This window comes from Rhizobium sp. S163 (assembly GCF_030380805.1).
GTDB lineage: Bacteria > Pseudomonadota > Alphaproteobacteria > Rhizobiales > Rhizobiaceae > Rhizobium.
Map to the genome: position 1 here is coordinate 52519 of NZ_JAUDSA010000005.1, position 56326 is coordinate 108844.

Annotated in this window: 53 protein-coding genes and 3 tRNA genes (2 of these 56 running past the window's edge); 37 read left to right on the forward strand and 19 right to left on the reverse strand. The window is 61.5% G+C overall.

The features are described from left to right. Together QTL96_RS07095 and QTL96_RS07100 are read left to right on the forward strand one after the other, a co-directional pair. Positions 1 to 351: the final stretch of a DMT family transporter gene (locus QTL96_RS07095; protein WP_289727222.1), read on the forward strand. 552 nt of this gene lie to the left of the window's left edge; the window shows 351 of its 903 coding nt (coding positions 553-903); its start codon lies beyond the left edge, outside the window; the stop codon is at positions 349 to 351. A 129-nt stretch (positions 352 to 480) separates the two neighbouring features. Next, entirely contained in the window at positions 481 to 1083 is a 603-nt protein-coding gene (locus tag QTL96_RS07100; RefSeq protein ID WP_113238558.1) for an inorganic diphosphatase, read from the forward strand. Between the two features lie 75 nt (positions 1084 to 1158). Here QTL96_RS07100 and QTL96_RS07105 read toward each other — a convergent pair whose 3' ends face one another. The 4 genes from QTL96_RS07105 to QTL96_RS07120 form a co-directional block, all read right to left on the reverse strand. Next, entirely contained in the window at positions 1159 to 2145 is a 987-nt protein-coding gene (locus QTL96_RS07105; protein ID WP_289727223.1) for an aldo/keto reductase, read from the reverse strand. Positions 2146 to 2247: 102 nt separating this feature from the next. Continuing rightward, entirely contained in the window at positions 2248 to 2754 is a 507-nt protein-coding gene (locus QTL96_RS07110) for a DUF3833 family protein (protein WP_289727224.1), read from the reverse strand. Between the two features lie 89 nt (positions 2755 to 2843). After that, complete coding sequence (locus tag QTL96_RS07115; protein WP_018900215.1) at positions 2844 to 3449, reverse strand: class I SAM-dependent methyltransferase; 606 nt, start codon at positions 3447 to 3449, stop codon at positions 2844 to 2846. Positions 3450 to 3579: 130 nt separating this feature from the next. Continuing rightward, positions 3580 to 3655: transfer RNA gene (locus QTL96_RS07120), tRNA-Val, on the reverse strand. A 413-nt stretch (positions 3656 to 4068) separates the two neighbouring features. On the opposite strand from QTL96_RS07120, the gene QTL96_RS07125 reads away from it, so the two are divergent. The 25 genes from QTL96_RS07125 to QTL96_RS07245 all read left to right on the forward strand — a co-directional run bounded on the left by QTL96_RS07125 (position 4069) and on the right by QTL96_RS07245 (position 28721). Further along, positions 4069 to 4145, forward strand: a tRNA-Asp gene (locus QTL96_RS07125). A gap of 52 nt (positions 4146 to 4197) precedes the next feature. Then, positions 4198 to 4274: transfer RNA gene (locus QTL96_RS07130), tRNA-Asp, on the forward strand. 1083 nt (positions 4275 to 5357) lie between these two features. Further along, positions 5358 to 5723: an NADH-quinone oxidoreductase subunit A gene (locus tag QTL96_RS07135; RefSeq protein ID WP_026283310.1), complete on the forward strand. Its 366-nt coding sequence runs from the start codon at positions 5358 to 5360 to the stop codon at positions 5721 to 5723. After that, positions 5714 to 6298: an NADH-quinone oxidoreductase subunit B gene (locus tag QTL96_RS07140; protein ID WP_047509985.1), complete on the forward strand. Its 585-nt coding sequence runs from the start codon at positions 5714 to 5716 to the stop codon at positions 6296 to 6298. The genes QTL96_RS07135 and QTL96_RS07140 overlap by 10 nt, the downstream gene beginning before the upstream one ends. A gap of 15 nt (positions 6299 to 6313) precedes the next feature. Then, entirely contained in the window at positions 6314 to 6916 is a 603-nt protein-coding gene (locus QTL96_RS07145; protein WP_018900212.1) for an NADH-quinone oxidoreductase subunit C, read from the forward strand. Between the two features lie 71 nt (positions 6917 to 6987). Next, positions 6988 to 8178, forward strand: coding sequence for an NADH-quinone oxidoreductase subunit D (locus tag QTL96_RS07150; RefSeq protein ID WP_018900211.1), 1191 nt, complete (start codon positions 6988 to 6990; stop codon positions 8176 to 8178). Then, entirely contained in the window at positions 8178 to 8453 is a 276-nt protein-coding gene (locus tag QTL96_RS07155) for a hypothetical protein (RefSeq protein WP_112941547.1), read from the forward strand. Before QTL96_RS07150 ends, QTL96_RS07155 begins: the two co-directional genes overlap by 1 nt. A 16-nt stretch (positions 8454 to 8469) precedes the next feature. Then, positions 8470 to 9597: an NADH-quinone oxidoreductase subunit E gene (locus tag QTL96_RS07160; RefSeq protein ID WP_289727225.1), complete on the forward strand. Its 1128-nt coding sequence runs from the start codon at positions 8470 to 8472 to the stop codon at positions 9595 to 9597. A 10-nt stretch (positions 9598 to 9607) separates the two neighbouring features. Beyond that, positions 9608 to 10912, forward strand: a complete 1305-nt coding sequence (gene nuoF / locus QTL96_RS07165) for an NADH-quinone oxidoreductase subunit NuoF (protein ID WP_018900208.1) — start codon at positions 9608 to 9610, stop codon at positions 10910 to 10912. A 4-nt stretch (positions 10913 to 10916) separates the two neighbouring features. Beyond that, positions 10917 to 11558, forward strand: a complete 642-nt coding sequence (locus QTL96_RS07170) for a 5' DNA nuclease (RefSeq protein WP_289727226.1) — start codon at positions 10917 to 10919, stop codon at positions 11556 to 11558. A 226-nt stretch (positions 11559 to 11784) separates the two neighbouring features. Beyond that, positions 11785 to 13866 (forward strand): NADH-quinone oxidoreductase subunit NuoG, encoded by a 2082-nt coding sequence (nuoG, locus tag QTL96_RS07175; RefSeq protein ID WP_289727227.1) that lies wholly within the window; start codon positions 11785 to 11787, stop codon positions 13864 to 13866. A gap of 12 nt (positions 13867 to 13878) precedes the next feature. After that, positions 13879 to 14922, forward strand: a complete 1044-nt coding sequence (nuoH, locus tag QTL96_RS07180; RefSeq protein ID WP_018900205.1) for an NADH-quinone oxidoreductase subunit NuoH — start codon at positions 13879 to 13881, stop codon at positions 14920 to 14922. Between the two features lie 40 nt (positions 14923 to 14962). Next, positions 14963 to 15454 carry an NADH-quinone oxidoreductase subunit NuoI gene (nuoI, locus tag QTL96_RS07185; RefSeq protein WP_018900204.1) on the forward strand — a complete coding sequence of 164 codons (492 nt, stop codon included), beginning with the start codon at positions 14963 to 14965 and terminating at the stop codon, positions 15452 to 15454. Between the two features lie 136 nt (positions 15455 to 15590). Further along, a complete protein-coding gene (locus tag QTL96_RS07190; RefSeq protein ID WP_018900203.1) occupies positions 15591 to 16205 on the forward strand; it encodes an NADH-quinone oxidoreductase subunit J in 615 nt (204 codons plus the stop codon). Positions 16206 to 16234: 29 nt separating this feature from the next. Continuing rightward, positions 16235 to 16543 (forward strand): NADH-quinone oxidoreductase subunit NuoK, encoded by a 309-nt coding sequence (nuoK, locus tag QTL96_RS07195; RefSeq protein WP_018900202.1) that lies wholly within the window; start codon positions 16235 to 16237, stop codon positions 16541 to 16543. Positions 16544 to 16550: 7 nt separating this feature from the next. After that, positions 16551 to 18545 (forward strand): NADH-quinone oxidoreductase subunit L, encoded by a 1995-nt coding sequence (gene nuoL / locus QTL96_RS07200; RefSeq protein WP_047509993.1) that lies wholly within the window; start codon positions 16551 to 16553, stop codon positions 18543 to 18545. Further along, a complete protein-coding gene (locus QTL96_RS07205) occupies positions 18545 to 20056 on the forward strand; it encodes an NADH-quinone oxidoreductase subunit M (protein ID WP_047509994.1) in 1512 nt (503 codons plus the stop codon). Before nuoL ends, QTL96_RS07205 begins: the two co-directional genes overlap by 1 nt. A gap of 18 nt (positions 20057 to 20074) precedes the next feature. After that, on the forward strand, positions 20075 to 21520 hold the full coding sequence (nuoN, locus tag QTL96_RS07210; protein ID WP_018900199.1) for an NADH-quinone oxidoreductase subunit NuoN: 1446 nt from the start codon (positions 20075 to 20077) through the stop codon (positions 21518 to 21520). Next, positions 21520 to 22284, forward strand: a complete 765-nt coding sequence (locus QTL96_RS07215) for a biotin--[acetyl-CoA-carboxylase] ligase (protein ID WP_112941540.1) — start codon at positions 21520 to 21522, stop codon at positions 22282 to 22284. Before nuoN ends, QTL96_RS07215 begins: the two co-directional genes overlap by 1 nt. Before the next feature lie 17 nt (positions 22285 to 22301). Beyond that, the gene (locus QTL96_RS07220; RefSeq protein WP_289727228.1) at positions 22302 to 23972 is read left to right on the forward strand and encodes a ribonuclease J; all 1671 of its coding nucleotides are present in this window, start codon (positions 22302 to 22304) and stop codon (positions 23970 to 23972) included. 4 nt (positions 23973 to 23976) lie between these two features. Beyond that, positions 23977 to 24381: a methylmalonyl-CoA epimerase gene (mce, locus tag QTL96_RS07225; RefSeq protein ID WP_289727229.1), complete on the forward strand. Its 405-nt coding sequence runs from the start codon at positions 23977 to 23979 to the stop codon at positions 24379 to 24381. 124 nt (positions 24382 to 24505) lie between these two features. Next, positions 24506 to 24787 carry a DUF1467 family protein gene (locus QTL96_RS07230; protein WP_018900195.1) on the forward strand — a complete coding sequence of 94 codons (282 nt, stop codon included), beginning with the start codon at positions 24506 to 24508 and terminating at the stop codon, positions 24785 to 24787. Between the two features lie 586 nt (positions 24788 to 25373). Then, a complete protein-coding gene (proS, locus tag QTL96_RS07235) occupies positions 25374 to 26696 on the forward strand; it encodes a proline--tRNA ligase (RefSeq protein WP_289727230.1) in 1323 nt (440 codons plus the stop codon). A gap of 19 nt (positions 26697 to 26715) precedes the next feature. Then, positions 26716 to 28023: a lipoprotein-releasing ABC transporter permease subunit gene (locus tag QTL96_RS07240; protein WP_111561296.1), complete on the forward strand. Its 1308-nt coding sequence runs from the start codon at positions 26716 to 26718 to the stop codon at positions 28021 to 28023. A 14-nt stretch (positions 28024 to 28037) separates the two neighbouring features. After that, positions 28038 to 28721 carry an ABC transporter ATP-binding protein gene (locus QTL96_RS07245; protein ID WP_111561297.1) on the forward strand — a complete coding sequence of 228 codons (684 nt, stop codon included), beginning with the start codon at positions 28038 to 28040 and terminating at the stop codon, positions 28719 to 28721. Between the two features lie 26 nt (positions 28722 to 28747). Here the strand turns inward: QTL96_RS07245 and QTL96_RS07250 are convergent, their stop codons facing one another. Continuing rightward, positions 28748 to 29323, reverse strand: a complete 576-nt coding sequence (locus QTL96_RS07250; protein WP_289727231.1) for a hypothetical protein — start codon at positions 29321 to 29323, stop codon at positions 28748 to 28750. A 302-nt stretch (positions 29324 to 29625) separates the two neighbouring features. On the opposite strand from QTL96_RS07250, the gene dnaE reads away from it, so the two are divergent. Continuing rightward, positions 29626 to 33123 (forward strand): DNA polymerase III subunit alpha, encoded by a 3498-nt coding sequence (dnaE, locus tag QTL96_RS07255; protein WP_289727232.1) that lies wholly within the window; start codon positions 29626 to 29628, stop codon positions 33121 to 33123. Here the strand turns inward: dnaE and QTL96_RS07260 are convergent. The 4 genes from QTL96_RS07260 to QTL96_RS07275 form a co-directional block, all read right to left on the reverse strand. After that, the gene (locus tag QTL96_RS07260) at positions 33120 to 34355 is read right to left on the reverse strand and encodes a L,D-transpeptidase family protein (RefSeq protein WP_289727233.1); all 1236 of its coding nucleotides are present in this window, start codon (positions 34353 to 34355) and stop codon (positions 33120 to 33122) included. The two genes, dnaE and QTL96_RS07260, sit on opposite strands and share 4 nt — an antisense overlap. A gap of 95 nt (positions 34356 to 34450) precedes the next feature. Beyond that, entirely contained in the window at positions 34451 to 35740 is a 1290-nt protein-coding gene (locus QTL96_RS07265; protein WP_289727234.1) for a DNA polymerase IV, read from the reverse strand. 70 nt (positions 35741 to 35810) lie between these two features. Then, a complete protein-coding gene (locus tag QTL96_RS07270) occupies positions 35811 to 36479 on the reverse strand; it encodes a hypothetical protein (protein ID WP_289727235.1) in 669 nt (222 codons plus the stop codon). Between the two features lie 2 nt (positions 36480 to 36481). Continuing rightward, positions 36482 to 36790 carry a DUF3572 domain-containing protein gene (locus QTL96_RS07275; protein ID WP_111561303.1) on the reverse strand — a complete coding sequence of 103 codons (309 nt, stop codon included), beginning with the start codon at positions 36788 to 36790 and terminating at the stop codon, positions 36482 to 36484. Positions 36791 to 36925: 135 nt separating this feature from the next. On the opposite strand from QTL96_RS07275, the gene QTL96_RS07280 reads away from it, so the two are divergent. After that, entirely contained in the window at positions 36926 to 37297 is a 372-nt protein-coding gene (locus QTL96_RS07280; RefSeq protein ID WP_018900184.1) for a response regulator, read from the forward strand. An 18-nt stretch (positions 37298 to 37315) separates the two neighbouring features. Continuing rightward, positions 37316 to 38683 (forward strand): PleD family two-component system response regulator, encoded by a 1368-nt coding sequence (locus QTL96_RS07285; protein WP_289727236.1) that lies wholly within the window; start codon positions 37316 to 37318, stop codon positions 38681 to 38683. A 738-nt stretch (positions 38684 to 39421) separates the two neighbouring features. On the opposite strand, the gene rpmG is transcribed toward QTL96_RS07285, so the two are convergent. The 5 genes from rpmG to topA form a co-directional block, all read right to left on the reverse strand. Continuing rightward, positions 39422 to 39589 (reverse strand): 50S ribosomal protein L33, encoded by a 168-nt coding sequence (gene rpmG, locus QTL96_RS07290; protein ID WP_018900182.1) that lies wholly within the window; start codon positions 39587 to 39589, stop codon positions 39422 to 39424. Between the two features lie 93 nt (positions 39590 to 39682). Beyond that, positions 39683 to 40867, reverse strand: a complete 1185-nt coding sequence (locus QTL96_RS07295; protein ID WP_047510008.1) for an MFS transporter — start codon at positions 40865 to 40867, stop codon at positions 39683 to 39685. Between the two features lie 279 nt (positions 40868 to 41146). Continuing rightward, on the reverse strand, positions 41147 to 41608 hold the full coding sequence (locus QTL96_RS07300) for a DUF983 domain-containing protein (protein WP_289727237.1): 462 nt from the start codon (positions 41606 to 41608) through the stop codon (positions 41147 to 41149). 32 nt (positions 41609 to 41640) lie between these two features. Beyond that, positions 41641 to 44010: a ribonuclease R gene (gene rnr / locus QTL96_RS07305; RefSeq protein ID WP_289727238.1), complete on the reverse strand. Its 2370-nt coding sequence runs from the start codon at positions 44008 to 44010 to the stop codon at positions 41641 to 41643. Beyond that, positions 44007 to 46694 (reverse strand): type I DNA topoisomerase, encoded by a 2688-nt coding sequence (gene topA, locus QTL96_RS07310; RefSeq protein ID WP_289727239.1) that lies wholly within the window; start codon positions 46692 to 46694, stop codon positions 44007 to 44009. Before topA ends, rnr begins: the two co-directional genes overlap by 4 nt. A gap of 257 nt (positions 46695 to 46951) precedes the next feature. Here topA and QTL96_RS07315 point away from each other — a divergent pair, with 257 nt between their 5' ends. After that, positions 46952 to 47131 carry a hypothetical protein gene (locus QTL96_RS07315; protein WP_018900176.1) on the forward strand — a complete coding sequence of 60 codons (180 nt, stop codon included), beginning with the start codon at positions 46952 to 46954 and terminating at the stop codon, positions 47129 to 47131. Between the two features lie 34 nt (positions 47132 to 47165). Here the strand turns inward: QTL96_RS07315 and dprA are convergent, their stop codons facing one another. From dprA to QTL96_RS07335, 4 genes are read right to left on the reverse strand one after another with little or no spacing between them, the layout of a single operon-like run. Next, entirely contained in the window at positions 47166 to 48314 is a 1149-nt protein-coding gene (gene dprA / locus QTL96_RS07320) for a DNA-processing protein DprA (RefSeq protein WP_289727240.1), read from the reverse strand. Positions 48315 to 48319: 5 nt separating this feature from the next. Beyond that, positions 48320 to 48940: a glycerol-3-phosphate 1-O-acyltransferase PlsY gene (gene plsY, locus QTL96_RS07325; RefSeq protein WP_113010761.1), complete on the reverse strand. Its 621-nt coding sequence runs from the start codon at positions 48938 to 48940 to the stop codon at positions 48320 to 48322. A gap of 18 nt (positions 48941 to 48958) precedes the next feature. After that, positions 48959 to 50248 carry a dihydroorotase gene (locus tag QTL96_RS07330; RefSeq protein ID WP_113237086.1) on the reverse strand — a complete coding sequence of 430 codons (1290 nt, stop codon included), beginning with the start codon at positions 50246 to 50248 and terminating at the stop codon, positions 48959 to 48961. Then, entirely contained in the window at positions 50245 to 51201 is a 957-nt protein-coding gene (locus QTL96_RS07335) for an aspartate carbamoyltransferase catalytic subunit (RefSeq protein ID WP_018900172.1), read from the reverse strand. Before QTL96_RS07335 ends, QTL96_RS07330 begins: the two co-directional genes overlap by 4 nt. 176 nt (positions 51202 to 51377) lie before the next feature. On the opposite strand from QTL96_RS07335, the gene QTL96_RS07340 reads away from it, so the two are divergent. The 5 genes from QTL96_RS07340 to QTL96_RS07360 all read left to right on the forward strand — a co-directional run bounded on the left by QTL96_RS07340 (position 51378) and on the right by QTL96_RS07360 (position 55080). Further along, the gene (locus tag QTL96_RS07340; protein WP_289727241.1) at positions 51378 to 53027 is read left to right on the forward strand and encodes an acyl-CoA dehydrogenase family protein; all 1650 of its coding nucleotides are present in this window, start codon (positions 51378 to 51380) and stop codon (positions 53025 to 53027) included. After that, positions 53027 to 53647 (forward strand): GNAT family N-acetyltransferase, encoded by a 621-nt coding sequence (locus QTL96_RS07345; RefSeq protein ID WP_289727242.1) that lies wholly within the window; start codon positions 53027 to 53029, stop codon positions 53645 to 53647. Before QTL96_RS07340 ends, QTL96_RS07345 begins: the two co-directional genes overlap by 1 nt. 143 nt (positions 53648 to 53790) lie before the next feature. Then, on the forward strand, positions 53791 to 54453 hold the full coding sequence (locus QTL96_RS07350; RefSeq protein ID WP_047510546.1) for a TetR/AcrR family transcriptional regulator: 663 nt from the start codon (positions 53791 to 53793) through the stop codon (positions 54451 to 54453). A 70-nt stretch (positions 54454 to 54523) separates the two neighbouring features. Further along, positions 54524 to 54751 (forward strand): hypothetical protein, encoded by a 228-nt coding sequence (locus QTL96_RS07355; RefSeq protein WP_289727294.1) that lies wholly within the window; start codon positions 54524 to 54526, stop codon positions 54749 to 54751. Continuing rightward, positions 54748 to 55080 (forward strand): DUF6105 family protein, encoded by a 333-nt coding sequence (locus QTL96_RS07360; protein WP_018900167.1) that lies wholly within the window; start codon positions 54748 to 54750, stop codon positions 55078 to 55080. Before QTL96_RS07355 ends, QTL96_RS07360 begins: the two co-directional genes overlap by 4 nt. Here QTL96_RS07360 and ruvX read toward each other — a convergent pair. After that, entirely contained in the window at positions 55017 to 55511 is a 495-nt protein-coding gene (ruvX, locus tag QTL96_RS07365) for a Holliday junction resolvase RuvX (RefSeq protein ID WP_289727243.1), read from the reverse strand. The genes QTL96_RS07360 and ruvX overlap by 64 nt on opposite strands. Positions 55512 to 55630: 119 nt before the next feature. On the opposite strand from ruvX, the gene QTL96_RS07370 reads away from it, so the two are divergent. Continuing rightward, on the forward strand, positions 55631 to 56326 hold the 5' portion of the coding sequence (locus QTL96_RS07370) for a metal-dependent hydrolase (protein WP_289727244.1). Its footprint extends 9 nt past the window's final position; the window shows 696 of its 705 coding nt (coding positions 1-696); it begins with the start codon at positions 55631 to 55633; the stop codon falls past the right edge of the window.

Sequence of the window (56326 nt, forward strand, 5' to 3'; positions counted from 1 at the left end):
AAGCCGGAGACGATCACCGTGTGGCTGCTCGTGCTCCTCACGCCCGTCAACGGCGGTCTCGCCTTTGCGGCCGGCTTCGCGATGCCAACAGGTACCGTATTGGTGCTGCTCGTCGCCGCCGGCCTGTTGACGGCGATCGCCCAGTATCTTCTGACGCTCGCCTACAGCGCCGCCGATGCCGCCTATGTCCAGCCCTTCGACGATCTGAAGCTGCCGCTCAACGTTCTCGCCGGCTGGTTGGTCTTCGGTTATGCGCCGGCGGGCTATTTGTGGCTCGGCGCCGCCCTGATCCTCTGCGCCTCGCTGTTCCTCATGCGCCACGAGATGAAGCGCGAGCGCGGAACCGCATAAGCGCTGCTCCGGGCGCTCACGCGATTGTCATGTGGATGATCCCGAGCGCCCGGCATATGTCACATCGCTGTAATGCAAACCCCATAGGCGGAGGGCGTTTCTTCGCAATGCCAATTGGGGGTATCTCTTATGAAGACCATTATTTCCGCGGCCGCTGCCGTTCTCTTCACGGCCGGCGTCGCCGCCGCTTCCGACTATGTTTCCTATCTCGACTATCCGCAGCCGAAGGATGACAGCAAGGAGTTCTTCACCGCGATCGAAATTCCGCAGGGAAGCTTCACCAAGTACGAAATCGACGCCAAGACCGGCCACATCGTCGTGGACCGCTTCCAGTCGATGCCGGTCATCTACCCGGCCAACTACGGCTCGATCACCAGCTCGCTCGGTGGTGACGGCGATCCGCTCGACGCGCTGGTCTACACCCGCGAGCCGGTCGTTCCGGGCGCCATCATCAAGGTTCGCGCCATCGGCCTCCTGAAGATGATCGACGGCGGTGAGCAGGACGACAAGGTCGTTGCCGTTCCGGCCAGCGACATCGATCCGAGCTACGACAAGATCAAGGAAATCTCTGATCTTCCAGAGATCGAGCAGGAGCGCCTGCAGGCCTTCTTCCGCGTCTACAAGCAGCTGCCGGCCAAGCGCAAGGTTGTCGAGCTGAACGGCTTTGAAAACGCCGAGAAGGCGCAGGGCGAAGTCGCCGCCGCCATCAAGGCTTACGCTGAAAAGAAGTAATCCGGGCAAAGCCCAGATAAGGAAATGGCCGGGTCTATGCCCGGCCATTTCTGTTTGGTGAAATAGTTACAGCAGCTACCAGCGCTGGTGCACATGCGGCGCGATCAGCCGGTCGTAGATCTCGTGGCTCGCTGTCATCACCTCATGCGTCAGCGGCGCCAGGCTGGCGGCCGCCGCATTGGCTTTCGCCTGCTCGGCGTTGCGCGCGCCGGGAATGACCACCGTGACGGCGTCGCTCATCAGAATCCAGCGCAGCGCAAACGCCGCCATCGTGGCGCCCTCGGGAACCAGCTTGCGGACCTCTTCGACCGCCTGCAGGCCGACTTCGAACGGAACGCCCGCGAATGTCTCGCCAACATCGAACGCTTCGCCATGGCGGTTAAAGTTGCGATGGTCGTCGCTCGCGAACGTCGTCTCACGGCTGATCTTGCCGGAGAGCAGGCCGCTTGCCAGCGGCACGCGAGCGATAACAGCGATGTTCTTCTGCCGCGCTTCCTGGAAGAACAGATGACTCGGGCGCTGGCGGAAGAGATTGTAAATGATCTGGATGCTGACCACGCCGGGGAACTCGATCGCCTTCAGCGCTTCCTCGACCTTCTCGACGCTTACGCCATAGCCGCGAATCTTGCCGGCCTTCTGCAGCTCGTTCAGGCCTTCGAACACCTCAGGGCGATAAAGCACCTCCGTCGGCGGGCAGTGCAGCTGCACGAGGTCGAGGCTGTCGACCTTGAGGTTCTTCAGGCTGCGGTCGATAAAGCCCTCGAGATTGGCCTTGGTGTAACCATCGGCCACATGCGGATTCAACCGCCGACCTGCCTTGGTGGCGACCATCGGGCGCTCGCCGCCACGGCTCTCGAGCACATCGGCAATGATTTTTTCCGAACGGCCGTCGCCATAGACGTCGGCGGTGTCGATGAAGGTGATGCCGGCATCGAGCGCCGCATTGAGCGCTGCGCGTCCATCAGCTTCGCTGACGTCGCCCCAGGCGCCGCCGATCTGCCATGCGCCAAAACCGATATTGCTCACCGTATGGGGTAGGTGGCCGAAAGAATGCTGCTTCATTGGAATGATCCTCCTCGTGATTGTCGACCACGGCACTAGCAGGGGACAAAAGCGGCGACAAGCGCCCAGAGGAACAGATAGGGCAGCGTGCGGCGCCTGTCGCTACCGCTGCCGGGTAAAGTCGACCCGCACCTTGGCCACCGGAAATCCGAACTTGCTCACCCACGCCGTGTTGAGCAATGTTCCATCAGGCATCAGCCGCAAAGTGTCGTGGAACCTCACGATATTCTCTTTGGCGCTTGGATCGATATCGACCAGATAGCTGTAGCGCGCCACATTGCCGTCGATCTTGACCATCGCCTTTTCGACGACGTCCTCCCGGGTTCCCGTATAGGCGCTCGGCGCCGTCTTGGTGAAGCGCCAGGTCTTCCGCTCGCGCTCACCATCGGCATAGGCGAAATCTTCCCTAAGGGTCAGGATTTTGCCGTTCCAGCGGCCGGTCAGCCTGACCTTGAAGCTGCGATCGACACCGTTGATCGCCTGGAATCGACCAACGGCAACGCTCTTGCCGGCAAAGAAATCCTCCAGCCGAAAGTCGCGGGCCGCGGCGCCGGTTGCGGACAGGCTCGCCAGAGTGAGGAGGACGGCAAGAAGAGGGGCGTTGCGCATGATCGATCCCTTCGCTGGCCACAAATCGGCTTGTCAGCGCTTACGCCTGCGCGAGGGGAACGGATCAATGCCGACGATCGCCGGGCGACTCAGAGCCGCTTCAGGCAGAAGGAGAAGTGCGCATGTGATTCGACGGTCAGGAATTCGAACTGCCAGCCGTAATCCTTGCAGAACTTGGTGACGGCCTCGACGACACCGTAGACGATCGGCTTCACCGTATTGCCGGTGCAGAAGTCGTGGCCGGCGATGCGGCCGGTCCGCTTGACCTTGCGGTCGCAGAGCAGCAGTTCCTGCCAGGTCAGTTCGAACGAGTGATCGGTGTCGATATAGGCCCAGTCGAGAAAATCGTCCTCGAACTCGGCGAGCTTCTCCAGCGAGGTGCCCTGCATCAGGTGCAGTTGCCCGCTTTCGATCTGCTTGCCGAACTGCGTATGGATCTGGTCGAGGCCGGAGCTGTAGCGGTCCATGCTCCAGGGATCGATGAGATAAAGCTGAGCCGGGCGATTCTTTTCGAGAATCTCCGCCGTGTATTCCCCGAACGCCGCGCCGATCTCAACGCCCACGCCGCCATTGGGAATACGATAGAGCAATTCGCCGCGATCGGGCAGCAGGCGCGCGTTTTCCATGTGGTGGGCGCTGAGCTGCGTGCGCGGCATGGCTGCCCGCTGTGCCTGGCGATCTTCGCGTGTTTTCATGATTCTATCTCCGCCTGAAGCACATGAGGTGCCGTTCGATTTGGCCGGAACCTAATCGCCGGAAACGGGATTAGCAACCGCAGCAAAATCAAAGCTGCGAGCTGATCAATCACATAAAGGGGAGAGAAAATGGTGGGCGATGAGAGACTCGAACTCCCGACATCCTCGGTGTAAACGAGGCGCTCTACCAACTGAGCTAATCGCCCTCCGCGGTGCGGATCATGTCCGCCGCGTCGATGGCCGTGATCTATGCGGATCGCGGACAAACCGCAAGAGCGTTTGTGAAGATTTTTTGATTTTTTTCGATCGGCATCCGCCAATGCCCCGGTTTGCCGGTAATTCCGTCTGTGGAAAAGAAAAATCGACGAGGGGAGGGTCAAGGGGAGGGCTGTGATAGGATCGTTCGCTGGCGGATATCTGGAGCGGCAGCGCCGGAAGGTCCTTCTATAGGGGCGATTTTCGATCTCATTTCATTCACCCACAAACAAATCGCAGGCTGTCATCGTTTTGTCTCCAAACCTGCTTGACACTCAAATGCGAACCCCGTAGTTAGCCGCTCATCGAAGCGGCAAGCTGCTTTGACACGGACGCGAAAGCATCCGGATTGCTTGAAATGAATGCGGGTGTAGCTCAGTCGGTTAGAGTGCCGGCCTGTCACGCCGGAGGTCGCGGGTTCGAGCCCCGTCACTCGCGCCATTTCATGTAAGTGCTGAAAAGCACGGTCCGGAACGACGCAGTCTGAAAATGCGCGGGTGTAGCTCAGTCGGTTAGAGTGCCGGCCTGTCACGCCGGAGGTCGCGGGTTCGAGCCCCGTCACTCGCGCCATTCTCTTCCAGAATGTCTCCAGAATATAGATCACCTAGAAGGTGCGCTTGCGCCTTTCGGCGCATTGGCTGCGTGCCGCGCCTTTCACTCTTTTAGTCTGGTGCGCATCTCCATGCCTTTGAGTGGCGCTATCGCTGCCAAGAGGGTAGGCGGCGCTGCGTGGCCCGCCAATAGCCGCCTCAGATGCCCTTCCAATGTCTCCCGATGTCCGGCTCGACCTGATGCGTCTTCGGATCCGGATAAAGCGGTTTATCCCTGTCGCACTCAATCCGCTGCTTGCCGATAAATAGATGTCGGAATGGTCTTGATCGGTGAGGCGCTACCGCTCAACTCCTGGCTTTAAGTAGCGTTTGCGCATGTCCGGAATCGCGGGTCTCGGGAGTGTGTCTGAAGCGCCCGTCGCGCACCCGCTTTATCCCCCTGCGCGGCCTGCTCAACGACGCGGAGGCAGGCGATATCCACTGGTCGAAATGCCCTTTATTTAGCCGTAGGGCCTGCGACATAGCGACCCGATTGGCGCAGCTTTGCTATCGAATCGCAGCCGATCCTCCGGCTCATCCGCATTTCACTGCCTCACGATGCGAAAACGCGTGCCTAGCTGCCGCAAAATCACCGATTTTGCCCCGCCGCCCTGCGCTGAATAGGAGTGCTTCACGCGTTCCGCGCGGCTTTTGAACGGAAATGATGATTGTATATCAGATAGATAGGGATGGGACGATCCTGGCTTCCTTCCGCGCGCCGATTGAGGGCGCTCCGTGGATATGCCTTAGTTTTCAGGCGGTTCGGCGGCGTAAGCTCGCGGCCGGGCCTCTCAAAATCCTTCGTTTTTTACTCATGAAAGCCCCTCAGTCATGCAATAAATGCTGGGCTGGCATGCAAGATCGCGCGCCGTGCGTTGATTTGTCGCAAAAACAATGTGCGTGGCTAATAATGTCGCACGTGTGCAATTGGAATTGACACGCTAAAACTCTTGCGCATTGGCTGTGGCTGCGCTAACCACGGCTTGTTGCAACGCACGTTCGCTTGCCGGGCAAATGCTCAGGCCGCGCCTCCCGGCGCAGGCGGCAAGCAGGGATGAACCTGATGACTGGACTTCTCAGTTCTTATATTCCGATCGCCATTTTCATTGCCATCGCCCTTGTAATCGGCTTGTCGCTGCTCATTGCGCCGTTCGCCGTTGCCTACAAGGCGCCTGATGCTGAAAAGCTTTCGGCTTTCGAATGCGGCTTCAACGCGTTCGACGACGCCCGCATGAAATTCGATATCCGCTTCTATCTGGTGTCGATTCTCTTCATCATCTTCGACCTCGAAGTCGCCTTTCTGTTCCCGTGGGCCGTTTCTTTCGGCGCGATCGGCTGGTTCGGCTTCTGGTCCATGATGGTCTTCCTTCTCGTGCTGACCATCGGCTTTATTTATGAGTGGAAAAAGGGAGCCCTGGAATGGGAGTAGCCCCAAGCGACAAGGCGCTCGTCGCGCCGCATCCGAAAGGCATCATTGACCCTGCAACGGGCAAGCCTGTTGGCAGCGACAGTGCGTTCTTCGGCGAGATCAATGACGAGTTGGCCGACAAGGGCTTCCTGGTCACTTCCACTCGCGATCTGATCACCTGGGCCCGCACCGGCTCGCTGATGTGGATGCAGTTCGGTCTTGCCTGCTGCGCCGTCGAAGGCCTGATGCAGGTTTCCGGTCCGCGTTACGACATGGAGCGCTTCGGTGTCGCTCCGCGCGCTTCGCCGCGCCAGTCTGACGTGATGATCGTTGCCGGCACGCTGACCAACAAGATGGCGCCGGCGCTCCGCAAGGTCTATGACCAGATGCCGGAGCCGCGTTACGTCATCTCGATGGGCTCCTGCGCAAACGGCGGTGGCTACTATCACTATTCCTACTCGGTCGTGCGTGGCTGCGATCGTGTCGTTCCTGTCGATATCTACGTGCCGGGCTGTCCCCCCACGGCAGAAGCGCTGCTCTACGGGGTCTTGCTTCTGCAGAAGAAGATACGGCGCACCGGAACGATTGAGCGCTAAGGGCGGAGGACTGTCATGAGTGAAGCCTTGAGCGAACTGTCGTCGTATCTCCGCGAGATGCGCGGTGATCTGATTGTCGATGCATCGATCAGCTATGGCGAATTGAACGTAACCACGACGCCGGAAACGATTGTCGCGCTGCTGACGTTCCTGCGCGACGATCCGCGTTGCGGCTTCGTCAGCATGATCGACATTTGCGGCGTCGACTGGCCGCAGCGCGAAAAGCGCTTCGATGTCGTCTACCATCTCCTGTCGCCGAAGCAGAACCTGCGCATCCGCGTCAAGCTCGCTGTTGCCGATGGCGTATCGGTTCCGTCGGCGACGTCTGTCTACATGGGCGCCGAGTGGTTCGAGCGCGAAGCCTGGGACATGTACGGTATTCCGTTCTCCGGTCATGCCGACCTGCGCCGTCTGCTGACGGACTATGGATTCGAAGGCCATCCGCTGCGCAAGGACTTCCCGACGACCGGTTACGTCGAGGTACGCTATGACGATGCCGCCAAGCGCGTTGTATACGAACCCGTCGAACTGAAGCAGGAATTCCGCAATTTCGATTTCACGTCCCCGTGGGAAGGCACCGATTACGTACTTCCGGGAGACGAGAAGGCTGCGAATTGAGATGAGGCTCTACTGTCTTGAAGCCTCCCGTTCGTCGTCTCATGCCAATTGCCAGCGCGGAGCGCGTCGCTATGACTGAACATAACGTTCGCAACTTTACGATCAACTTCGGACCGGAGCACCCGTCCGCGCACGGCGTTCTGCGTCTGGTGCTTGAGCTTGATGGCGAAATCATCGAGCGCGTCGATCCGCATATCGGCCTCCTGCACCGCGGCACCGAAAAGCTGATCGAATCGAAGACCTATCTTCAGGCCGTTCCCTATTTCGATCGCCTCGACTACGTCGCGCCGATGAACCAGGAGCATGCTTTCGCGCTCGCCGTCGAAAAGATGCTGAAGCTGGAAATTCCGATTCGCGGTCAGCTCATTCGTGTTCTCTACTCCGAAATTGGCCGAATCTTGTCGCACATCATGAACGTGACGACGCAGGCCATGGACGTCGGCGCGATGACGCCGCCGGTCTGGGGCTTCGAAGAGCGCGAAAAGCTGATGGTGTTTTACGAGCGCGCCTGTGGCGCCCGTATGCACTCGGCCTATTTCCGTCCGGGCGGCGTCCACCAGGATATCCCGCAGGAACTGGTCGAGGATATCGGCAAGTGGTGCGATCCCTTCCTCAAGGTTCTCGACGATATCGAAGGCCTTCTGACCGACAACCGCATCTTCAAGCAGCGTAACGTCGATATCGGCGTCGTCTCGCTGGAAGACGCATGGTCCTGGGGCTTCTCGGGCGTCATGGTTCGCGGTTCCGGCGCTGCCTGGGACCTGCGCCGCTCGCAGCCCTACGAGTGCTACAACGATCTCGAATTCGACATCGCCATCGGCAAGAACGGCGACTGCTACGATCGCTATCTGATCCGCATGATCGAAATGCGCCAGTCCGTCCGTATCATGAAGCAGTGCGTCAACCGCCTGCTCGGCGATGCCAAGGTCGGCCCGGTCTCTTCGATCGACGGCAAGGTCGTTCCGCCGAAGCGTGGCGAGATGAAGCGTTCGATGGAAGCGCTGATCCACCACTTCAAACTCTACACCGAAGGCTACCACGTTCCGGCCGGCGAAGTGTACGCAGCCGTCGAAGCGCCGAAGGGCGAGTTCGGCGTCTACGTCGTCGCCGACGGCAGCAACAAGCCCTACCGTTGCAAGATCCGCGCCCCGGGCTATGCCCACCTGCAGGCGATGGACTTCCTCTGCAAGGGCCACATGCTTGCCGACGTGACCGCCGTTCTCGGTTCGCTCGACATCGTCTTCGGCGAGGTCGACCGCTAATGAAGCTGCCGTCGCTCGTTACCGTCGTTCTCCTCCTGGCTTCTGGCGCATACGCGCAGGAAGCCGGTGGACTTGGCCCCAAGCTGGGACAGGACGACGTGGCGCCGCCGGCAAACAAGGCGTCCATGGGCGAACTTTTGTCCAAGGGCTATCAAATCAAGGCTGCAGTCCCCAACGGTGGAAAGTTCTTCGTTGTGTTCCTGCAGAAAGACCAGTCGGCCTACGCTTGCGAGATGAAGTCTCTGACCTCGTCGCAGTGTGGCGCCCTAAACTGACAAGGCGTGAGGAAGAATGTCCGTTCGTCGATTAGCCGAAGATCAATTCCAGCCTGCCGCGTTCGCCTTCAATGACGAGAACGCGGCCTGGGCGGATAAGACGATCCAGAAATACCCTGCGGGCCGTCAGCAATCCGCGGTCATTCCGCTGTTGATGCGAGCGCAGGAACAGGACGGCTGGGTCACGCGCGCGGCGATCGAAAAGGTCGCCAACATGCTCGACATGGCCTACATCCGCGTTCTCGAGGTCGCGACCTTCTACACGCAGTTCCAGCTCGGCCCAGTCGGCACGCGCGCCCATATCCAGGTGTGCGGCACGACGCCTTGCATGCTGCGTGGTTCGGAAGGCCTGATGTCGGTCTGCAAGAGCAAGATCCATCACCATCCGTTCGAGCGTAACGCCGAAGGCACGCTGTCCTGGGAAGAAGTCGAATGTCTCGGGGCTTGCGTCAACGCGCCCATGGTCATGATCGGCAAGGATACCTACGAAGACCTGACGCCGGAACGCCTGGCCGAGATCATCGACACCTTCGATGCCGGCAATGGCGCAAGCGTAACACCCGGCCCGCAGATCGACCGTCACTTCTCCTCTCCGGAAGGCGGCCCGACGTCGCTGACCGACGAGGAGCCGAAGAAGAAGGCTCCGGCCAAGAAGGTTGCAACCGATGCCTCAACGGCCAAGGTTGATGCCGCGCCTGTCCCTCCATCCGAAGCCGCTCGTCCCAAGAGCACGGACGCCGAGACCAACGCCGCACTGAAGACGCCTGTCACCGCGCCAAAGGCTGCTGCAACAAACGCCAAGGCCGTTGAAGAACAGCCGGGCGTCGCAGCACCGGTTCCGGCAACGGCCAAGCCGTCGCTGACAGACAAGAACCGTCCTGCCGGCATCGAAAAGCCTGCGACCCCTGACGATCTGAAGCTGATCTCGGGCGTTGGTCCGAAGATCGAAGGCACGCTGCACGAACTCGGCATCTTCACCTTCGCGCAGGTCGCGGGCTGGAAGAAGGCTGAGCGCGAGTGGGTCGATGGCTACCTGAATTTCAAGGGCCGCATCGATCGCGACGATTGGGTCAAGCAGGCCAAGGCGCTCGCCAAGGGCGGCGAAGCCGAATACATTAAAGTCTTCGGCAAGAAGCCGCGGTAAGAGGTGAAGCATGTTACAAGATAAAGATCGCATCTTTACCAATATCTACGGCCTCAAGGACAAGTCCCTGAAGGGCGCGATGAGCCGCGGCCACTGGGACGGCACCAAGCAGATCCTCGAAAAGGGTCGCGACTGGATTATCAACGAGATGAAGGCCTCCGGTCTTCGCGGTCGTGGCGGCGCAGGCTTCCCGACCGGCCTCAAGTGGTCCTTCATGCCGAAGGAAAACGACGGCCGCCCGCATTACCTCGTCGTCAACGCCGACGAATCCGAGCCCGGCACCTGCAAGGACCGTGACATCATGCGTCACGATCCCCATACGCTGATCGAAGGCTGCGTCATCGCCTCCTTCGCCATGGGCGCCAACACCGCCTACATCTACGTTCGCGGCGAATATATCCGCGAGCGCGAGGCGCTGCAGGCTGCGATCGACGAGTGCTACGATTTCGGTCTACTCGGCAAGAACAACAAGCTTGGCTACCCGATGGACATCTTCGTCCACCACGGCGCCGGCGCTTACATCTGCGGTGAAGAAACCGCGTTGCTCGAAAGCCTGGAAGGCAAGAAGGGCCAGCCGCGCCTGAAGCCGCCATTCCCGGCGAACATGGGTCTCTACGGCTGCCCGACCACGGTCAACAACGTCGAGTCGATCGCCGTTGCTCCGACCATCCTGCGTCGCGGCGCCGGCTGGTTCTCGGCACTCGGCCGCCCGAACAACGTCGGCACCAAGCTGTTCATGCTCTCCGGTCACGTCAACAAGCCGTGCACCGTTGAAGAAGAAATGGGCATCACCTTCCGTGAGCTCGTCGACAAGCACGCTGGCGGTATCCGTGGCGGCTGGGACAACCTGCTTGCGGTCATTCCGGGCGGTGCATCGTGCCCGATCGTTCCTGCAAAGGACATGATCGACGTGCCGATGGACTTCGACGGGCTGCGCTCGGTCGGTTCGTCCTTCGGTACGGCCGCCTCGATCGTCATGGACAAATCCACCGACGTCATCAAGGCGATCGCTCGTATCTCGGCCTTCTTCAAGCACGAGAGCTGCGGCCAGTGCACGCCGTGCCGCGAAGGCACCGGCTGGATGTGGCGCGTCATGGAGCGCATGGCCAAGGGCAACGCCCAGAAGCGCGAAATCGACATGCTCTTCGCCGTCACCAAGCAGATCGAAGGCCACACCATCTGTGCGCTTGGCGATGCTGCCGCATGGCCGGTGCAGGGGCTGATCCGCAACTTCCGTCATGAGATCGAAGCGCGCATCGATCAGTATACGGCAAGCGCCATGGATCATGGCGCGGTTCTCGAGGCTGCTGAGTAACACGATGGCAAACGCATCCGACAGCAAGAACAAGGAAGGGGTCGCCGATTTCTCGGCTGACTTCGGCCGTCTTGCCGCCGAGATGCTGGAAAATGCCCGCGCCTTGCCGATCGCGCCGATGATGGTCAATCCGGCAGCCGCCATGGCCGCCGCGACCGCAATCGGTTTCGGCTTCTCCACGCAGATGGCCGGCGCCTTCTTCGGCGCTCTCCAGGGCGCGATGGAAGCATCGAACAAGCTGGCGGCTGTTCTCGACGAGACGCCGCCGGAAGAGCCGAAGCCCGAGATCGACGTGAAGCCGGAAAACATTCGCCCGGCCGCACCGAAGAAGACGGCGGCCCGCGTCAAGCTGGCCGCGGTTGCCGACAAGGCCGAGCCGGTGGCGAAGGCGAAGACGACTGCAGCCGCTAAGCCGGCGGCGCGTGGCAAGAAAGCCGATGATCTGAAGCAGATCTCCGGCGTCGGCCCGAAGCTCGAGCAGGTGCTGAACGCCAAGGCTGTTCGCACGCTTGCCGAGATCGCTGGCTGGTCGGATGCCGACGTGGCCCGTCTGGACGCGGAGCTTGGCTTCGACGGACGCATCGCCCGCGATGGCTGGGTGGCGCAGGCCAAGCTGCTGACGGCAAAGGGCCGGAAGCGGACGTGATGATGTCCGGTCGCGGATTGCGATCGGAGGAGAGACAAGACTGAGCGGCGCGGGGAGGGTCCCAATGCCGCGACGTCGTAGGCCGGTTCCCGGGCCTCGGGGGGCGGAGACGAAAATTTGGACGACACCAGTGTCAGCGGGATAAAAATCCGGCCTGGCAGTGGAAACGTTGCAGAATAGGTTTGTTTACCGGCTTCCGGTGAACGGGAAACAGGACTGAGTGACGATGGCAAAACTGAAGATTGACGGTAACGAGATCGAGGTCCCGGATCATTACACCCTCATTCAGGCGTGTGAGGAAGCCGGTGCTGAAGTTCCGCGCTTCTGCTTCCACGAACGCCTTTCGGTTGCCGGCAACTGCCGCATGTGCCTCGTCGAGGTCAAGGGTGGCCCGCCGAAGCCGCAGGCATCTTGCGCCATGGGCGTGCGCGATATCCGCGGCGGCCCGAACGGCGAATTGCCCGAGGTCTTCACCAACACGCCGATGGTCAAGAAGGCCCGCGAAGGCGTGATGGAATTCCTGCTGATCAACCATCCGCTGGATTGCCCGATCTGCGACCAGGGTGGCGAATGCGACCTGCAGGACCAGGCCATGGCCTTCGGTATCGCCGGTTCGCGCTATCAGGAAGACAAGCGCGCCGTCGAGGACAAGTACATTGGACCGCTCGTCAAGACGGTCATGAACCGCTGCATTCACTGCACGCGCTGCGTTCGCTTCACCACCGAGGTCGCCGGCATTGCTGAGCTCGGCCTGATCGGTCGTGGCGAAGACGCCGAGATCACCACCTATCTCGAGCAGGCGATGACCTCCGAGCTGCAGGGCAACGTCGTTGACCTCTGCCCGGTCGGCGCGCTGACCTCCAAGCCCTTCGCCTTCACGGCCCGTCCGTGGGAACTGAACAAGACCGAAACGATCGACGTCATGGACGCGCTCGGCTCGGCGATCCGCGTTGACACCCGTGGCCGCGAAGTCATGCGCGTCATGCCGCGCGTCAACGACCAGATCAACGAAGAGTGGATCTCCGACAAGAGCCGCTTCATCTGGGACGGCCTGAAGACGCAGCGCCTCGACAAGCCTTACGTTCGCAAGGACGGCCGCCTGCAGGTCGCAAGCTGGCCGGACGCGTTCGCAGCCATCAAGTCGGCTGTCGCCTCGACCTCCGGCGACAAGATCGGCGCGATCGCTGGCGACCTCGCTTCCGTCGAAGAGATGTACGCTCTGTCTGAACTGGTAAAGTCGCTCGGTTCCGAGAACCTCGACTGTCGCCAGGATGGGACGGCACTTGATCCGTCGCTCGGCCGCGCAAGCTACCTCTTCAACCCGACGATCGAAGGCATCGAACAGGCCGACGCTCTGCTCATCATCGGCGCTAACCCGCGCTTCGAAGCCGCAGTTCTTAACGCCCGCATCCGCAAGCGCTGGCGCCGTGGCAACTTCCCGATCGGCGTGATCGGCGAGGCCGGCGAACTGCGGTACGACTACGAATATCTCGGCTCCGGCCCAGACACGCTGAAGGATCTGGTCGACGGCACGCACAGCTTCGCCAAGGTTCTGACCGACGCCAAGAAGCCGCTGATCATCATCGGCCAGGGCGCTCTCTCGCGCGCTGATGGCGCAGGCGTTCTCGCCAGCGCTGCCAAACTCGCCGGCACTGTCGGCGCTGTCGTCGACGGCTGGAACGGCTTTGCCGTTCTGCACACGGCTGCTGCCCGCGTGGGCGGTCTCGATCTCGGCTTCGTACCGGGCGCCAAAGGCGTCAATGCCGCAGACATGCTGACCTCGATGGACGTTCTCTTCCTGCTCGGCGCCGACGAAATGAACTTCGAAGCCAAGAAGGCGAAGTTCACCGTCTACATCGGCTCGCATGGCGACCAGGGCGCACAGAACGCCGACGTCATCCTGCCGGCCGCAGCTTACACGGAAAAGTCGGGCACCTGGGTCAACACCGAGGGCCGCGTTCAGATCGGCAACCGCGCAGGCTTCGCGCCGGGCGATGCCCGCGAGGACTGGGCAATCATCCGCGCGCTCTCCGACGTTCTCGGCAAGAAGCTGCCGTTCGACTCGCTGAGCCAGCTGCGCGCCAAGCTTTACCAGGCGTTCCCGCACTTCGCGGCCGCCGACGAGATCGCCGAAAGCGACAGCGCCAAGATTGCTGCCGTCGCCAAGAAAGCCGGCAAGATGAACAAGGCCGGCTTCGCATCGCCGGTAAAAGACTTCTATTTGACGAACCCAATCGCGCGCGCATCGGCTGTCATGGCTGAGTGCTCGGCATTGGCCCGCAACAACTTCAAAGTCGCGGCAGAGTAAGGGCAGGGGACTATGGAATCGTTTCTTTCAACATATGTCTGGCCAGGCCTCCTCATGGTCGGTCAGTCGCTTCTCGTCCTCGTCTGCTTGCTCGTCTTCATCGCCTACATCCTGTTGGCCGACCGCAAGATCTGGGCGGCCGTACAGCTGCGTCGCGGACCGAATGTGGTGGGTCCTTTCGGCCTTTTCCAGTCCTTCGCCGACCTTTTGAAGTTCGTCTTCAAGGAGCCGATCATTCCGGCCGGCGCCGACAAGGCGGTCTTCCTTCTGGCCCCGTTGGTCACCGTGCTTCTGGCGCTGTCGACCTGGGCCGTGGTTCCCTTCGCTGATGGCTGGGTTATCGCCAATATCAATGTCGGCATCCTCTACATCTTCGCGATCTCGTCGCTTGAAGTGTATGGCGTCATTATGGGCGGCTGGGCTTCGAACTCGAAGTATCCGTTCCTCGGCGCGCTCCGCTCGGCGGCACAGATGGTGTCCTACGAAGTCTCGATCGGCTTCGTCATCGTCACCGTCCTGCTTTGCGTGGGTTCGCTGAACCTCACGGACATTGTTCACGCGCAGCAGAGCGGCATCGGTACACGTCTCGGCATGCCGTCGTCCTTCCTGGACTGGCATTGGCTCGCCCTGTTCCCGATGTTCATCATCTTCTTCATTTCGGCACTGGCTGAAACCAACCGTCCGCCCTTCGACCTTCCGGAAGCTGAATCCGAACTCGTCGCCGGCTTCATGGTCGAGTATGGTTCCGCCCTCTACATGATGTTCATGCTCGGCGAATACGCGGCCATCGTTCTGATGTGCTCGCTGACGACGATCCTGTTCCTCGGAGGCTGGCTGCCGCCGGTCGACGTCTGGTTCCTCAACTGGGTTCCCGGCATCATCTGGTTCATGCTGAAGTCGTGCCTGGTGTTCTTCATGTTCGCGATGGTCAAGGCATTCGTGCCGCGCTACCGCTACGACCAGCTGATGCGCCTCGGCTGGAAGGTCTTCCTTCCGCTGTCGCTCGCCATGGTCATTATTGTTGCATTCGTGCTGAAGCTGACGGCAGGGGCATGATCATGCCGGCCCTGGTTTCCAGCAATATTGGAGGTTGAAGATGGCAGGCTTGTCCAACGCTGTCAGCTCGTTGTTCCTGAAGGAATTCATCAGCGCTTTCTGGCTGACGTTCCGTTACATTTTCAAGCAGAAGGCAACGGTGAACTATCCGTTCGAAAAGGGACCGGTCAGCCCGCGCTTCCGTGGCGAACATGCCCTGCGTCGTTATCCCAACGGCGAAGAGCGTTGCATCGCCTGCAAGCTGTGTGAGGCTATCTGTCCTGCTCAGGCGATCACCATCGAAGCCGGCCCACGCCGCAACGATGGCACCCGCCGCACGGTGCGTTACGATATCGACATGGTGAAGTGCATCTATTGCGGCTTCTGCCAGGAGGCTTGCCCGGTCGATGCGATCGTCGAGGGCCCGAATTTCGAATTTGCGACGGAAACGCGCGAAGAGCTCTACTTCGACAAGCAGAAGCTCCTCGAGAACGGCGACCGTTGGGAGCGTGAAATCGCTCGCAACCTCGCTCTCGACGCTCCGTACCGTTGATTGAAATTGAAATGCCGGGCGGTGCTTGAAGCGTCGCCCAGTCAACATGCACCAGAGCTTCGCGGCAACCAATGCGAAGCTTCATCGGGCGGGGGGAGTACCCGGCAGCCCGTGGGAAGATGAAGAAGGCACGAACATGGGTCTGCAGGCTCTATTTTTCTATATTTTCGCCTTTATCGCGATAGCGTCGGCGTTCATGGTCATCTGGTCGAAGAACCCGGTTCACTCGGTTCTGTTCCTGATCCTGGTTTTCTTCAACGCGGCCGGTCTCTTCCTGCTGCTCGGGGCTGAATTCCTCGCGATGATCCTGCTCGTCGTTTATGTCGGCGCCGTGGCGGTTCTCTTCCTCTTCGTGGTCATGATGCTCGACATCGACTTCACGGAGCTGCGCGCGGGCGTTCTCGAATACGCGCCGATCGGCGCCCTGATCGGGGTGATCCTCGCGGCCGAGCTGATCGTCGTGGTCGGCGGCAGCGTGATCTCGCCGGAGATCGCCAAGACGGTCGCCATGCCGATCCCCGCGATCACCGAGCGCACCAACACCGCCGCCCTCGGCGACGTGCTCTACACGAATTACGTCTATTTCTTCGAAATCGCCGCTCTCGTCCTGCTGGTCGCGATGATCGGGGCAATCGTGCTCACGCTCAAGCATCGCACGACGGTCAAGCGTCAGAACATCGCAAACCAGGTTGCCCGCAACCCGAAGACCGCCGTCGAGGTGATCTCGGTGAAGCCGGGGCAGGGGCTTTGAGGCAGGCGCGAGCTTAAGGAAACAACACAATGGTCATCGGACTTTCCCATTACCTGACGGTCAGCGCCATCCTCTTCACGCTCGGCGTCTTCGGCATCTTCCTTAACCGGAAGAACATCATCGTCATCCTGATGTCGATCGAGCTCATTCTGCTCGCCGTCAACATCAACATGGTCGCCTTCTCGTCGTTCCTGAACGACATCGTCGGCCAGGTCTTTGCATTGTTCATTCTGACTGTCGCTGCTGCTGAAGCGGCCATCGGTCTCGCAATTCTCGTCGTCTTCTACCGCAACCGCGGCTCCATCGCCGTGGAAGACGTCAATATGATGAAGGGCTGATAAGGCTATGTTTTTATATAAGGCTATCGTCTTTCTTCCCCTGATCGGCGCGATCATCGCCGGCCTTTTCGGCCGCGCGATCGGCGCCAAGGCGTCGGAATTCGTCACTACGGGTCTGATGATCATCGCGGCGGTCCTGTCGTGGTACGTCTTCATCACCGTCGGCATGGGCCATGTCGAAGGCGGCCCGATCAAGGTCGAAGTCCTGCGCTGGATCCAGTCCGGCGGCATCGACGTCTCCTGGTCGCTGCGCATCGACACGCTGACCTCGGTTATGCTGATCGTCGTCAACTCGGTTTCGACGCTCGTCCATCTCTATTCGATCGGGTACATGCATCATGACCCGCATCGCCCGCGCTTCTTCGCCTACCTGTCGCTCTTCACCTTCGCGATGTTGATGCTGATCACGTCGGACAACCTTGCCCAGATGTTCTTCGGCTGGGAAGGCGTGGGTCTGGCGTCCTACCTGCTGATCGGCTTCTGGTTCAAGAAGCCGTCGGCAAACGCCGCCGCCATGAAGGCCTTCATCGTCAACCGCGTTGGCGACTTCGGCTTCATCCTTGGCATCTCGAGCGTTTTCGTTCTCTTCGGTGCCATCAACTTCGACACCATCTTCGCCAATGCCGCGAGCTTCGCGCATGAAGGCGGCGAGGGCGGCGAAGTGGTTCTGAACCTCTTCGGCATGCACCTCGACAAGGCACACGCGCTGACCGGCGCCTGCCTGCTGCTCTTCATGGGCGCGATGGGTAAGTCGGCGCAGTTCCTGCTGCACACCTGGCTGCCTGATGCCATGGAAGGCCCGACGCCTGTGTCGGCGCTCATTCATGCCGCGACCATGGTTACCGCCGGCGTGTTCCTCGTTGCCCGCATGTCGCCGCTGTTCGAACTGTCTCCGGATGCGCTGACCGTCGTCACCATCATCGGTGCGATCACCGCCTTCTTCGCGGCCACCGTCGGCCTCGTGCAGAACGACATCAAGCGCGTCATCGCCTACTCGACCTGCTCGCAGCTCGGCTACATGTTCGTCGCTCTCGGTGTCGGCGCCTATGGCGCGGCCATCTTCCACCTGTTCACGCACGCTTTCTTCAAGGCTCTGCTCTTCCTTTGCGCCGGCTCGGTCATCCATGCCGTCGATGGTGAGCAGGACATGAGAAACATGGGTGGCCTGCGTCCGCACATCAAGGTCACGTTCCTGATGATGCTGATCGGCACGCTCGCCATCACCGGCGTCGGCATCCCGTTCACGCCGTTCGGCTTCGCCGGCTTCTTCTCGAAGGACGTGATCATCGAGGCGACCTATGCATCGCATTCGCCGGTCGCTGGCTTCGCCTTCGCCATGCTGGTTATCGCGGCTCTGTTCACGAGCTTCTATTCCTGGCGCCTGATGTTCCTCACCTTCTTCAACAAGCCGCGCGCTTCGCACGAGGTCATGCACCACGTGCACGAATCGCCGCAGGTCATGCTGATCCCGCTCTATCTGCTGGCGATCGGCGCGGTCTTCGCGGGTTGGTTCTTCGAAGGGCACTTCTACGGCGAGGAATATGCCGAGTTCTGGAAGGGCGCGCTCTTCACCTCGGAGCACAACGAGCTGGTCCACGAGTTCCACCACGTTCCGGCGCTCGTAGCCCTCAGCCCCTTCATCGCCATGGTGATCGGTTTCGTTACCGCCTGGTACATGTACATCAAGTCGCCGTCGACGCCTGCCGTGCTCGCACGCCAGCATCGGGTGCTCTACCAGTTCCTCTTGAACAAGTGGTACTTCGATGAGCTCTACGACTTCCTCTTCGTCCGTTCGGCAAAGGCCCTTGGCCGGTTCCTGTGGAAGAAGGGTGACGTCGGCGTCATCGACACCTACGGCCCGAACGGCATTGCCGCCCGCGTCGTCGATGTCACCAACCGCGTCGTGCGCCTGCAGAGCGGTTACCTCTATCACTACGCGTTCGCCATGCTGATCGGCGTTGCAGCGCTCGTTACCTGGATGATGCTCGGGAGTGCCCTCTGATGACCGATTGGCCTATTCTTTCCACGGTCACCTTCCTGCCGTTCGTCGGCGTGGTGCTCCTGCTTTTGATGAATGAGAACGGCCCGAACGGCCGCCGCAACGTCCTCAACATTGCCCTGTTGACGACGGTTGTGACTTTCATCCTGTCGCTCTTCATCTGGATCGGTTTCGACAATGCGAACCCGGGCTTCCAGATGATCGAGAAGCACGGCTGGCTCGGCACGGGCATCAGCTACCATCTCGGTGTCGACGGCATCTCCATGCTGTTCGTCATCCTCTCGACCTTCCTCATGCCCTTCTGCGTGCTCGCCAGCTGGTTCTCGGTGGAGAAGCGCCTGAAGGAATACATGATCGCCTTCCTGATGCTGGAAGTGATGATGGTCGGCGTCTTCGTGTCGCTCGATATCGTTCTCTTCTACGTGTTCTTCGAAGCCGGCCTGATCCCGATGTTCCTGATCATCGGCGTCTGGGGTGGCAAGGATCGCGTTTACGCCAGCTACAAGTTCTTCCTCTACACGCTGCTCGGCTCCGTGCTGATGCTGCTCGCCATCATGGCCATGTACTGGCAGGCCGGCACGACCGATATCTCGGCGCTGCTCGCCTACAAGTTCCCGCCGCACATGCAGACCTGGCTATGGCTGGCCTTCTTCGCCTCCTTCGCGGTGAAGATGCCGATGTGGCCGGTCCACACCTGGCTTCCCGACGCCCACGTTCAGGCGCCGACGGCTGGTTCCGTCATCCTGGCTGGCGTCCTCCTGAAGCTCGGTGGCTACGGCCTCATCCGCTTCTCGCTCGGCATGTTCCCTGTTGCGTCAGATTTCTTCGCGCCCATGGTCTTTGCCATGTCCGTCATCGCCATCATCTACACCTCGCTGGTGGCGCTGATGCAGGAAGACATCAAGAAGCTGATCGCCTACTCCTCGGTTGCCCACATGGGCTACGTGACGATGGGTATCTTCGCGGCCAACGCGCAGGGTCTGCAGGGATCGATCTTCCAGATGCTGTCGCACGGTATCGTCTCGGGCGCGCTCTTCCTCTGCGTCGGCGTGATCTATGACCGCACCCACACCCGCGAGATCGCGGCCTATGGCGGCCTCGTCAACAACATGCCGAAATATGCTGTTGCGATGATGGTCTTCACCATGGCGAACGTCGGTCTTCCCGGAACCTCGGGCTTCATCGGCGAATTCCTGACGCTGATCGGTGTCTTCCGGGTCAACAGCTGGGTCGCGCTCTTTGCCGCCACCGGCGTCATCCTCTCGGCCGCTTACGCGCTCTGGCTCTATCGCCGGGTGATCTTCGGCACGCTGGACAAGGAAAAGCTCAAGGCTCTCCTCGACCTGTCGCCGCGCGAGCAGCTGATCCTCTACCCGCTGATTGCTCTGACGATCTTCTTCGGCGTCTATCCGGCTCCGGTCTTCGATGTGACCGCTGCCTCCGTCGACCATCTGATCAACAGCTATTCGGCCGCAGTCCAGGCAGCGCATGACGTCGCGCTGTCGATGAAATGATGACGGGACTTTTGTGATATGACCTCTGAAACACTACTCGCAAGCCTGCATCTTTCGATACCGGAACTGATCCTCGCGATCGGCTCTCTGGTCCTGCTGATGATCGGCGTATTCTCGGGAGAGCGCTCCGGCCGCATGGTCAGCGTTCTCGCGATCATCCTTCTGGCGGTCGCGGCCCTCTGGCTGGTCTTCGCTCCGAGCGAGGGCCTTGCCTATGGCGGCGTCTTCCTGGCTGATGGCTTCGGCCGCTTCATGAAGGTGACGGCTCTGGTCGGCTCCATCGTGGCGCTGTTCATGTCGCTCGGCTTGGCCAAGGAAAACCAGCTCGACAAGTTCGAGTTCCCGGTTCTGATCGTGCTCTGCACGCTCGGCATCCTGCTGATGATTTCGGCCAACGACCTGATCTCGCTCTACCTCGGCCTCGAGCTGCAGTCGCTTGCGATCTACGTCATCGCCGCGATCAACCGCGACAGTGTCAAGTCGACGGAAGCGGGCCTCAAGTACTTCGTGCTCGGCGCTCTCTCCTCCGGCATGCTGCTCTACGGCATGTCGCTGGTCTATGGCTTCACCGGCCACACCCACTTCGCCGATATCGCCCAAGCGCTGACGGTGGATGGTGCGCGCTCGCTCGGCCTGATCTTCGGTCTGGTCTTCATCCTCGCCGGTATCGCCTTCAAGATCTCGGCCGTTCCGTTCCACATGTGGACGCCTGACGTTTACGAAGGTGCGCCGACACCGGTGACGGCCTTCCTGGCAAGCGCGCCGAAGATCGCGGCCATGGCCATGATGACGCGTATCGTCATCACCGCCTTCCAGCCCGTCATGGCGGACTGGCAGCAGGTCGTCGTCTTCATCTCGATCGCCTCGATGCTGCTTGGCTCGTTCGCCGCGATCGGCCAGAAGAACATCAAGCGACTGATGGCTTACTCGTCGATCGGTCACATGGGCTACGCGCTGGTCGGTCTTGCTGCCGGCTCGCAGACGGGCGTGTCGGGCGTCATGCTCTACATGCTGATCTATATGGTCATGACGCTGGGCTCCTTCGCGATCATCATGTCGATGCGTCGCAAGGATGGCACCGTTGTCGAAAACGTGGCTGATCTCGCAGGCCTGTCGACCACCAATCCGATGATGGCGACGGTCCTCACCATCCTGATGTTCTCGCTGGCTGGTATTCCCCCGCTGGCAGGCTTCTTCGGGAAGTACTTCGTCTTCGTCGCCGCCATCGAAGCCAAGCTCTACGCGCTTGCCATCATCGGCGTCCTCGCATCGGTTGTCGGCGCCTACTACTATCTGCGCGTCATCAAGCTGATGTGGTTCGATGAAGCCACCGGCGAATTCGCCCGCGTCTCCGGCTCGCTGCGCCTCGTCTTCGGCGTCTCCGGCCTGTTCGTTCTCGCCTATGTCCTCATCGGCGGTCCGATCGGCGGTGCGGCTGAACTCGCAGCCGCGACGCTGTTCTGATGAGCTTCGACCCACGGCGCCTGAAGTCGCTCGATGACTTCAGGCACGAGGCTCTGTCGGAGACATTGTCCACCAATAGCGAATGCCTTGCCCGTGCCAGGGCAGGGGATGCTGGTCGCCTCTGGGTGACCGCGGAAAGACAGACCGGCGGCCGCGGCCGCCGTGGTCGTCCCTGGGTGTCTGAACCCGGCAATCTCTATGCCTCTCTTCTCTTGATCGACCCGGCGCCCATGGAGCGCATCTCGTCTCTGCCGCTGGCGATCGCGGTGGCCGTGCACGAGGCGGTGCGGATGGTTCTGCCGCCGAGCGCGGAGCCGCTTGAGGTCAAGTGGCCGAACGACATCCTGATCGGCCGCAAGAAGACATGCGGTATCCTGATGGAAGGCGAGGCCCTGGCCGATGGCCGCTACGCCCTTGTCATCGGCATCGGCATCAACGTCGCCTTCATGCCCGACAATCCGCTCTATCCCGTGACCTGCCTACGGGAGCAGGGAAGTTCCGCCTCTCCACAGGAACTCTTCGCGCATCTGTTCGCATCCATGGCCGATGTGCTATCAGCGTGGGACCGCGGCCGCGGTATTCGCGATATCACCGCCCGTTGGCGCGATGTCGCCTGCGGTATTGGCGAAAAGATAACCGTGAATCTGCCGGACCGTTCGATTTCCGGCCACTTCAGCGGAATTGATGATAATGGCCTGTTGCTGCTCGATACGGGGGCAGGCAGGATGATGACGATCGCCGCCGGCGACGTCTTCTTTGGATGATTGGAAAAACAAGCAGTATGGCGAAGCAGGACGAACTGGTATTTCTGCCTTTGGGCGGCGTTGGCGAGATCGGGATGAATCTCGCCCTTTACGGCTATGGCCCGTCCGCGCATCGCCAGTGGATCATGGTCGACTGCGGCGTGACCTTCCCGGGTCCCGATCTGCCGGGCGTTGATCTGGTTCTGCCCGACATTCGCTTCCTCGCCAAGGAACGCAAGAACCTGAAGGCGATCTTCATCACCCACGCGCATGAGGATCACTACGGCGCGCTGGCCGATCTGTGGCCGGGCCTCAATGTTCCTGTCTACGCGTCAGGCTTCACGGCCGGGCTTCTGGAAGCCAAGCGCAACTACGAAAAGTCGACGATGGTCGAAATCCCGATCACGCCGTTCACGGCAGGGACAGTGGTCAATGTCGGCCCCTTCAGCGTCGAGGGCGTGGCCGTCAACCACTCGATCCCCGAGCCGATGTCGCTGATGATCCGCACGCCCTTGGGCAACGTTATCCACACAGGTGACTGGAAGATCGACCACGAGCCTTCGCTAGGCCCGCTGACCGATGAGGCGCGCTTCCGCCAGCTTGGCGATGAAGGCGTGCTTGCCCTGATGTGCGATTCGACCAATGCGCTCCGCGACGGCGTCTCGCCGTCCGAAAAGGACGTTTCGGAAAGCCTGCGCAAGATCATCGAGAACGCCGAAGGTCGCGTCGCGATCACCACCTTCTCCTCGAACGTCGGCCGTATCCGCACCGTGGCTGAAGCCGCCGAGGCCGCCGGACGCGAAGTCCTGTTGCTTGGCAGCTCGCTGAAGCGCGTCGTCAACGTCTCCCGTGACCTCGGCCTGCTCGATGGCATCAAGCCGTTCATCGCCGAAGAGGAATACGGTTATATTCCGCGCGAAAACGTCGTCGTCATCCTCACCGGCAGTCAGGGCGAGCCGCGCGCAGCCCTTGCCAAGCTCTCGCGTGACGAGATGCGCAACGTGGCGCTTGCGGCGGGCGATACGGTTGTCTTTTCCTCGCGCGCCATCCCGGGCAACGAGAAAGCCATTCAGGACATCAAGAACGGCCTCGTCGAGCAGGGCGTTCACATCATCACCGATAGCGAAGCGCTGGTTCACGTCTCCGGCCACCCGCGCCGCAACGAACTGCAGAAGATGTACGAACTGACACGGCCGACGGTCGTCGTTCCCGTGCACGGCGAAGCCACGCATTTGACCGCCCACAAGGAGCTCGCGGAGCAATCCGGCATCTCCACCGTTCCGCGCGTGCGCAACGGTGATGTCCTGCGCCTGGCGCCCGGTACGGTGGAAGTGATCGACGAAGCCCCCCATGGCCGCATCTTCAAGGACGGCACGCTGATCGGCGATTTCGACGAAATGGGCATCGGCGACCGTAAGAAACTCTCCTATGTCGGCCATGTCGCGCTGAACGTCGTGATCGACGCCCGCTTCGACATCATCGGCGAACCCGACATGGTGTCGATCGGGCTGCCTGTCTACGACGATGAAGGCGACGAGTTCGAAGACACGCTCTATGACGCCGCGCTGAGCGCCTTCGAGAGCATTCCGCGCGCACGTCGCAAGGATCTGGACCTGCTGCAGGAATCGATGCGTCGCGCGGTTCGCTCGACAGCCAACCAGATCTGGGGCAAGAAGCCGCTGGTCACCGTCTTCGTCACCAAGGTCTGATCCGATGCTCGGCCGCGTCAACCATGTCGCCATAGCCGTTCCCGATCTCGCAGCCGCCACGGCCGCCTATCGAGACATGCTGGGCGCCACGGTGTCGGCGGCCGAGGCATTGCCGGAGCACGGCGTCACCGTCGTCTTCGTGGAATTGCCGAACACCAAGGTCGAGCTGCTTGAGCCGCTCGGCCCCCAATCCCCGATAGCGGCCTTCCTGGAGAAGAACCCGTCCGGCGGCATGCATCACATCTGTTATGAGGTGAGCGATATCATCGCGGTCCGCGACCAGATGCTTAGCTCCGGGGCGAGGGTGCTTGGCAATGGCGAACCGAAGATCGGCGCCCACGGCAAGCCCGTGCTCTTCCTGCATCCCAAGGATTTCTTCGGCACGCTGATCGAGCTCGAGCAGGTCTGATGACTGCGGCAGAGTGACCCAAACGCCGCTGCGTGGGTATAAGCCTCTCAACACTGCTTTGTATCGTCGCTGTTCCGTCTTATAAGGGCGGTGGCCCGACGCGGCTGCTTGGGTGGGAGATCTTATGCTGCAAACATTTCTACAGGGCTTTGCCGTCTACTTCATCGTCTGGTGGATGACGCTCTTTGCCGTCTTGCCGATCGGCTTGCGGACGCAGGCGGAGGACGACGATATCGTGCTCGGCACCGTGCACAGCGCGCCAACGCGGTTTCGGCCGCTCTTCACCTTCTCGCTGACGACGCTGGTCTCCGCCGTCATCTACACCCTCTGGTATGTCTCTTCGACCTATTTCGGCTGGGGCTTCGACGCCCTCCCGCAGATCGGTCCATCATTTTCGAATGTTTGAGAGCGCTTAAGGGCGTTTGCTCAGCAATTGAGCAGATGCGAAAGAAGGGGCGTCATACGCGTGTCATCAAGTTGCGGCATGGAGGTGCCGTAACGGAATGGGCAGCTTACGTTGCGGAAGATGGGCGTTTCGAGCTAGGGACGCGGTGTCGAAAAGCCAAAAAAAAACAAGGCTAAAAGCCTTGTTTTAAGTATCGCGTGATCCTTAACCGTTACCGGGGCTGCGACAAGCGCGCCTAAGATCTGATCCTCCCAAGACTTGACCGCGAAAATGGTAGGGATTTGAACTCCCTGCCTGTTTTGTGGGCTAAAGCTAGCTCAAAGATTGTGCTTTGTCATCAGATTTTTTTGCATTTTTGCTACACTCGAGTAAATTTTTTCTGTTGATAAGAGTTTCGCGCAAGTCATTATAATTTCGCCGCTTTCTTGGTTTCTTCGGTTTGCGGGCTCCAACTTGCTCTAAGAGAAGCCTGTGGAAATCCCTCGCGGGTTTCCTTCCTGCCGCGAAGCGGTTATGAACGCTGCCAACATTGTGATTGCCTTCGATTCCGCTATTTGGCGGCGTCTCAACAGCTCTGGAATTCGCCATGCGTCTGTCTCGCTACTTCATGCCCATCCTCAAGGAAAACCCCAAGGAGGCAGAAATCGTCTCCCACCGGTTGATGCTGCGCGCCGGCATGATCCGGCAGCAGTCGCAGGGGATCTACTCCTGGCTGCCGCTGGGCAAGCGCGTGCTCGACAAGGTCAACAATATCATTCGCGAGGAGCAGAACCGCTCCGGCGCCATCGAGCTGTCGATGCCGACCCTGCAGTCGGCCGAGCTCTGGCAGGAAAGCGGCCGCTACGACGCCTACGGCAAGGAGATGCTGCGCATCAAGGACCGTCAGGACCGTCCGATGCTTTATGGCCCGACCAACGAAGAGATGGTCACCGATATTTTCCGGTCTTCGGTCAAGTCTTACAAGGACTTGCCGCTGAACCTCTATCACATCCAGCTGAAGTTCCGCGACGAAATCCGTCCGCGTTTCGGCACCATGCGCTCGCGCGAATTCATGATGAAGGACGCCTATTCCTTCGACATGACCCGCGAAGGCGCCGAGCATTCCTACAAGAAGATGTTCGCGGCTTACCTGCGCACCTTCGATCGTCTCGGCCTGCGCGCCATTCCCATGCGCGCCGACACCGGCCCGATCGGCGGCGATCTCAGCCACGAGTTCATCATCCTCGCCGACACCGGTGAATCGGAAGTCTACAGCCACAAGGATTTCGTGAATTTCGATATCCCCTCGGTCGACACCAACTTCGACGACGTCGCCGGCCTGGACACGATCTTCAAGAAGTGGACCTCGGTCTACGCCGCCACCTCCGAGATGCATGACGAAGCCGCCTTCGACGCCATCCCCGAGAGCGATCGCCTGTCCGCACGCGGAATTGAAGTCGGCCATATCTTCTACTTCGGCACGAAATATTCCGAGCCGATGGGCGCGAAGGTGCAGGGACCTGATGGCAAGGAACACGCCGTCCACATGGGTTCTTACGGTATCGGCCCGACACGCCTTGTTCCCGCCATCATCGAAGCATCGCATGACGAGAACGGAATCATCTGGCCGGCCTCGGTCGCGCCTTTCGATGTCGTCGTGATCAACATGAAGGCCGGCGACGCCGCTTGCGACGCAGCCTGCGAGAAGATCTACGCGGAGCTCTCCAAGGCCGGCGTCGATGTTCTCTATGACGATACCGACGATCGCGCCGGCACCAAGTTCGCAACCGCGGACCTGATCGGCGTGCCCGTACAGATCATCGCCGGCCCGCGCGCGGTCGCGAACGGCGAAGTGGAAGTCAAGGACCGCAAGACTGGCGCCCGCGAAACGATGACCATCGACGCGGCAATCAATAAGCTCTTGGGCTAAGAAGAAGGCGGGAGGCGAAATGGCAGACGCAGCGGTGAGCCAGCAGGGATCCAAATCCGGCTCGGCTGCGGCCAGCAGGCCATTTTCCGCTTTCGAGCGACTTGTGGCGTGGCGCTATCTGCGCGCACGCCGCAAGGAAGCCTTCATCTCGGTGATCGCCGGCTTCTCCTTCATCGGCATCATGCTCGGCGTCGCGACGCTGATAATCGTCATGGCCGTGATGAACGGTTTCCGCACCGAACTGATCTCGCGCATCCTCGGCATCAACGGCCACATGATCGTGCAGCCGGTCGATGGGCCCTTTACCGATTATCCGGCGCTGACCGATCGCCTGGGCGCCGTCCCCGGCATCAAGGTGGCGCTGCCACTCGTCGAAGGCCAGACGCTGGCCTCAGGCGCGGGCGGCGCTGGCACCGGCGCTTTGGTTCGCGGCATCCGCGCCGAAGACCTGAGCAAGGTGAAAACCGTCTCCGACAACATCAAGTCCGGTGACCTCGTCGGCTTTGCGGCTGGCCAGGGCGTTCTCATCGGCTCGCGCATGGCAGACCAGCTCGGCCTGCAGGCGGGCGACACCATTACGCTCATATCACCGGAAGGTGACGTGACGCCGATGGGCATCAATCCGCGCGTCAAATCCTACAAGGTCTCGGGCATCTTCGAGATCGGCATGTCGGAATACGACGCGACGATCATCTATATGCCGCTCGAGGAAGCGCAGCTCTATTTCAACGCCGAAGGGCTGGTGCAGTCGATCGAGCTCTATGTCGACAATCCCGACAATATCGACGAGCTGCGCCCCAAGGTGGAGGCCGCCGCCGGCCGTCAGATCGCGATTACCGACTGGCGCCAGCGTAACCAGACCTTCTTCTCGGCCCTGCAGGTCGAGCGCAACGTCATGTTCATGATCCTGACGCTGATCGTTCTCGTCGCCGCCCTGAACATCATCTCCGGCCTCATCATGCTGGTGAAGGACAAGGGCAGCGATATCGCGATCCTCAGAACCATGGGCGCGAGCTCCGGCGCCATCATGCGCATATTCTTCATGACGGGTGCCGCGATCGGCCTGGTCGGCACTTTTGCCGGCGTGCTGCTCGGCGTCATCGTCTGCATCAACATCGAGAAAATCCGCGCGTTCTTCTCCTGGCTGTCGGGCACGGTGCTGTTCGACCCGCAGCTCTATTTCCTCAGCCAGCTGCCGGCCAAGATGGAGGTCGGCGAAACGGTCTCCGTCGTCGTCATGGCGCTGACGCTGTCTTTCTTCGCGACAATCTTCCCCGCATGGCGCGCTTCCAAGCTCGATCCCGTGCAGGCCCTGCGCTACGAATAAGGAATGCTGATTACATGAAGCGGAATACCGTTCTCAAGCTTTCCGGCGTCGAGCGTCACTATGGCCAGGGAGAGACCCAGCTTTCGATCCTGAAGAAGGCTGACCTGACCATCAACAGCGGCGAGATCGTCGCGCTTGTGGCTCCATCAGGCACCGGCAAGTCGACCCTGCTGCACTTGGCGGGCCTGCTCGAGCATCCCGATGGCGGCGAAGTCACCATCAGCGGCAATGCTTGCAATGGCCTCTCCGACGATAAGCGCACGGCGATCCGGCGCAGCGAGATCGGCTTCGTCTACCAGTTCCACCACCTGCTTCCGGAATTCTCGGCGCTTGAAAACATCATGATGCCGCAGATGATCGCCGGCCTGCCGCGCAACGAAGCCAAGGTGCGGGCAGGGCAGCTGCTCGACTACATGCGCATCGGCCACCGGGGCGCCCATCGTCCGGGGGAACTCTCTGGCGGTGAACAGCAGCGCGTGGCGATCGCCCGCGCCGTCGCCAACGCGCCGAGCCTTCTGCTCGCCGACGAACCAACAGGCAATCTCGACCCTGAGACGGCGAGCTACGTCTTTGAAGCGTTGGAAGCGTTGGTGCGCCAGTCCGGCCTCGCGGCCCTGATCGCCACCCACAACCACGAGCTCGCGGCCCGCATGGACCGCCGCGTCACCATCGCCGATGGCAAGGTCGTGGATTTCTGAGATTTCACCGCCTGGTCAGGACCAATCTAGCCGCCGCAGATCGACTGCCCGGTTTCGTCCTTCCAGTCGGCAATCGTGATCGTGCGTGCCTCGGCCTTCGCATCCTTTCCGTCTCGCTGCAGCTTGCCGGTAAGCGCATTGTAGTCGCATGAGCCGCCGCCATCCGGATCCAGCGTGTCGTAATGGCTGTAGGTGTAGCCGGCGACGACGAACTGGTTGTTGCGGTAGGCAAGCGTCAGCGTCTGCTCCCAGCGGTCGCGGCCGATGGCGCTGTTCTGCGAGTGGATGGCGATCGAGCTCTTGCCCGCCGCCTTGATCGCCGGTTCCTGGCCGTAAATCCCCTCCGCCACCGTGGTTCCCCAGATCTTGCCGGGCGCGCTGGTCGTAAGCCGCAACAGGTCGTGGTCATCCCGCAGATAGATGTAGACGCCGAGCTGGTCGTCGGCGGCATCGTCGGGAGCCTCGGCGAGCAACGCCAGGTCTGGCTTGCCATCGCCGTTCCAGTCGCCGACCGCCACATCGACGATGCGCGCCGGATCAGGATCCGCGCCGAAGGCCGCGTTGGCTGAAAGCAGGACTGCCATAAAGATGAATCGACGCATGCTCGTCTCCCGTTTGCCGTTAACCAAACAGAAAACAATCCTGTTGACAACGGAACAAGAGAAGAACAAAATAAAAACATAAGAGCACAGGAGAGCCAAATGACTGACATGATCCGCGATATCGCAGCATTCACCTCCATCGCAATGTTTATTGCCAGCTTCTCTTTGATCTGCATGGCAATGTAAGAATAACGGGGACCGCATGGCTGTCATGCGGTCCGATGGTACCCGCTTCTCTGGACATCCACGTCCCCAAATCCGACAATGCATCCGATTCATACGGATGCGCGGAAAGGCATATCATGGCGGGCACTGAAAACGGCGCGAGCGACTTCATCGGCGGTACGCCGGGCTTCGTTCACTTGCGTGTGCACTCCGCCTTCTCGCTGCTTGAGGGGGCGCTGCCGCTCAAGAAAATTCTCTACAAGGCATCGGGCGATAGCCAGCCGGCGATCGCCATCACCGATACCAACAATCTATTCGTCGCACTGGAATTTGCGCAGAAATCGATGGACGAAGGTCTGCAGCCGATCATCGGCTGCCAGGTCTCCATCGATATGGAAGACGGCCTCGAGACCGAGCGCCGCGGCGGCCAGCAGCAGTTGGCGAAACTGCCGTCGATCGTGCTCCTGTCCGCCACCGATGCAGGCTATGAACGGCTGGTGGATCTCGTCAGCCGTGCCTATCTCAGCGGCGAGGGCGCCGGGCAGGCGGTCCACATCAAGGCGTCGTGGCTCGACGAGCTCGGCACGGAGGGCCTGATCGCGCTGTCAGGCGCATCGACCGGCCCGATCGACATGCCGCTGAAAGAGGGGCACATCGCGCCGGCGACCGCGCGCTTGCTGTCGCTGAAGGACAAGTTCGGCGACCGACTCTACATGGAGCTTCAGCGCCAGGGTACCTATGACAAGCGCCACGAGCAGCGGGTGATCGGACTTGCCTATGAGCACGAGATCCCGCTGGTCGCGACCAACGAGGCCTTCTTCCCGACGCGCGACGATTACGACGCGCACGACGCGCTGATGGCCGTGGCGCACAATGCCATCGTCTCCGACGACACGCGTTTTCGCCTGACGCCTGATCACTACCTGAAGAGCCGCGCCGAGATGGTGAAGCTTTTCGCCGATCTGCCCGAGGCGCTTGAAAATACGGTGGAGATCGCCCGCCGCTGCTCCTTCGTTTTGAAAACCCGCAAGCCGATCCTCCCACGCTTCACCGGCGCCACCGCGGATCCGGAAGAGGCGGAGCGCGCCGAATCGCTGGAGCTTCGCCGCCAGGCGGTCGAAGGTCTCGACATGCGCCTTCAGACGCTCGGCATGTCTGCGGGCTATGAGGAGAAGGATTACCGCGACCGCCTGGAATTCGAGCTCAGCGTTATCGAGCGCATGAAATTCCCCGGCTACTTCCTGATCGTTGCCGACTTCATCAAGTGGGCGAAGCTGCAGGATATCCCGGTTGGCCCCGGCCGCGGCTCCGGTGCGGGCTCGCTGGTCGCCTATGCGCTCACCATCACCGACGTCGATCCACTGCGCTTCTCGCTGCTCTTCGAACGCTTCCTCAATCCGGAACGCGTCTCGATGCCCGACTTCGATATCGACTTCTGCCAGGATCGCCGCGAAGAGGTGATCCGCTACGTGCAGAAGAAATATGGCCGCGAGCAGGTGGCACAGATCATCACCTTCGGCTCGCTACAGGCGCGCGCCGCCCTTCGCGACGTCGGCCGCGTGTTGGAAATGCCCTACGGCCAGGTCGACAAGATCTGCAAGCTGGTGCCGAACAATCCGGCCAACCCGACACCGCTGTCGAAGGCGATCGAGGAAGAGCCGAAGCTGCAGGAGGAGGCCGACAAGGAGCCCGTCGTCGCCCGCCTGCTCGATATCGCGCAGAAGATCGAAGGTCTCTACCGCCACGCATCGACCCACGCCGCCGGTATCGTCATCGGCGATCGCCCGCTGTCGAAGCTGGTGCCGATGTATCGCGATCCGCGCTCCGACATGCCGGTCACCCAGTTCAACATGAAGTGGGTCGAACAGGCCGGTCTCGTCAAGTTCGACTTCCTCGGCCTGAAGACACTGACGACGCTGAAGGTCGCCGTCGACTTCGTCGCCAAGCGCGGCATCAAGGTCGATCTCGCCGCGATCCCGCTCGATGACAGGCTGACCTATGAGATGCTGTCGCGCGGCGAAACGGTCGGCGTGTTCCAGGTGGAAAGTGCCGGCATGCGCAAGGCGCTGATCGGCATGCGGCCGGACTGCATCGAGGACATCATCGCGCTCGTGGCGCTGTATCGCCCGGGTCCGATGGAGAACATCCCGACCTACAATGCCCGCAAGCATGGCGAGGAAGAGCTCGAATCGATCCACCCGACCATCGATTACCTCTTGAAGGAGACGCAGGGCGTTATCGTCTACCAGGAGCAGGTCATGCAGATCGCTCAGGTGCTCTCGGGCTATTCGCTCGGCGAGGCCGATCTTCTGCGTCGCGCCATGGGTAAGAAGATCAAGGCGGAGATGGACCAGCAGCGCGAGCGCTTCGTCGTCGGCGCCGTCAAGAACGGCGTGTCGAAGCCGCAAGCAGACAACATCTTCGAGCTTCTGGCGAAGTTCGCCAACTACGGCTTCAACAAGTCGCACGCTGCCGCCTACGCCATCGTCTCCTACCAGACCGCCTACATGAAGGCGCATTATCCGGTCGAATTCCTCGCCGCCTCGATGACGCTCGACATGTCGAACACCGAAAAGGTCAACGATTTCCGCCAGGATGCCAAGCGCCTCGGTATCGAGGTGATCGCGCCCTCCGTACAGACCTCGTTCCGCCACTTCCAGACCGGCGACAACCGCATCTATTACGCGCTGGCGGCGCTGAAGGGGGTCGGCGAATCGGCCGTCGACCATATCGTCGAGGTGCGCGGTGACACGCCCTTCGCCAGCCTCGAGGATTTCTGCCTGCGCATCGACCCCAAGCAGGTCAACCGGCGTGTGCTGGAAAGCCTGATCTTCGCCGGCGCCTTCGATTGCTTCGAGCTCGATCGCGCCCAGCTCTCTGGCGGCATCGATCGCATCATGGGCTATGCCCAGCGCGCCCAGGAAAACAAGCTGAGCGGCCAGTCGGATATCTTTGGCGGTGTGTTGTCATCGGGTCCGGAAAAGATCTCGATGCCGCCTTTCTCGCCCTGGCTGCCCTCCGAGCGCCTGCTCAAGGAGTTCCAGGTCCTCGGTTTCTATCTGACGGCCCATCCGCTCGACAGCTACAGCAGCGTGCTGGAAAAGATGCGCGTCCAGACCTTTGGTGATTTCGCGGCCGCCGTGAAGCAGGGCGCCAGCAATGCGCGTCTGGCCGGAACCGTCATTTCCAAGCAGGAGCGCAAGACGCGCACCGGCAACAAGATGGGCATCATCGTCTTCTCGGATTCATCAGGCCAGTTCGAAGCGGTGCTCTTCTCGGAGATGCTCAACCAGTATCGCGACATGCTGGAATCTGGAAAATCCTTCGTCATCACCGCGACCGGCGAAGAGCGACCGGAGGGCATCGGTCTGCGCATCCAGACGATCCAGTCGCTGGAGGAAAAGTCGCTGCAGATGCAGAAGGCGCTGCGTGTCTATGTCCGTGATTCCGGCCCGCTGCGCGCCGTTGCCGCCCATCTCAACGCCAGGGGCGACGGGCTCGTCTCCTTCATCGTCATCAAGGAGGATGGCAAGCGCGAGATCGAGGTGGAATTGGCACAGAAATACAGGATCACGCCCGAAATCGCCGCCGCCATGCGCTCGGCTCCCGGAGTGATCGATGTGGAGCTCGTTTAGCCGCGCGTCAGCGTGATGAAGTCGGTGCCCTGACCGGTCTCCGGGCCGACGCCGGTATCGGAGATCGTCAGCGTCGATCCCGGCGTCAGCATCGAGTCGATCCGCTGTCTCGTGTCATCCGGAATGGTGATCCGGCCGAGCGCGTTCAGGATCGGCGTGCCCGAGATGATCGAGCTTTCCATCGTGCTGATGCCCAGCCGCTTCATCGTCTGGCTGGTCAAGGTGTTGGGCAGCGTCACGCCCAGCCACTCGGTGGTGCCGTCTTCGAAATTCACCTCGTGCGCGCTGAAGAAATGCGTCCCGAGCGCCAGTTCCGGTTGGGCGATCGTCACTGGCGCCTCGAACACCTGCTGGAATCCCTGCCGCACCATGATGACGCCATTCGGCGGCTCGCCCTTGCCGGCGGCGCTATAGACCGCGCGCAGGAGATCGTCACTGATGAGTGACTTGGCCGCCTCTGGGCTCATCGGATGCTGCTTCTTGAACTCTCCGATCGCCTGAACCGTCGCCGGCCCGAGATAGCCGTCGGCGTTGCCGACAGCAAATCCGAGCTCGGCGAGATAGGTCTGCAGATCGATGATCGTTTCGCGCTGCGCCCGGCGGGTGATCAGGATCTTCACCGGCTGGTCGTTTACGGGCGCCACGATCGGCTGCACCTGCAGCCGCGGCATCGCCACCTCGTTCATCGCCACCTGCACCGGCAGCGAGCCGATCGCCGGCCGGAGTTCGACGTCGGATAAAAGCGGTGCCGGTGGCGGCGCGTGCGGGCTGAACAGTAGCGGATGATCGACCGGCTCAGGCGCAAGCTGCGCGTCGGTGATGATGACGGGCACGCCCATCTCGGTCATCTTGTAGAGCTGCTTGGCGAACGCATCGGGCATGCGCACGCAGCCGTGCGAGGCGGGGTAGCGCGGCACGGAGTTCGACTGGTGGAGCGCGATGCCCGACCATGTCAGCCGCTGCATGAACGGCATCGGCGCGCCCGAATAGATGTTGGATTCGTGGTAGGTCTGCTTCTCGATCACCGAGAAGATGCCGCTTGGCGTGGTGTGGCCGGATTTCCCGCTCGATATTTTCGATGTCGCGATGACATCGGCGCCGTCATAGACGGCCAGCGATTGCTTGCTCTTGGAAACGAAGATCTGCAGCGCCCGCGCGTCCGTGGCGAACGCGGGGTGCACGAGGGCGGTGGCCGACAGCAAGCCGAGCCCGAAGACGAGACGCGAGAACATTTGAACCCAACCGATACGCAATACTACGTGTCGGAGCGTAATGCTCGAAACTTAAGGAATATTTGAAATGGGCGATCCCGAGTAGGGCTCACATATTATTGATTGCGCTTGCTTCCAAACGTATAGCCGGTCTCGACCGTGCCTTTTCCGAACTTGTCGCGCAGCTTGTCCATCGCGGCCTCGGCCGCGGCACGGCGCCCGGATTGAACGTCGATTAGGTCCGGCGGATCGGCCCGCGTCGGGTCGCAAAGGTCGGTCACGCCGATGCCGATCAGTCGGAACTTGGTTCCGTCGGTTTCTTTTTGCAGCAGTTCGATGCCGGTGCGGAAGATGCGGTCGGCAAGCTGCGTCGGGTCCTCCAGCTTGCGGTTGCGCGTGCGCGACTTGAAGTCCGCCGTCTTCATCTTCAGAACGACCGTGTGGCCGGCGATATCGCCCTTCTTCAGGCGCCAGGCGACTTTCTCGGAGAGATTGCGCAGCACTGGAACAAGCTCCTCATATCGCGAAATGTCGTCGAAGAAGGTCGTCTCGGCCGAAACGCTTTTGGCGGGATCGTTGAGATGCACGTCGCGGTCATCGATACCGCGCGACAGCCGCGACAGCCGTTGTCCCATGGTGCCGTAGCGGCGCATCAGGTCTGTCTCGTCCATGGTCTGCAACTGGCCGATGGTGCGGATGCCGTCGGCCTCCAGCGTCGCGGCGAACGCCTTGCCCACACCCCAGATCGTCGTCACAGGACGTGGAGCGAGGAACGATACCGCTTCCTCGCGACCGATCACCGAGAATCCACGCGGCTTCTGCAGGTCGGAGGCCACCTTGGCCAGGAATTTGCAGTAGGAGAGCCCGATCGAAACGGTGATGCCGATCTCCTTCTCGACACGTCGGGCGAATTTCGCCAGCGTGCGCGCCGGCGGGTCGTTGTGCAGCCGCTCCGTGCCGCCAAGCTCCAGAAACGCCTCGTCGATCGACAGCGGCTGAACGAGCGGTGTCAACTCCTGCATCATCGCCCGCACCTCGCGGCCGACCTTGACGTATTTCTCCATGTCGGGACGGATCACCACCGCCTGCGGGCAGGCCTCAAGCGCCTTGAACATCGGCATGGCCGAGCGCACGCCATAGATCCGCGCGACATAGCAGGCAGTCGACACCACACCGCGTTTTCCGCCACCGATGATGACGGGCTTGTCGGCCAGCTCGGGATTGTCGCGTTTCTCGACAGAGGCATAGAAGGCATCGCAGTCGATATGCGCGAGCGTCAGGCCGTAGAGCTCGTCGTGGCGAACGAGGCGGGGGCTGCCGCAGGCAGCACAGCGTCGCCCCTCCGCCTTCTGCTCGGCAAGGCAGTCGCGACAGAAGCCGGGTGTCTTGGCAGGATTGGCGGTCATCGACGGGAACAAAGGTTGAACATCCCGACATTACGCTCTAAGTTCGAGAGTCTCAAGAGGATGTCGGCGCTTATGCGCTGGTTTTACCCAGCGTCGTCGTGGTCGAAAAATGCCGCCGCATCAGCTCGGCTGCATGCGTCCAGTCGGACGCCTGTACGATTGTGCCGGTGGGCGGCGGCGCGAATGGCTTGAAATCGGCATTCGCCATCATGTTGAGCAGCAGGCACTCCGGCACATGGTCGGCAACGGAAAGGAGGTTGCGTTGGATATCGTCGATAAAGGCGACGGGCAGCTCCCGGCGGTCATGCAGCGCGGCCACGATCGGCCCCTTCGGCTGTTCCGACGCGATCATGTCGAAGCAGAGATCGAACCGATCGAGAAGCTTGCGGCGCACCTCGTGGTGACGCGGCGGCATTGCCGTGAGAAACACGATGTCGGCATCGGCGGCCAGCGCATGCAGCGTCTCGACGGCACGCTCCGCCGGCGCCTGCCACAGGTCCTGGGTCTCGAAGAATATCTCGTGGAAGCGGTCGAATTCGTCTCGGTCCATCTCCGCCCCATCGAGCAGCGACACGATATTGCCATGCAGCCGAAACGAGCGCGGCAGGAGGTCGTAATCGTGCGAGCGCAGGAAGCGGGTGAGGGGCGAGAGAAATTCCAGCACCACCTCGTCTATATCGCAGACGATCAGCGGGCGATCACCGAGGCGCACCTGGGAGGGATCGGTGACCACGCTCATGATCAATACTCGCCCGAGCCGAGGCCGGCCGGAGAGAAATGCTGCCAGGCTGCATTCAGCACCTCCGGCGGCGTTCCGCTTGCCTGGCAAAACGCCAGCGCTGTCGGCTCATGCTGCATCAGGAAGTCCATCATGCCGGAAAGGAAGCCTGGGTCATTGATCGCGTTCCTCACCTGCGCCGGTTCGACCCCCGTCAGCGCCAGGAAGCGACCAAACAGATCAGGTTCGTTTGCGAGCCAGGCGAGAACTGCGATGGCCGTCTCTTGCGGGTCGGCGGCGCGTTGCTTTGAAGTCTTGAAGTTGCTCTGCATTTCTTGCGGTAAATTACCTATTTTTCAACCAAATACCGATAGCGTGCCGCAATCGGTTTCATGGCGGCCGGTGCGCCAGCGGGTTCATCCTCGCCAGGCGAAACGGTTTTCATGACGGACTTAGGATCGCGTTCGATGCCCAAACAAGTGATGATTGTAGAGGATAACGAGCTCAACATGAAGCTCTTTCGCGACCTCATAGAGGCGTCCGGCTACAGAACCATCCAGACCCGCAACGGTATGGAGGCGCTGGATCTTGCCCGCAAGCATCGCCCCGATCTGATCCTCATGGACATCCAGCTGCCCGAAGTTTCCGGGCTCGAAGTCACCAAGTGGCTGAAAGAGGACGACGAGCTCCACGTCATTCCCGTCATCGCCGTCACCGCCTTCGCGATGAAGGGCGACGAGGAACGCATTCGCCAGGGCGGCTGCGAGGCTTATGTCTCCAAGCCGATCTCCGTTCCGAAGTTCATCGAGACGATCAAGACCTACCTGGGCGACGCCTGATAGATCGGAAAGAAGCTTATGACCGCGCGCATTCTCGTCGTTGATGATATCCCGGCAAACGTGAAGCTGCTCGAAGCGCGGCTGATCGCCGAGTATTTCGACGTGCTGACGGCGTCCGACGGCTATCAGGCACTGGCGATCTGCGAACGCAACCAGGTCGATCTCATCCTGCTTGATATCATGATGCCGGGCATGGATGGTTTCGAAGTCTGCGAGCGGCTGAAGTCCAACCCGAAGACATCGCATATTCCCGTCGTCATGGTGACCGCGCTTGACCAGCCGGCCGACCGCGTGCGCGGCCTGAAGGCCGGTGCCGACGACTTCCTGACCAAGCCGGTCAACGACCTGCAGCTGATCGCCCGCGTCAAGAGCCTGCTGCGCCTGAAGACACTGAGCGACGAATTACGCATCCGCGCCCAGACGGCGCACACGATGGGCATCGACGAATTGCTGCGCGCCGATCAGCGCGGCGAGGAGGGCGGCCAGATCATGTTGGTGGATGGCCGCGCCAATTCGCAAGAGCGGATCATCAAGGCGCTGAAGCCGATCGGCAACGTGTTTGCCATTTCTGATGCCCAGGCCGCTATCTTCGAAGCATCGGAAAATCCATTCGACCTCGTGATCGTCAATTCCAATATCGACGACTACGACCCGCTCAGGCTTTGCTCGCAGCTCCGCTCGCTGGAGCGCACCCGTTTTCTGCCGATCCTGATCATTACCGAGCAGGGCGATGACGAGATGGTGGTGCGCGCGCTCGATCTCGGCGTCAACGACTATATCGTTCGCCCCGTCGATCCGAACGAGCTGGTGGCCCGCAGCCTCACGCAGATCCGCCGCAAGAACTACAATGACCGCCTGCGCGCCAATGTGCAGCAGACGATCGAATTCGCGGTCACCGATCCGCTGACGGGCCTGAGCAATCGCCGCTATCTCGACAATCATATCAGCACGCTCTTCAACCGCTCGATGGCGCGCGGTCGCCCGCTGTCGGTGCTGATCGCCGATATCGATCGCTTCAAGCAGATCAACGACACGCACGGCCATGATGCCGGCGACGATATTCTGCGCGAGTTCGCCAACCGCGTCCGCTCCACGGTTCGCGGCGCCGATCTTGCCTGCCGCTATGGCGGCGAGGAATTCGTCGTCGTCATGCCGGACACCTCGCCGGAAATCGCGGCCTCGGTGGCCGAGCGCTTGCGCGGTGTCATCGAGAGCGTACCCTTCGTGGTGAAGGGCACGGGGCAGGAGCTGCAGGTGACGGCGTCCTTCGGCATCGCCTCGCGCACGCCGCAGGTCATCACGCCCGGTCATCTGCTGAAGCAGGCCGACGTTGCGCTTTATGAAGCGAAGAACGGCGGTCGCAACCGAGTCGTCGCCGCGGCCTGATGTTGGCATCGGCCGTTTAGCGCCCAAGACCCGCAGCGCATTGATCATCCACAGAAAGTTGAACGGGGCTCTGTCCGGCCCTGTGCGCGGATTAGCCGCAAGTAGTAGTGCCGGCTTTTGAGCCCGCCGCTGCGTGCGACAGCCGATCTGAGCCAGCAGAGACGTTGGCTGCCTCAGAAGAAAATGTGAGGTGTCGTCACTTTGCTTGGTTTGATCGGCGGATTTTGATGGTTTTCAAGCGGTTTCGCCGGTCTGTAAGCGCGAAGACTACTCGCTTATATTGTCCGTCTATTCTTGGTGCCGGATCTTATTCTAGCGCGAGGTGGCCGAAAATTATGCGAAACGGCGTCCCAAATCGGGACTTTTAACCATAAAATCAAGCTAATAAATCTCATCATTAAGAATTTGTTGATTTTCTTTCATTTTCGCGCGAATGATCAATACATAGAAATAAAGCACTCCCTATGCGGGGTGCGCTGATACCCCATGATGCTCAGGTCCGCCGCATCTCCTGGGTCGTGGGGTCGGTCGGTCGGCAAGCAACACTTGCGGTTCCTCGTGCCGCGTTGCCTGTTGGCCGACCCCCTTTCGCAAAACGCCGTCCTCTCCGTTGAAACGGGCAGGGCGGCGTTTTCATTTGCGCTCTTTGATCGAGTTGGACGCGGGCCGTGTCGCAGACAACAAAAAAGCGCGCAGCCTGGTGGCGCGCGCTTCTAAGCGGTCTACAGGATCAAGAAATTACTTGATCTTGGTTTCCTTGAACTCGACGTGCTTGCGAGCAATCGGGTCGTACTTGGTCTTCGTCATCTTGTCCGTCATCGTACGGCTGTTCTTCGTCGTGACGTAGAAAGAACCTGTGTCGGCTGTCGACAGCAGCTTGATCTTGATTGTTGTAGCCTTGGCCATGGTCGTCCTGCCTTTAATGAAATGAAAGCCGTTGGAATCCGTCTAGGCGCCTCGGCTAATTCTGGCGCGAAACTACGAATCTAGCTTGAAAAGTCAACCCCGCTTTCGAATGAAAAGCAGTCTGCCCGCCGAAAGCACTGCATAAACGCCGAAGAAGCCGGCAATAGCCCAGGCAAAGCCGTTGTTTCCGGCCACATCGATGGCCGCGCCGATGACTTGCGGACCGGCAACGGTACCCACAGCGTAACAGAAAACGAAGGCGGCGTTAGCGGCGGCAAGGTCGGATCCAGTGAGGCGAGAGCCGAGATGGCTCAAGCCGACCGTATAGAGCCCGGCCACACAGCCGCCCCAGAAGAGCAGGACGCCGGCCATCAGCAGCCAGCTGTGGGAGAGCACGGGCAGCATCAGAGAGCCGATCAGGCCCATGAAGGCCATGCCGGCCAAGAGCGGGCGCTTGTCCTTCATCTTGTCGGACAGCATCCCCACCGGGATCTGGAAGATCATGTTGCCGATCCCCATGACCGTCAGCAGCAGGGCGGCTTGAGTCTCGGTGAAGGCGGCGCGCACCGCGTAGATCGGAAACAGCGCCAGCCCGCCGGCTTCCACCGCGCCGAAGATGAAGACGGCGGCCGTGGCGCTCGGCACCAGGAAGACATAGCGCATGAAATGCAGCTCCGGCTTCTCTTCGAGCACCGGGCTTTCATGGCGTGCGACAAAGATCGGAATGGCCGCCATCAAAATGGCGCAGGCGCCGACAGCAAAGGGCAGGATGCCGTCGCTGCCGAGAACGGAGAAGAGCAGGGGACCCGCCGCGAAGCCGAGCGAGAGCACGGTCGCATAGATCCCGAGCACGAAGCCGCGTTTCGATGGTGGCGAGGCGGCGTTGATCCAGAACTCGGAGAGAATGAACAGCGTGGTCGTGGCGCCGTGAAAGGCGAAGCGCAGCGGGAACCACATCCAGAAGTCCTGCGCATAGTAGAAGCTGACGGCACTGATTGCCGAGACCACCACCGCCCAAAGCATCGTCTGCGCCACGCCATAGGCATGGGCGAGCTTCGTCGTGATCGGCGCGGCCACCATCGCCGCGACACCGGCCATCGCCGTATTGAGGCCGATCAGGGTCGAAGGGATGCCGCGCTTCTCGAGGATGATGCTAAGAAGCGGCAATCCCAGCCCGATTGCGATGCCGACCGCTGAGATCGACGAAACGGCGGCTACCAGAGACGGCCAATGGATTTCTTCGACATCGCCCGGTGTGCCGTTTCGCGGCTGAGACATATATCCACCCCTACAGAACTGCTGCGCACAAACGCGACCCGAAAGCCACATCTGCCCCCATGGTCATACCAGCCTCAGATGACGGGCCAGACCCAGATGACGTGTGTGCTTTACTAGATGAACAAGGTTGGCTGCAATGATCTGATTGCGGTGGACGAGATTCAGTCAAATAAGCCTACCATCGCGCGCGTTGAAATCGTGCCTCAAACAGAGTTCGCAGCACATCCGGCGCTGCTACACGCCAAATATGTCGTGACGGTGAAGGTTCAAGGAAAGTCTTCAGCCTTGGTGCCGGCGGCCGGGGATTTCGTACTGATCCTGCTCGTCGCTGTGCCCGCCGAAACCATGCATCTTCAGCGCCCATTGCAGCCCGATAACCCCGCCCTTGATCGGCTGGATGATCAACAGGGTGGCGAGCAGCGTCAGCGGCGTCCAGATGACGAAGGTGAGCCAGAGCGGCATCGGCCAGATCAGATCGGTCATCATGTAGCCGGCGATGATCACGTGGCCGACGATGACGATGGTGATATAGGGCGGCAGGTCGTCGGCGCGGTGGTGGTGCATGGCTTCGCCACAGGCGGCACAATTGTCCACCGGCTTCAGATAGGCGCGGAACAGCTTGCCGCTGCCACAAGCCGGGCAACGGCCGAGAAGGCCGCGCTTGATCGATTGACCGAGCGGACGCTTGGCTTCATCGACATCGCCGTATTGGGTCGCCTGGCCGTTTGAGGTGGTCGTCATGACTGCACTTCCTTCCCGGCGTCCCTACACGCCTATCGACGCCCTCTCGGGGGTCTTGTCCCGGCCTGCTTGCGCGCGCGGCTTGCGTCGCGTCGGCCGCCCTTGTGGAATGAACGCACGGCGGTGGGCATCTTGCGCCCCTCGCTCACCATCTCGAACCGAAGCGCGCCGGCCAGCGGAATTGCTTCCACCAGCTTGACGGTAACACTGTCTCCCAGGCGGTAGCCGAGGCCGGTCTTTTCACCTGAGAGTGCCTGATGCGCCTCATCATAGATGAAGTAGTCCATTCCCAGTGTAGATATAGGAATGAAGCCGTCCGCTCCATAGTCCGGCAGGGCGACAAATAGTCCCGATTTCGTCACACCTCCCACGCGTCCATCGAATTCCTCGCCGATGCGGCCGGCAAGGTGATGGGCGATGAGGCGGTCGACGGTCTCGCGCTCAGCGGCCATGGCACGGCGCTCGAAGGTAGAGATCTCGGCCGCGATATCGTCGAGAGCGGCTTCCTCATCCGGCGTGATCCCGCCTTCGCCGAAGCCGAGCGAGCCGACGAGCGCGCGATGCACGATCAAGTCGGCATAGCGGCGGATCGGCGAGGTGAAGTGCGCGTACTTCATCAGGTTCAGGCCGAAGTGCCCGATATTCTCGGGACTGTAGATCGCCTGGCTCTGCGAGCGCAGCACCATCTCGTTGACCATCGTCTGGTGCGGCGTGTCCTCGGCCTTGGCAAGAATGCCGTTGAAGTTGTTGGCGCGCATGTTGCCGCCCTTGGCAAGCGTAATGCCGAGCGTCGCCAGGAACTCGCGCAGGATTTCCTGCTTGGAGAGCGACGGGCCGTCATGCACGCGATAGATCAGCGGCTGCTTCTTCTTTTCCAGCGTCTCGGCGGCCGCGACGTTGGCCTGGATCATCATCTCTTCGATCAGCTTGTGCGCATCGAGACGCGGCGGCACGACGACGCGGTCGACGGTGCCGTCGGGCTTCAGCTGAATCTTGCGCTCGGGCATGTCGAGCTCAAGCGGCTGCCGGCGTTCCCGGCCGCGCTTCATCACCTCGTAGGCATGCCACAACGGCTTCAGGATCGGCTCCAGCATCGGCCCGGTCTTGTCATCCGGGTTGCCGTCGATCGCCGCCTGCGCCTGCTGGTAGGAGAGCTTGGCGGCGCTCTTCATCATCACCCGATGGAAGGTATGCCCCGCCTTGCGGCCATCCTTGGAAAACACCATCCGCACGGCAAGCGCCGGGCGATCCTGCGCTTCACGCAGCGAGCAGAGATCGTTGGAAATGCGCTCCGGCAGCATCGGCACGACGCGGTCGGGGAAATACACCGAGTTGCCGCGCTTCAGCGCCTCGCGGTCGAGCGGCGAGTTCGGGCGCACATAGTAGGAGACGTCGGCAATGGCGACGGTGACGATGACGCCGTCGGGATTGTCGGGCGAGGGGTCGTGCTCGGCATAGACGGCGTCGTCGTGGTCCTTGGCGTCGGCCGGATCGATGGTGATCAGCGGCACGTCGCGCCAGTCCTCGCGATGCGACATGGTCGCGGGCTTGGCGTCGTCAGCTTCGGCAACGACGGCAGGCGGGAAGATATAGGGAATGCCGTGCGCGTGGATGGCGATCATCGAGATCGCCTTTTCCGAAGCGACCGAGCCGACCACCGACAGCACCTTGGCGCGCGGCAGTCCGAAGCTGCGCAGGCGCGCGACTTCGACCTCAACCAGATCGCCGTCCTTGGCGTCGCCCCTGTCATCGGGGTCGATCAGCATTTCCTCGCCACGCCGCTCGATCGGCAACAGCCGACCGCCGCCGCCAGGCGCGTCCTTGAATACGCCGAGCAGCGCGCCGCGGCGCTTGTCGAGGATCTTGATGATGCGGGCCGTATAGGCCGGGCCGCCGCGATCGGTGGCGGCAAAAATCTTCGCGAGAATGCGGTCGCCCATGCCGGCGACCGGCGCCTTGCCCTTGCCGTTGCGGCCGGCAGGCGAGGAGGACTGCCGGATGGAGACGGCAGGCGCGACGCCCATCTCGTCCGACCATTCCGCCGGACGCCCGATCAGTCCGCCGTCCTTGTCGCGGGTGGTGATGTCGAGCACGGTGACCGGCGGCAAAGCTCCAGGGCGGATCAGCGACTTGCGCGTCTTCTGCAGCATGCCTTCCTGCTCGAGATCACGCAGCAGGTGCTTGAGCTCAACGCGGCTATCGCCCTTCAGTCCGAAGGCCTTGGCAAGCTCGCGTTTCGATGCCTTCTGCGGATGATCGGCTATGAAGCGCAGGATCACTTCGCGCGACGGAAGCGCGCCGTGCTGAATGTTGAGTGGCTCGACGGCGGGCGCCCTGCTGGAGCGTCCCGTCTTGTCGGGACGCTTGCCCATGCCCTTTGGTTCCCGCGGAATTCTGGTCACTCTTCGCTCTTTTTCTTCTTGGCGGGTGCCGCAGCTTTCTTGGCGGGCGCTTTGGCTTTTGCCTTCGGCTTGGCGGCTGCCTTTGCCGGCTTCGCGTCATCGCTCGCCGCAGCCTTGGCCTTCGCTTTCGGCTTCGCCTTGCTTTTGGCGGCCGGCGCCTTGCCGGCCTTGGCGGTGATCAGTGCCACGGCTTCCTCGACGGTCAGCGCCTGCGGATCCGTGCCCTTGGGCAGCGTCGCGTTGATTTTGCCCCAATTGACGTAGGGGCCGTATTTGCCGTCGCGAACGGTGATCGCGCCGCCGCCATCGGGATGCTCGCCGAGTTCCTTCAGGGCAGCCGCTGCCGTGCGCCCACGTCCGCCGGGACCCTTCGCGGCCTTCTCGGCGATCACGGTGACCGCGCGGTTGAGGCCGATGCTGAAGACGTCCTCTACGGTCTCGAGATTGGCGTAACCGCCATCATGCAGCAGGAACGGTCCATAGCGGCCGATGCCGGCCGAGATCATCTTGCCCGATTCCGGATGCTTGCCGATATCGCGCGGCAGCGAAATCAGCGCCATCGCCTTTTCATAATCGATATCTTCCGGCTTCCAGCTCTTCGGCAGCGAGGAGCGCTTGGCCTCCTTGCCGTCGCCACGCTGGACGTAAGGCCCGAAGCGGCCGGAGCGCAGCGTCAGTTCCTCGCCGGTCACGGGATCGGTGCCGAGCGCCTTCGGCTCGTTGAGTGCAGCACCCTCGGCTTCCGCGCCGCCTTCGGAAGAAAGCTGGCGCGTATAATTGCACTCAGGGTAATTCGAGCAGCCGACAAAGGCGCCGTACTTGCCGAGCTTCAGCGACAGGTTGCCCGTGCCGCAGACCTGGCAGATGCGGGGATCGCTGCCGTCCTCGCGCTTCGGAAACACCAGCGGGGCCAGGGATTCGTTCAGCGAATCGAGAACGTTGGTGACACGCAGTTCCTTCGTGTCTTCGATCTGCGCGAAGAAATCCTTCCAGAAGTCGCGCAGCACCTGCTTCCAGTTCAGCTCGCCTGCGGAAATCCGGTCGAGCTTCTCTTCGAGATCAGCGGTGAAGTCGTATTCGACATATTTGGTGAAGAAGCCTTCGAGAAAGGCCGTCACCAGCCGGCCCTTGGAGTGCGGGATCAGCTTGCGCTTGTCGATGATCACATACTCGCGGTCGCGAAGGGTCGCGAGCGTTGCTGCATAGGTGGAGGGGCGGCCGATGCCGAGCTCTTCCATCTTCTTGATCAGCGACGCTTCCGAGTAGCGCGGCGGCGGTTCGGTGAAGTGCTGGCTCGAATTGATCTTCTGCTTGGCGAGGTTTTCGCGCGCATTGATCTCCGGCAGGCGGCCATCCTCGTCGCCGTCGTCGCTCTGCTCGCCGTCTTCCTTCTGGTCCGTATAGGCGGCAATGAAGCCGTCGAAGCGGATGACGGAGCCGACGGCGCGCAGTCCGGCTTTCTCGCCGTTGTTGTCGGCGATGATCTCGGCGGTCGTGCGCTCGATCTCGGCCGACGCCATCTGGCTGGCGATACCGCGCTTCCAGATCAGGTCGTAGAGCTTGAGCTGGTCGGCGTCGAGATACTGGCGAACCTTGTCCGGCGAGCGGTTGAAGTCCGTCGGGCGGATGGCTTCATGCGCTTCCTGTGCGTTCTTCGCCTTGGTCGAATAGAGACGGGCCTTCTCCGGCAGGTAGCGCTGGCCGAACTGGTCGACGATGGCGCCACGCGCCGCATCGATCGCCTCGGGCGCCATCTGTACGCCGTCGGTACGCATATAGGTGATCAGACCGACCGTCTCGCCGCCGATGTCGAAGCCTTCATAGAGCTTCTGCGCCACCTGCATGGTGCGCGATGCCGAGAAGCCGAGCTTCGAGGAAGCGGCCTGCTGCAGCGTCGAGGTTGTGAAGGGTGGTCCCGGGTTGCGCTTGACGGGCTTGGCCTCGACGGTATCGACGACATAGGACGCGCCTTCGAGCAACGCCTTCAGCTTGCCGGCCTCGTCGCCGTTGCCGATCGAGCGTGCCTGCAACCGCTTGCCATTCGCCGCAACCAGCTTTGCCTCGAACTCGTCACCGCGCGGCGTCTTCAGTAGCGCCGAGATGTTCCAGTATTCCTCGGAGACGAAACGCTCGATCTCGGATTCGCGGTCGCAGACAAGGCGGAGCGCCACAGACTGAACACGCCCCGCCGAGCGGGCGCCAGGGAGCTTGCGCCAGAGCACCGGCGAAAGATTGAAGCCGACGAGATAATCGAGAGCGCGGCGCGCCAGATAGGCGTCGACCAGCGGCACGTCGATATCGCGCGGCTCGGCCATCGCGTCTAGCACGGCCTTCTTGGTGATCGCGTTGAACACCACGCGCTTGACGGTCTTGCCGCCGAGCACGCGCTTCTTGTTCAGCATATCGAGCACATGCCAGGAGATCGCTTCGCCTTCGCGATCAGGGTCGGTTGCGAGGAACAGGCCGTCGGAGGACTTCACCGCGTCGGCGATGTCCTTCATACGCTTGGCCGAGGCCCCATCGACCTCCCACAGCATTTCGAAATCCTGGTCGGGCAGCACGGAGCCGTCCTTGGCGGGGAGATCGCGGACGTGGCCAAAGGAGGCGAGCACCTTGTATCCGGGTCCCAGATACTTGTTGATCGTCTTGGCCTTCGAGGGCGATTCCACCACTACAACATTCATGATGATTCTCTAAAAATGGATGCCAGCCGGCCTATATCAGGGCAGAGGACCTGCCGTGTCACGGTCGCCGGTTCTCCGACATGGACAGGGAATTCGTTTCGGTCAAGTACTTTGAGTGCATTTTTACGCATTGCAACGCGTTGCAACCAAAAGACGATATGCCGCATATTGCAATTTCTGATTATTGCGATATCGTTTTTAGCGTGTGGTTCAGGCTGCGACGATCAACCCTTCCCAATTGGGGCGCGAGTGCTTTCATGACGGCTAAGTACGCAAAGAAGGATACCGGCCGATCCGGCTCCCGCGAGAACATTGCCTTCATCCGCCAGATGCTCGCCGAGTTGCGTCAGGTGGCGGAAAAGGAAAAGGCCGACATGCTCTGCTATCTGATCGAGATGGCATATGTCGAAGCCGGCGATCTCCAGGCTCGTATGTAAGTGGCCCGGATGTAATTCGCCCATATGTAAGTCGTCACACCTCCATTGCAATGGACACCATCCCGCCGGGGTGCCGGTGCAACCGCCCGGCGATATCGAGCTCCAAAAGGACGAGATAGACGGCCGAGGCGCTGAGCCCCGTATGCCGGATGATATCGTCGATCTCCACGGGTGTCGGCCCGAGCGCATCGACGATACGCGCCCTGTCGGTCTCGTCAGGCGGCAGCAGCGACGATCCGCCGCCGCGTTCCGGCTCCTCGGCAAGCGGCACAGTAAACAGGTCGAGCTGTGATAGCGGCGCAAGCGCGCTGATCACGTCATCGGCCGCGGTAACGATCATCGCGCCGTCCTTCAGCAGCCCGTTGGTGCCGTGGCATCGTGGATCGAGCGGCGAGCCGGGCACCGCGAAGACCAGCCTACCGAACTCGCCGGCGAGCCGTGCTGTGATCAGTGAGCCCGATCGCGTCGCCGCTTCCACCACCACCGTCCCAAGCGAGATGCCGGCGATCAGCCTGTTGCGTCTCGGAAAGTCACGCGCCCGCGGTTCCCAACCGAACGGCATTTCACTGACGGCAAGGCCGGTGCCGTTCCAGATCTCCTCGAGCAGTCCGGCATTTTCGGGAGGGTAGGGCTGGTCCAGCCCGCCGGCCATGGCGGCGATCGTGCCGGTGTCGAGGCTGGCGCGATGGGCGGCGGTGTCGATGCCGCGCGCAAGGCCGGAGATAACAGCATAGCCGACGCGCCCGCATTCTCTCGCGATCATCGCCGCGAACTTCGCGCCTGATATCGAAGCGTTGCGCGAGCCGACGATGCCGACGGCCGGCTGCGCGATCGCCGCGAGATTTCCTTTCACCGCGAGCAGTGGCGGCGCGCCGTCGATCTGCTTCAGCGCCTGCGGATATTCCGGTTCGCCGATGCCGACAAAGCGCGCCCCGAACCGCTGCGCCGCGTCGAGCTCCTTCAGCGCCTCGCTCTCGGTGGCGATCCGGATTGCGCGCGTTGCACCGCCGCGTGCCGAAAGGCCGGGCAGGGCGGCAAGCGCTGCTTCCGCGGAGCCGAAATGATTGATGAGATCGCGAAAGGTGGCCGGGCCGACATTGTCGGAGCGGATAAGACGCAACCAGGCAATCCTTTGCCTGTCCGTCAGCGCAATTCCTTTTGGCCTTGCGCTGCGTGCGTCCATCTATCCTATCCCTTTGCCCCGATCTTGCTTTCCGTGCCACTGATGAGACGGCTGATATTGGCCTTGTGCTTCCAGTAGGAGATCACGGTCATGATCGCCATGATCGCTGCAACCTTCTCTGCACCCAGTATCCACAATGCAACCGGAATGACAAGCATTGCAACCAGTGCGGAAAGAGAAGAATAACGGGTCAGGAAGGCAACCCCCAACCAGACCGCCGCGAAGCCAAGAACCATGAGCGGTGCGACGCCAAGCAGTGTGCCGATATAGGTGGCGACACCCTTGCCGCCCTTGAAGCCGATCCAGACCGGGAAGAGGTGACCGATGAAGGCGAAGAAGCCGGCGATGACGGCGGCTTCCGGGCCGAAGAAGTAGGAAACGATCCACGCCGCCGCCGATGCCTTCAGCGCGTCCAGCAGCAGCGTTGCCGCAGCCAGCTTCTTGTTGCCGGTCCGCAGAACGTTGGTCGCGCCGATATTGCCCGACCCAATGCTGCGCACGTCACCCAGCCCGGCTGCGCGCGTCAGGATAAGCCCGAACGGAATGGAGCCCAGCAGATAGCCGATGGCGGCGGCCGCCAGCGCGATTTGCCAGGTGATCTGCCACGTCATGAGATCAGCGCCCATGTTCCCCCACTTGTCTTCTTATAATGTATGCACGCACTGGCCGGCGACATAGGTCGCGACCGCACGTCCGCTGAAGCGCGCGTCTTCGAACGGCGTGTTCTTCGAGCGCGAGAGAAGCATGTCCTTGGCGACAATCCAAGGCTCTTCGAGATCGATCAGCACGATATCCGCCTTGGCGCCGGGCTTCAGCGTGCCGGCATCGAGACCGAAGATCTGCGCCGGCCGCGTCGACATGGCATCGATCAGGCGCATCAGCGTCACATGCCCGCTATGGTGCAGCCGAAGGGCCGCCGCCAGCATCGTCTCAAGCCCGACGGCACCGTCGGCGGCTTCGCCGAAGGGCAGGCGCTTGGTGTCGACGTCCTGCGGGTCGTGCGAGGAGACGATGATGTCGATCGCTCCGCGCGCCAGCGCATCCACCATCGCCACGCGATCGTCTTCCGAGCGCAGCGGCGGATAGAGCTTGAAGAAGGTGCGGTACTCGCCGATGTCGTTTTCGTTGAGCGCCAGATTGTTGATCGAGATGCCGCAGGTAACCGTCGCGCCACGGCTCTTCGCCAGCTCGATCGCCTCGACGGATTCGGGCACCGAGATCATCGCCGCGTGATACTTCCCGCGCGTCAACTTGGCGATGCGCAGGTCGCGCTCCAGCGGGATCAGTTCTGTCTCGCGCGGAATGCCGCTGAGGCCGAGCCAGCTTGCGAACAGGCCCTCGTTCATCACGCCGCCGGCGGCCAGATGCTGGTCGCGCGTCTCGCAGGAGATCACCGCGCCGAATTCCCGCGCATAGGTCATCACCCGGCGCAGCACCTGCGCGTCGTGGATGCTGGAGCGGCCGTCGGTGAAGGCCACCGCGCCGGCTTCCATCAGCATGCCGATCTCGCTCATCTCCTCGCCGGCGAGACCCTTGGTGATCGCCGCCGCCGGATAGACATTGACCAGCGCCTTGTCGCGCGCGGTCTTCTTCACGAATTCGACCAGTGCGATGTCGTCGATCACGGGATCGGTATCCGGCATCATGATGATCGAGGTCACGCCGCCCGCGGCAGCGGCCCGGCTGGCCGACTCGATCGTTTCGCGATGCTCGGCACCAGGTTCGCCAATATGGACGCGCGCATCCACGAGACCGGGTGCCGCGACAAGCCCGTTGCAGTCACGAACCGTCGCGCCTGCCGGCACGGCCTCGTTCAGCGCATCCTTGCCGGAAGCGACGATCACGCCGTCCTTGACGACGATCGCGCCGACCTCGTCCAGATTGCGAGAGGGGTCGATGATGCGAACGTTCTTGAAGACGATCGAGTTGCTCATGCGCCGGCTCCTTCGCTGCGGGGACCCTGGTTCTGCGAGATCAGCAGCGTTTCCATGACAGCCATGCGTACGGCGACACCCATTTCGACCTGTTCGGCGATCACGCTCTGCGGCCCGTCGGCGACCTCGGAAGCGATTTCAACCCCTCGGTTCATCGGTCCAGGGTGCATGACCAGCGCATCCTCCTTCGCCGCCTTCAGCGTTTCCGCGTCGAGACCATAGAAGTGGAAATATTCGCGCACCGACGGCACGAAGGCGCCGGACATGCGCTCGCGCTGCAGGCGGAGCATCATCACGACGTCGGCGTCCTTCAGGCCTTCCTTCATCGAATGGAAGACCTCGACGCCCATGTCGGCGATCCCAGCCGGAAGCAGCGTCGCCGGCGCGACGACGCGAACCCTGGCACCCATGGCGTTGAGAAGCAGGATGTTGGAGCGCGCCACGCGCGAGTGCAGAACGTCACCGCAGATGGCGACGATGATGCGCGACAGCTTGCCCTTGGCGCGGCGGATCGTCAGCGCGTCGAGCAGCGCCTGCGTCGGATGCTCGTGCTGGCCGTCGCCGGCATTGACCACCGAGCAGGAAACCTTCTGCGCGAGGAGGGCCGCGGCGCCGGCGCTCGAGTGCCTGATAACCAGCACGTCAGGGCGCATCGCGTTCAGCGTCATCGCCGTGTCGATCAGCGTTTCGCCCTTCTTCACCGAGGAATTGCCGACCGACATGTTCATTACATCGGCACCGAGGCGCTTGCCGGCGAGCTCGAAGGAGGCTTGCGTGCGGGTGGACGCTTCGAAAAACAGATTGATCTGCGTCAGTCCCCTGAGGGTCGACGTCTTCTTTTCTCGCTGTCGACTGATCTTGACGGCCTCGTCGGCCTTGTCGAGGAGAAAGGTGATATCCTGCTCTGTGAGCCCTTTGATACCGATGAGGTGGCGGTGGGGAAAGAAGACCATGAACCTGCCTCTATGCTGTCGTCAGCGGCTCTATAAAGAGTGCGTGCGGCGGCGGCAAGCATGCGCTGTGGGCAAACCGCGCTCTCCCCCTGCAATTTTGTCGCAATTGGGCTAAAGCAGGAGAAGGGTCCAACTTCCGGTTTCCCTTTGCCTGCCTCATGCACTAGAAGCGATTCATGACACCCGCCGAAGAAAAACTCGCCGAACTCAATCAGCCGAGCCTATGGTCCGGCATCAACGCCTACAGGTCCGATCCGCTGATCGTCGACCTCACTGGTGCGTTGCCGCGCGGCATTCGCGATGATCTCGACAATATGGGCCGCTACGTCACCTCGCCGGAAGCGCAGGAACTGGCGCGCATGGCAAACCAGGGCGTGCCGCAGCTGCGCACCCACGGCCCGCGCGGTGAACGGCTGGATGTCGTGGAGTTTCACCCGGCCTGGCACGCGCTGATGCGCCGGTCCATGTCCGTCGGTCTTCACTCGTCCGTCTGGGATCCGCAGGCCGATGCCGAGGCGAAGGACCAGGCGCACAAGATCCGAGCCGCTCGCTTCTATCTCTCCTCGCAGCTCGAGACCGGCCATCTCTGCCCGATCACCATGACGAGCGCATCCGTCGCCGCTCTCTCCGCGTCGCCCGCCGTCCAGAAGGACTGGGCGCCGAGGATCCTGTCGCGCAAATACGATTCGGCCAACAAGCCGGCCATGCAGAAATCCGCCGTGACCATCGGCATGGGCATGACCGAGAAGCAGGGCGGTACCGATGTCCGCTCGAACACGACGTCTGCCGAAAAGGTCAGCGAGGGCATCTACCGCCTGTCGGGCCACAAGTGGTTCATGTCGGCGCCGATGAGTGACGCCTTCATCATGTTGGCGCAGACCAAGGAGGGCATGGGCTGCTTCCTGGTGCCGCGCCTGCTTGAGGACGGGTCGGCCAATGGCCTGCAGTTCCAGCGCCTCAAGGACAAGGTGGGCAACCGCTCGAACGCATCCTCCGAGGTCGAGTTCAGCGATACGTTCGGCTTCCTGCTCGGCGGTCCGGATGCCGGCGTTCGCACCATTCTCGACATGGTCACGCTGACGCGCCTCGATTGCGCGCTGGCATCATCCGGCATCATGCGCGCCTCGCTGGCTGAAGCCGTGCACCATACGCGCGGCCGCAGCGTCTTCGGCAAGATGCTGGTCAGCCAGCCGATCATGACCCGCGTGCTTGCTGACATGGCGCTCGACGTCGCCGCAGCCACAGCGCTCTCCTTCCGTCTCGCCGATGCCTTCGACCGCGCGCGCGGCAGCGCCGAAGAGGCAGCCTACGCCCGCGTCATGACGCCGGTCGCCAAATACTGGTGCTGCAAGATCGCGCCCGCGCTGATCTACGAAGCGATGGAGTGCATCGGCGGCAGCGGCTACATCGAGGAACGCCCGATTGCCCGCCACTACCGCGAAGCGCCTGTCAATGCGATCTGGGAAGGCTCGGGCAACGTCATGGCGCTCGACGTCCTGCGTATCCTGAACCGCGGCAAGGATCTCTTCGAGACCGTCTTCGCAGGCCTTGCGAGGGATCTCGGCCCGGCGGGCAAAAAGACCATTGACGTGCTGCGCGCCGCCATGGCGCTTTGCGAGCGCGACGAGGGTGCCGCCCGCCTGCTCGTCGAGCAGCTGGCGCTCGCGGCGGGTGCCGCCGAACTCTATCGTCTGGGGGCAGGGCGCATCGCCGATGCCTTCATCGAAACCCGTCTCGCCGGCGGCTGGCGCTCCACCTATGGCATGCTCGATAGCCGCTTCGACGCCGGCTACATCGTCGACCTCCTCTATCCCCCGGCATCCTGATGACGACAACGCTGCGCCAAGCCCGGCTCGACGATCTCGATCAGATATACAACATTTCGCTGGTCACGGGTGACGCCGGCCAGGATGCAACGTCACTGCATGGTGACGGCAAGCTCATCGGCCACATCTATTCCGCGCCTTACGTGACGCTCAGCCCTGAAACGGCTTTCGTGGCCGAGGATGCCGAAGGCGTCGCCGGCTATATCGTCGGTGTCTACGATACGCTTGCCTTTCAGGCGCAGCTTGAGCGCGACTGGTGGCCGGCGCTGCGCAGCGCCTATCCGGAACCTCAGGGCGACCCCGAACTCTGGAATGCCGACGAGAAACGCATCGCCGCGATCCATCATCCCTCGTCGGCGCCATCGGCCATCATCGAGGCGTTTCCGGCTCATATCCATATGAACCTGCTGTCGCGTCTGCGCGGGCAGGGGATGGGAACGAAGCTGCTCGACATGTGGCTCTCGCAGGCGAGAGACGCGGGCGTGAAATCCGTCCATCTCGGCGCCAGCGCAACGAATGCCGCCGGCATCGGCTTCTGGGGCTCGCGCGGCTTCACGCGCCTCGGACCACCGCTCGTCGAACCGTCCGAGCGCACCGTCTGGTTCGGCCAGACGCTCTGATTGATGTCGCCGGTCGGCGACATTGCGCTGCCGGGCCTCGCATGGCCTGAAAACAATCCACAATCTTTCAAGGGGTTCGCCGTTGCCGGTTAGAGCCGGTGTTGTTACTCACCGATGAGTGACACATGAAATCCGAGTCCCTGATGCTGAATGACCCCATGCCTTTGACCCCCATCGCGAGCGCACCGCAGGCCGAACCGGAAAAGCGTGTGCGTGACCGTGGCGCGACTGAAAAGGCGATCCTCAACGCCGCCAAGGCGCTGCTTGCGGAAGAGGGGTTCCAGAACTTCGGCATCAACGCCGTGGCCCGCAAGGCCGGCTGCGACAAGCAGCTGATCTATCGCTACTACGGCGGCCTGAATGGCTTGGTCGACGCGATCGGCGCCGATCTTGGCACGTGGGTGAAGGACCGCATTCCCGAGGACACCGGCGGCATGTTCCTGCTGACCTACGGCGATCTGATGGAGCGCCTGTCGCTGCTCTTCCTCCAGGCCCTGCGGGACGACCCGCTGATGCGCCGCATCGTCGCCTGGGAGGTGTCCGAAAACACCGAGCAGGTCCGCCGCCTCTCCGAAGCGCGCTCGAAAGCACTGGCCACATGGCTGGAGCGCATGCGCGGCTCGCTGACGCCACCCAAGGGCGTCGACGCCGTCGCCGTCAACGCGATTCTGATCGCCGCCATCCAGCATATCGTCCTTTCGGCATCAGCCGGCGGGCAGTGCGCCGGTCTGGCGCTGAAGGCATCGAAGGATTGGGAGAAGGCGGAGGCAGCCCTGAAACGCATCGTTCGCGGCGTTTACGGCTGATTGGGCCCATACTTTCCCACAGCCTCCCGCTTCGCCGTTAACCTTAACAAATGGTTTACGTTGCACCTGAGTGTTTAAGAAGTCAGGTTACCAGACAGTTTCAAAGTTTGAGTTGTCTGGAACCATGCGAACCAAAATCGCGAGAATCATGTTCCTCGTTGCCGCGATGATGTTCTTTGCCGTGCTCGCGCTCGATATCGCGGTGCCGGCCGTGGTGCTGGGTTTGATGGCATTATCGACATGGCTGGTCTCGCTTGATCTGCCATTTGCAAAGCGACAAAGAGGGGCGACCGCATGAAGTGGTTCCTGATCTTCTGGGCCGGTCCGATCGTGTTTCTGGCAGGCTGGTACTGGCTTTCCTACTACGACATGAGCTTCGGCATCTTCATGCTCACGCGCCAGGCCCATGACCTGACCTTCCAGGTCTACGCCAATATCCTCGGCATCCCCGCCGAAACCATTCCGCCGCTGGTCGCCCGCGCTGTCGTTGTCGACAGCCTCGTGGTGTTCGCCATCATGGCCTTCCGCAGACGCAAGAAGATCGCCGCCTGGTGGCGGGGACGTCAGGCGTCCGGTTCTTCGAGCGCCGCCCTTCCAAGCAAGGACAGCCTGTCGAGAGCGCCCTGAAGAATGAAGCTGGCGGCCGCCGAATCGATGCGTTCGGCCCGCTTGGCGCGTGACACGTCCATCTCCAGCAGCGCCCGCTCGGCGGCAACCGTCGATAGCCGCTCATCCCAGTAGACGAAGGGCAGGACCGTCTTCTGCTCCATGTTGCGCACGAATGCGCGCGTGGCCTGGACGCGCGGGCCGGCCGACCCGTCCATGTTCATGGGCAGGCCGATGACGAAGGCCGCGACCTTTTCCCTCTCGGCGAAGCCCAAAAGCACCTCGGCATCGATGGTGAACTTCTCGCGCTTGATGACCGGGCGCGGCGTCGAGAATCGCCGGCCGAGATCCGACATCGAAAGCCCAATCGTCTTGGTGCCGAGGTCGAGACCGGCGATTGCCTGTCCCGGCTGAAGTGCGGCCGCCAGTTCCTCGATCGTCAGCACCGTCATCGTCGTTTCATCCCGTCAAAAGAAATTGAAGCCTCGACCGCTTTTCTTTGCGGCGGTATCGGTTATCTCCATACCCATCGAAACAGGTTTTTGCATCACTTAATAAAAGGACAGATTTCATGAAGATCACTTGGCTAGGCCATGCGGCATTCCGCATCGAGACCGCGAAGGCAACCATCCTTCTCGACCCGTTCCTGACCCATAACGGCTCGTTCGCCGGCCAGGACATCAAGGATGTCACCGCTGGTGTCACCCATATTCTGTTGACCCACGGCCACGGCGACCACGTCGGCGACACTGTCGCCATCGCCAAGGAAACCGGCGCCGTCGTCCTCGCCAACGCCGATCTCGCCTCCTGGCTTGGCACCAAGGGCCTGTTGAAGATCGAGATGGGCAACACCGGCGGCACGGTTCCGCTCGGCGGCTTCTCGGCCACCTTCACCAACGCGCTGCACTCCTCCGCCCAGGTCACCGAGGACGGCGTCTCCCACGCGCTCGGCAGTGCCAACGGCCTGATGCTGCACTTCGACGACGAAGCCTCGATCTTCGCCATGGGCGACACCGACATCTTCTCCGACATGGCGCTGATCAACGAGCTGCACCAGCCCGACATCGGTCTCGTCCCGGTCGGCGACCGCTTCACCATGGGTGGTGCCGTGGCCGCACTTGCCTGCCAGCGCTACTTCAACTTCAAGACCGCGATCCCCTGCCATTACGGCACGTTCCCGATCATCGATCAGACGCCTGAAAAATTCGTCGCCGGCATGGAAGGCGCAAAGACCGAGGTGAAGGCGATCAAGCCGAGCGAGAGCGTC

What these genes read in the sequence shown, in the direction of transcription:
- QTL96_RS07100 (WP_113238558.1), top strand. Translation starts at nt 481, where the DNA reads ATGAAGACCATTATTTCCGCGGCCGCTGCCGTTCTCTTCACGGCCGGC.
- QTL96_RS07105 (WP_289727223.1), bottom strand. Translation starts at nt 2,145, where the DNA reads ATGAAGCAGCATTCTTTCGGCCACCTACCCCATACGGTGAGCAATATC.
- QTL96_RS07110 (WP_289727224.1), bottom strand. Translation starts at nt 2,754, where the DNA reads ATGCGCAACGCCCCTCTTCTTGCCGTCCTCCTCACTCTGGCGAGCCTG.
- QTL96_RS07115 (WP_018900215.1), bottom strand. Translation starts at nt 3,449, where the DNA reads ATGAAAACACGCGAAGATCGCCAGGCACAGCGGGCAGCCATGCCGCGC.
- QTL96_RS07135 (WP_026283310.1), top strand. Translation starts at nt 5,358, where the DNA reads ATGACTGGACTTCTCAGTTCTTATATTCCGATCGCCATTTTCATTGCC.
- QTL96_RS07140 (WP_047509985.1), top strand. Translation starts at nt 5,714, where the DNA reads ATGGGAGTAGCCCCAAGCGACAAGGCGCTCGTCGCGCCGCATCCGAAA.
- QTL96_RS07145 (WP_018900212.1), top strand. Translation starts at nt 6,314, where the DNA reads ATGAGTGAAGCCTTGAGCGAACTGTCGTCGTATCTCCGCGAGATGCGC.
- QTL96_RS07150 (WP_018900211.1), top strand. Translation starts at nt 6,988, where the DNA reads ATGACTGAACATAACGTTCGCAACTTTACGATCAACTTCGGACCGGAG.
- QTL96_RS07155 (WP_112941547.1), top strand. Translation starts at nt 8,178, where the DNA reads ATGAAGCTGCCGTCGCTCGTTACCGTCGTTCTCCTCCTGGCTTCTGGC.
- QTL96_RS07160 (WP_289727225.1), top strand. Translation starts at nt 8,470, where the DNA reads ATGTCCGTTCGTCGATTAGCCGAAGATCAATTCCAGCCTGCCGCGTTC.
- nuoF (WP_018900208.1), top strand. Translation starts at nt 9,608, where the DNA reads ATGTTACAAGATAAAGATCGCATCTTTACCAATATCTACGGCCTCAAG.
- QTL96_RS07170 (WP_289727226.1), top strand. Translation starts at nt 10,917, where the DNA reads ATGGCAAACGCATCCGACAGCAAGAACAAGGAAGGGGTCGCCGATTTC.
- nuoG (WP_289727227.1), top strand. Translation starts at nt 11,785, where the DNA reads ATGGCAAAACTGAAGATTGACGGTAACGAGATCGAGGTCCCGGATCAT.
- nuoH (WP_018900205.1), top strand. Translation starts at nt 13,879, where the DNA reads ATGGAATCGTTTCTTTCAACATATGTCTGGCCAGGCCTCCTCATGGTC.
- nuoI (WP_018900204.1), top strand. Translation starts at nt 14,963, where the DNA reads ATGGCAGGCTTGTCCAACGCTGTCAGCTCGTTGTTCCTGAAGGAATTC.
- QTL96_RS07190 (WP_018900203.1), top strand. Translation starts at nt 15,591, where the DNA reads ATGGGTCTGCAGGCTCTATTTTTCTATATTTTCGCCTTTATCGCGATA.
- nuoK (WP_018900202.1), top strand. Translation starts at nt 16,235, where the DNA reads ATGGTCATCGGACTTTCCCATTACCTGACGGTCAGCGCCATCCTCTTC.
- nuoL (WP_047509993.1), top strand. Translation starts at nt 16,551, where the DNA reads ATGTTTTTATATAAGGCTATCGTCTTTCTTCCCCTGATCGGCGCGATC.
- QTL96_RS07205 (WP_047509994.1), top strand. Translation starts at nt 18,545, where the DNA reads ATGACCGATTGGCCTATTCTTTCCACGGTCACCTTCCTGCCGTTCGTC.
- nuoN (WP_018900199.1), top strand. Translation starts at nt 20,075, where the DNA reads ATGACCTCTGAAACACTACTCGCAAGCCTGCATCTTTCGATACCGGAA.
- QTL96_RS07215 (WP_112941540.1), top strand. Translation starts at nt 21,520, where the DNA reads ATGAGCTTCGACCCACGGCGCCTGAAGTCGCTCGATGACTTCAGGCAC.
- QTL96_RS07220 (WP_289727228.1), top strand. Translation starts at nt 22,302, where the DNA reads ATGGCGAAGCAGGACGAACTGGTATTTCTGCCTTTGGGCGGCGTTGGC.
- mce (WP_289727229.1), top strand. Translation starts at nt 23,977, where the DNA reads ATGCTCGGCCGCGTCAACCATGTCGCCATAGCCGTTCCCGATCTCGCA.
- QTL96_RS07230 (WP_018900195.1), top strand. Translation starts at nt 24,506, where the DNA reads ATGCTGCAAACATTTCTACAGGGCTTTGCCGTCTACTTCATCGTCTGG.
- proS (WP_289727230.1), top strand. Translation starts at nt 25,374, where the DNA reads ATGCGTCTGTCTCGCTACTTCATGCCCATCCTCAAGGAAAACCCCAAG.
- QTL96_RS07240 (WP_111561296.1), top strand. Translation starts at nt 26,716, where the DNA reads ATGGCAGACGCAGCGGTGAGCCAGCAGGGATCCAAATCCGGCTCGGCT.
- QTL96_RS07245 (WP_111561297.1), top strand. Translation starts at nt 28,038, where the DNA reads ATGAAGCGGAATACCGTTCTCAAGCTTTCCGGCGTCGAGCGTCACTAT.
- QTL96_RS07250 (WP_289727231.1), bottom strand. Translation starts at nt 29,323, where the DNA reads ATGCGTCGATTCATCTTTATGGCAGTCCTGCTTTCAGCCAACGCGGCC.
- dnaE (WP_289727232.1), top strand. Translation starts at nt 29,626, where the DNA reads ATGGCGGGCACTGAAAACGGCGCGAGCGACTTCATCGGCGGTACGCCG.
- QTL96_RS07260 (WP_289727233.1), bottom strand. Translation starts at nt 34,355, where the DNA reads ATGTTCTCGCGTCTCGTCTTCGGGCTCGGCTTGCTGTCGGCCACCGCC.
- QTL96_RS07265 (WP_289727234.1), bottom strand. Translation starts at nt 35,740, where the DNA reads ATGACCGCCAATCCTGCCAAGACACCCGGCTTCTGTCGCGACTGCCTT.
- QTL96_RS07270 (WP_289727235.1), bottom strand. Translation starts at nt 36,479, where the DNA reads ATGAGCGTGGTCACCGATCCCTCCCAGGTGCGCCTCGGTGATCGCCCG.
- QTL96_RS07275 (WP_111561303.1), bottom strand. Translation starts at nt 36,790, where the DNA reads ATGCAGAGCAACTTCAAGACTTCAAAGCAACGCGCCGCCGACCCGCAA.
- QTL96_RS07280 (WP_018900184.1), top strand. Translation starts at nt 36,926, where the DNA reads ATGCCCAAACAAGTGATGATTGTAGAGGATAACGAGCTCAACATGAAG.
- QTL96_RS07285 (WP_289727236.1), top strand. Translation starts at nt 37,316, where the DNA reads ATGACCGCGCGCATTCTCGTCGTTGATGATATCCCGGCAAACGTGAAG.
- rpmG (WP_018900182.1), bottom strand. Translation starts at nt 39,589, where the DNA reads ATGGCCAAGGCTACAACAATCAAGATCAAGCTGCTGTCGACAGCCGAC.
- QTL96_RS07295 (WP_047510008.1), bottom strand. Translation starts at nt 40,867, where the DNA reads ATGTCTCAGCCGCGAAACGGCACACCGGGCGATGTCGAAGAAATCCAT.
- QTL96_RS07300 (WP_289727237.1), bottom strand. Translation starts at nt 41,608, where the DNA reads ATGACGACCACCTCAAACGGCCAGGCGACCCAATACGGCGATGTCGAT.
- topA (WP_289727239.1), bottom strand. Translation starts at nt 46,694, where the DNA reads ATGAATGTTGTAGTGGTGGAATCGCCCTCGAAGGCCAAGACGATCAAC.
- QTL96_RS07315 (WP_018900176.1), top strand. Translation starts at nt 46,952, where the DNA reads ATGACGGCTAAGTACGCAAAGAAGGATACCGGCCGATCCGGCTCCCGC.
- dprA (WP_289727240.1), bottom strand. Translation starts at nt 48,314, where the DNA reads ATGGACGCACGCAGCGCAAGGCCAAAAGGAATTGCGCTGACGGACAGG.
- plsY (WP_113010761.1), bottom strand. Translation starts at nt 48,940, where the DNA reads ATGGGCGCTGATCTCATGACGTGGCAGATCACCTGGCAAATCGCGCTG.
- QTL96_RS07330 (WP_113237086.1), bottom strand. Translation starts at nt 50,248, where the DNA reads ATGAGCAACTCGATCGTCTTCAAGAACGTTCGCATCATCGACCCCTCT.
- QTL96_RS07335 (WP_018900172.1), bottom strand. Translation starts at nt 51,201, where the DNA reads ATGGTCTTCTTTCCCCACCGCCACCTCATCGGTATCAAAGGGCTCACA.
- QTL96_RS07340 (WP_289727241.1), top strand. Translation starts at nt 51,378, where the DNA reads ATGACACCCGCCGAAGAAAAACTCGCCGAACTCAATCAGCCGAGCCTA.
- QTL96_RS07345 (WP_289727242.1), top strand. Translation starts at nt 53,027, where the DNA reads ATGACGACAACGCTGCGCCAAGCCCGGCTCGACGATCTCGATCAGATA.
- QTL96_RS07350 (WP_047510546.1), top strand. Translation starts at nt 53,791, where the DNA reads ATGCTGAATGACCCCATGCCTTTGACCCCCATCGCGAGCGCACCGCAG.
- QTL96_RS07360 (WP_018900167.1), top strand. Translation starts at nt 54,748, where the DNA reads ATGAAGTGGTTCCTGATCTTCTGGGCCGGTCCGATCGTGTTTCTGGCA.
- ruvX (WP_289727243.1), bottom strand. Translation starts at nt 55,511, where the DNA reads ATGACGGTGCTGACGATCGAGGAACTGGCGGCCGCACTTCAGCCGGGA.